The organism is Paraglaciecola sp. 2405UD69-4, assembly GCF_047525415.1.
Taxonomy (GTDB): Bacteria; Pseudomonadota; Gammaproteobacteria; order Enterobacterales; family Alteromonadaceae; genus Paraglaciecola.
Genome location: NZ_JBLIXM010000002.1, coordinates 1,095,523 through 1,153,193 on the forward strand (window position 1 = coordinate 1,095,523; position 57,671 = coordinate 1,153,193).

56 protein-coding genes and 2 tRNA genes (2 of these 58 only partly in view) are annotated in these 57,671 nt (G+C 40.0%); 24 read left to right on the forward strand and 34 right to left on the reverse strand.

Going from position 1 to position 57,671, the window contains the following annotated elements:
• Together ACMUMK_RS11345 and ACMUMK_RS11350 are read left to right on the forward strand one after the other, a co-directional pair.
• Positions 1-584, forward strand: the 3' portion of a protein-coding gene (locus tag ACMUMK_RS11345; protein WP_414701223.1) for an SDR family oxidoreductase. It extends 166 nt beyond the left edge of the window; only the last 584 of its 750 coding nucleotides appear in the window; the start codon falls outside the window, past its left edge; its stop codon occupies positions 582-584.
• Between the two features lie 31 nt (positions 585-615).
• The gene (locus ACMUMK_RS11350; RefSeq protein WP_414701224.1) at positions 616-1,470 is read left to right on the forward strand and encodes a bile acid:sodium symporter family protein; all 855 of its coding nucleotides are present in this window, start codon (positions 616-618) and stop codon (positions 1,468-1,470) included.
• A gap of 54 nt (positions 1,471-1,524) precedes the next feature.
• On the opposite strand, the gene ACMUMK_RS11355 is transcribed toward ACMUMK_RS11350, so the two are convergent.
• From ACMUMK_RS11355 to ACMUMK_RS11370, 4 genes are all read right to left on the reverse strand, one after another.
• Positions 1,525-1,902: a VOC family protein gene (locus ACMUMK_RS11355; protein ID WP_414701225.1), complete on the reverse strand. Its 378-nt coding sequence runs from the start codon at positions 1,900-1,902 to the stop codon at positions 1,525-1,527.
• A 232-nt stretch (positions 1,903-2,134) separates the two neighbouring features.
• Entirely contained in the window at positions 2,135-4,168 is a 2,034-nt protein-coding gene (locus ACMUMK_RS11360) for a diguanylate cyclase (RefSeq protein WP_414701226.1), read from the reverse strand.
• A 188-nt stretch (positions 4,169-4,356) separates the two neighbouring features.
• Entirely contained in the window at positions 4,357-5,289 is a 933-nt protein-coding gene (locus ACMUMK_RS11365; RefSeq protein ID WP_414701227.1) for a 2-hydroxyacid dehydrogenase, read from the reverse strand.
• Positions 5,290-5,399: 110 nt separating this feature from the next.
• The gene (locus ACMUMK_RS11370; protein WP_414701228.1) at positions 5,400-6,566 is read right to left on the reverse strand and encodes a YHYH protein; all 1,167 of its coding nucleotides are present in this window, start codon (positions 6,564-6,566) and stop codon (positions 5,400-5,402) included.
• A gap of 229 nt (positions 6,567-6,795) precedes the next feature.
• Between ACMUMK_RS11370 and ACMUMK_RS11375 the strand changes: the two genes are divergently transcribed.
• Positions 6,796-7,968, forward strand: coding sequence for a benzoate/H(+) symporter BenE family transporter (locus ACMUMK_RS11375; protein WP_414701229.1), 1,173 nt, complete (start codon positions 6,796-6,798; stop codon positions 7,966-7,968).
• A gap of 4 nt (positions 7,969-7,972) precedes the next feature.
• On the forward strand, positions 7,973-8,620 hold the full coding sequence (locus tag ACMUMK_RS11380) for a GntR family transcriptional regulator (protein ID WP_414701230.1): 648 nt from the start codon (positions 7,973-7,975) through the stop codon (positions 8,618-8,620).
• A gap of 17 nt (positions 8,621-8,637) precedes the next feature.
• On the opposite strand, the gene ACMUMK_RS11385 is transcribed toward ACMUMK_RS11380, so the two are convergent.
• The 4 genes from ACMUMK_RS11385 to ACMUMK_RS11400 all read right to left on the reverse strand — a co-directional run bounded on the left by ACMUMK_RS11385 (position 8,638) and on the right by ACMUMK_RS11400 (position 14,465).
• Positions 8,638-9,849 (reverse strand): pyridoxal-phosphate-dependent aminotransferase family protein, encoded by a 1,212-nt coding sequence (locus tag ACMUMK_RS11385; RefSeq protein WP_414701231.1) that lies wholly within the window; start codon positions 9,847-9,849, stop codon positions 8,638-8,640.
• Positions 9,850-10,040: 191 nt separating this feature from the next.
• Positions 10,041-10,955, reverse strand: coding sequence for a LysR family transcriptional regulator (locus tag ACMUMK_RS11390; protein ID WP_414701232.1), 915 nt, complete (start codon positions 10,953-10,955; stop codon positions 10,041-10,043).
• 166 nt (positions 10,956-11,121) lie between these two features.
• A complete protein-coding gene (uvrB, locus tag ACMUMK_RS11395) occupies positions 11,122-13,140 on the reverse strand; it encodes an excinuclease ABC subunit UvrB (RefSeq protein WP_414701233.1) in 2,019 nt (672 codons plus the stop codon).
• Positions 13,137-14,465 carry an MATE family efflux transporter gene (locus tag ACMUMK_RS11400; protein WP_414701414.1) on the reverse strand — a complete coding sequence of 443 codons (1,329 nt, stop codon included), beginning with the start codon at positions 14,463-14,465 and terminating at the stop codon, positions 13,137-13,139. Before ACMUMK_RS11400 ends, uvrB begins: the two co-directional genes overlap by 4 nt.
• Before the next feature lie 1,010 nt (positions 14,466-15,475).
• Here ACMUMK_RS11400 and ACMUMK_RS11405 point away from each other — a divergent pair.
• The 9 genes from ACMUMK_RS11405 (at position 15,476) to nth (ending at position 22,405) form a co-directional block, all read left to right on the forward strand.
• A tRNA-Asn gene (locus ACMUMK_RS11405) sits at positions 15,476-15,552 on the forward strand.
• Between the two features lie 23 nt (positions 15,553-15,575).
• Positions 15,576-15,652, forward strand: a tRNA-Asn gene (locus ACMUMK_RS11410).
• A 168-nt stretch (positions 15,653-15,820) separates the two neighbouring features.
• The gene (gene rsxA / locus ACMUMK_RS11415) at positions 15,821-16,402 is read left to right on the forward strand and encodes an electron transport complex subunit RsxA (protein ID WP_414701234.1); all 582 of its coding nucleotides are present in this window, start codon (positions 15,821-15,823) and stop codon (positions 16,400-16,402) included.
• On the forward strand, positions 16,402-16,971 hold the full coding sequence (gene rsxB / locus ACMUMK_RS11420) for an electron transport complex subunit RsxB (RefSeq protein ID WP_414701235.1): 570 nt from the start codon (positions 16,402-16,404) through the stop codon (positions 16,969-16,971). Before rsxA ends, rsxB begins: the two co-directional genes overlap by 1 nt.
• Positions 16,972-16,978: 7 nt before the next feature.
• Complete coding sequence (rsxC, locus tag ACMUMK_RS11425) at positions 16,979-19,228, forward strand: electron transport complex subunit RsxC (protein WP_414701236.1); 2,250 nt, start codon at positions 16,979-16,981, stop codon at positions 19,226-19,228.
• On the forward strand, positions 19,228-20,322 hold the full coding sequence (rsxD, locus tag ACMUMK_RS11430; RefSeq protein WP_414701237.1) for an electron transport complex subunit RsxD: 1,095 nt from the start codon (positions 19,228-19,230) through the stop codon (positions 20,320-20,322). The genes rsxC and rsxD overlap by 1 nt, the downstream gene beginning before the upstream one ends.
• Entirely contained in the window at positions 20,315-21,052 is a 738-nt protein-coding gene (gene rsxG, locus ACMUMK_RS11435) for an electron transport complex subunit RsxG (protein ID WP_414701238.1), read from the forward strand. Before rsxD ends, rsxG begins: the two co-directional genes overlap by 8 nt.
• Positions 21,045-21,743: an electron transport complex subunit E gene (locus ACMUMK_RS11440; protein WP_414701239.1), complete on the forward strand. Its 699-nt coding sequence runs from the start codon at positions 21,045-21,047 to the stop codon at positions 21,741-21,743. The genes rsxG and ACMUMK_RS11440 overlap by 8 nt, the downstream gene beginning before the upstream one ends.
• 29 nt (positions 21,744-21,772) lie before the next feature.
• The gene (nth, locus tag ACMUMK_RS11445) at positions 21,773-22,405 is read left to right on the forward strand and encodes an endonuclease III (protein ID WP_414701240.1); all 633 of its coding nucleotides are present in this window, start codon (positions 21,773-21,775) and stop codon (positions 22,403-22,405) included.
• 71 nt (positions 22,406-22,476) lie between these two features.
• Here nth and ACMUMK_RS11450 read toward each other — a convergent pair whose 3' ends face one another.
• The 3 genes from ACMUMK_RS11450 to ACMUMK_RS11460 form a co-directional block, all read right to left on the reverse strand.
• Complete coding sequence (locus ACMUMK_RS11450) at positions 22,477-23,226, reverse strand: alpha/beta fold hydrolase (protein ID WP_414701241.1); 750 nt, start codon at positions 23,224-23,226, stop codon at positions 22,477-22,479.
• A 17-nt stretch (positions 23,227-23,243) separates the two neighbouring features.
• Positions 23,244-23,861, reverse strand: coding sequence for a fibrobacter succinogenes major paralogous domain-containing protein (locus ACMUMK_RS11455; protein ID WP_414701415.1), 618 nt, complete (start codon positions 23,859-23,861; stop codon positions 23,244-23,246).
• Positions 23,862-23,988: 127 nt separating this feature from the next.
• Positions 23,989-24,951 (reverse strand): SDR family oxidoreductase, encoded by a 963-nt coding sequence (locus ACMUMK_RS11460; RefSeq protein ID WP_414701242.1) that lies wholly within the window; start codon positions 24,949-24,951, stop codon positions 23,989-23,991.
• Between the two features lie 232 nt (positions 24,952-25,183).
• Between ACMUMK_RS11460 and ACMUMK_RS11465 the strand changes: the two genes are divergently transcribed.
• Together ACMUMK_RS11465 and ACMUMK_RS11470 are read left to right on the forward strand one after the other, a co-directional pair.
• Positions 25,184-26,077: an AraC family transcriptional regulator gene (locus tag ACMUMK_RS11465; protein ID WP_414701243.1), complete on the forward strand. Its 894-nt coding sequence runs from the start codon at positions 25,184-25,186 to the stop codon at positions 26,075-26,077.
• Positions 26,078-26,193: 116 nt separating this feature from the next.
• Positions 26,194-27,594: a M20/M25/M40 family metallo-hydrolase gene (locus tag ACMUMK_RS11470; RefSeq protein WP_414701244.1), complete on the forward strand. Its 1,401-nt coding sequence runs from the start codon at positions 26,194-26,196 to the stop codon at positions 27,592-27,594.
• 89 nt (positions 27,595-27,683) lie between these two features.
• Here ACMUMK_RS11470 and ACMUMK_RS11475 read toward each other — a convergent pair whose 3' ends face one another.
• The 3 genes from ACMUMK_RS11475 to ACMUMK_RS11485 form a co-directional block, all read right to left on the reverse strand.
• A complete protein-coding gene (locus tag ACMUMK_RS11475) occupies positions 27,684-28,568 on the reverse strand; it encodes a LysR family transcriptional regulator (protein ID WP_414701245.1) in 885 nt (294 codons plus the stop codon).
• Positions 28,569-28,696: 128 nt separating this feature from the next.
• The gene (locus tag ACMUMK_RS11480; protein WP_414701246.1) at positions 28,697-29,734 is read right to left on the reverse strand and encodes a methionine synthase; all 1,038 of its coding nucleotides are present in this window, start codon (positions 29,732-29,734) and stop codon (positions 28,697-28,699) included.
• 40 nt (positions 29,735-29,774) lie between these two features.
• Positions 29,775-30,752: a DUF1852 domain-containing protein gene (locus ACMUMK_RS11485; protein WP_414701247.1), complete on the reverse strand. Its 978-nt coding sequence runs from the start codon at positions 30,750-30,752 to the stop codon at positions 29,775-29,777.
• Positions 30,753-31,027: 275 nt separating this feature from the next.
• On the opposite strand from ACMUMK_RS11485, the gene ACMUMK_RS11490 reads away from it, so the two are divergent.
• Positions 31,028-31,222 (forward strand): YwbE family protein, encoded by a 195-nt coding sequence (locus tag ACMUMK_RS11490; RefSeq protein ID WP_414701248.1) that lies wholly within the window; start codon positions 31,028-31,030, stop codon positions 31,220-31,222.
• 13 nt (positions 31,223-31,235) lie between these two features.
• Here the strand turns inward: ACMUMK_RS11490 and ACMUMK_RS11495 are convergent, their stop codons facing one another.
• The 9 genes from ACMUMK_RS11495 to ACMUMK_RS11535 all read right to left on the reverse strand — a co-directional run bounded on the left by ACMUMK_RS11495 (position 31,236) and on the right by ACMUMK_RS11535 (position 40,883).
• Positions 31,236-31,706 (reverse strand): type IV pilin protein, encoded by a 471-nt coding sequence (locus ACMUMK_RS11495; RefSeq protein WP_414701249.1) that lies wholly within the window; start codon positions 31,704-31,706, stop codon positions 31,236-31,238.
• 8 nt (positions 31,707-31,714) lie between these two features.
• Positions 31,715-35,791, reverse strand: a complete 4,077-nt coding sequence (locus ACMUMK_RS11500; protein WP_414701250.1) for a PilC/PilY family type IV pilus protein — start codon at positions 35,789-35,791, stop codon at positions 31,715-31,717.
• A gap of 12 nt (positions 35,792-35,803) precedes the next feature.
• The gene (locus ACMUMK_RS11505) at positions 35,804-36,385 is read right to left on the reverse strand and encodes a PilX N-terminal domain-containing pilus assembly protein (protein WP_414701251.1); all 582 of its coding nucleotides are present in this window, start codon (positions 36,383-36,385) and stop codon (positions 35,804-35,806) included.
• Entirely contained in the window at positions 36,382-37,242 is an 861-nt protein-coding gene (locus ACMUMK_RS11510; protein ID WP_414701252.1) for a PilW family protein, read from the reverse strand. Before ACMUMK_RS11510 ends, ACMUMK_RS11505 begins: the two co-directional genes overlap by 4 nt.
• A complete protein-coding gene (locus ACMUMK_RS11515; RefSeq protein WP_414701416.1) occupies positions 37,239-37,853 on the reverse strand; it encodes a type IV pilus modification PilV family protein in 615 nt (204 codons plus the stop codon). The genes ACMUMK_RS11510 and ACMUMK_RS11515 overlap by 4 nt, the downstream gene beginning before the upstream one ends.
• A gap of 205 nt (positions 37,854-38,058) precedes the next feature.
• The gene (locus tag ACMUMK_RS11520) at positions 38,059-38,625 is read right to left on the reverse strand and encodes a type IV pilus modification PilV family protein (RefSeq protein WP_414701253.1); all 567 of its coding nucleotides are present in this window, start codon (positions 38,623-38,625) and stop codon (positions 38,059-38,061) included.
• An 8-nt stretch (positions 38,626-38,633) separates the two neighbouring features.
• Entirely contained in the window at positions 38,634-39,704 is a 1,071-nt protein-coding gene (locus ACMUMK_RS11525) for a hypothetical protein (protein ID WP_414701254.1), read from the reverse strand.
• A gap of 37 nt (positions 39,705-39,741) precedes the next feature.
• The gene (locus tag ACMUMK_RS11530; RefSeq protein ID WP_414701255.1) at positions 39,742-40,371 is read right to left on the reverse strand and encodes a prepilin peptidase dependent protein B; all 630 of its coding nucleotides are present in this window, start codon (positions 40,369-40,371) and stop codon (positions 39,742-39,744) included.
• Entirely contained in the window at positions 40,365-40,883 is a 519-nt protein-coding gene (locus ACMUMK_RS11535) for a Tfp pilus assembly protein FimT/FimU (RefSeq protein ID WP_414701256.1), read from the reverse strand. Before ACMUMK_RS11535 ends, ACMUMK_RS11530 begins: the two co-directional genes overlap by 7 nt.
• Before the next feature lie 109 nt (positions 40,884-40,992).
• Here ACMUMK_RS11535 and ACMUMK_RS11540 point away from each other — a divergent pair, with 109 nt between their 5' ends.
• Complete coding sequence (locus tag ACMUMK_RS11540) at positions 40,993-41,406, forward strand: type IV pilin protein (RefSeq protein WP_414701257.1); 414 nt, start codon at positions 40,993-40,995, stop codon at positions 41,404-41,406.
• Here ACMUMK_RS11540 and ispH read toward each other — a convergent pair.
• The 6 genes from ispH to murJ form a co-directional block, all read right to left on the reverse strand.
• Positions 41,403-42,347 carry a 4-hydroxy-3-methylbut-2-enyl diphosphate reductase gene (ispH, locus tag ACMUMK_RS11545; RefSeq protein ID WP_414701258.1) on the reverse strand — a complete coding sequence of 315 codons (945 nt, stop codon included), beginning with the start codon at positions 42,345-42,347 and terminating at the stop codon, positions 41,403-41,405. The genes ACMUMK_RS11540 and ispH overlap by 4 nt on opposite strands.
• A gap of 30 nt (positions 42,348-42,377) precedes the next feature.
• A complete protein-coding gene (gene fkpB / locus ACMUMK_RS11550) occupies positions 42,378-42,824 on the reverse strand; it encodes an FKBP-type peptidyl-prolyl cis-trans isomerase (protein WP_414701259.1) in 447 nt (148 codons plus the stop codon).
• Positions 42,817-43,311 carry a signal peptidase II gene (gene lspA / locus ACMUMK_RS11555; protein WP_414701260.1) on the reverse strand — a complete coding sequence of 165 codons (495 nt, stop codon included), beginning with the start codon at positions 43,309-43,311 and terminating at the stop codon, positions 42,817-42,819. Before lspA ends, fkpB begins: the two co-directional genes overlap by 8 nt.
• Positions 43,304-46,123, reverse strand: coding sequence for an isoleucine--tRNA ligase (gene ileS / locus ACMUMK_RS11560; protein WP_414701261.1), 2,820 nt, complete (start codon positions 46,121-46,123; stop codon positions 43,304-43,306). Before ileS ends, lspA begins: the two co-directional genes overlap by 8 nt.
• Before the next feature lie 46 nt (positions 46,124-46,169).
• Positions 46,170-47,096: a bifunctional riboflavin kinase/FAD synthetase gene (ribF, locus tag ACMUMK_RS11565; protein ID WP_414701262.1), complete on the reverse strand. Its 927-nt coding sequence runs from the start codon at positions 47,094-47,096 to the stop codon at positions 46,170-46,172.
• Between the two features lie 204 nt (positions 47,097-47,300).
• Complete coding sequence (murJ, locus tag ACMUMK_RS11570) at positions 47,301-48,857, reverse strand: murein biosynthesis integral membrane protein MurJ (protein ID WP_414701263.1); 1,557 nt, start codon at positions 48,855-48,857, stop codon at positions 47,301-47,303.
• A gap of 349 nt (positions 48,858-49,206) precedes the next feature.
• On the opposite strand from murJ, the gene rpsT reads away from it, so the two are divergent.
• Positions 49,207-49,470, forward strand: a complete 264-nt coding sequence (rpsT, locus tag ACMUMK_RS11575; protein WP_414701264.1) for a 30S ribosomal protein S20 — start codon at positions 49,207-49,209, stop codon at positions 49,468-49,470.
• 128 nt (positions 49,471-49,598) lie between these two features.
• Here the strand turns inward: rpsT and truC are convergent, their stop codons facing one another.
• Both truC and ACMUMK_RS11585 read right to left on the reverse strand, forming a co-directional pair.
• A complete protein-coding gene (gene truC, locus ACMUMK_RS11580) occupies positions 49,599-50,345 on the reverse strand; it encodes a tRNA pseudouridine(65) synthase TruC (protein WP_414701265.1) in 747 nt (248 codons plus the stop codon).
• Between the two features lies 1 nt (position 50,346).
• A complete protein-coding gene (locus ACMUMK_RS11585) occupies positions 50,347-50,679 on the reverse strand; it encodes a YqcC family protein (RefSeq protein WP_414701266.1) in 333 nt (110 codons plus the stop codon).
• Between the two features lie 91 nt (positions 50,680-50,770).
• On the opposite strand from ACMUMK_RS11585, the gene ACMUMK_RS11590 reads away from it, so the two are divergent.
• Entirely contained in the window at positions 50,771-51,787 is a 1,017-nt protein-coding gene (locus ACMUMK_RS11590) for a DUF3549 family protein (protein WP_414701267.1), read from the forward strand.
• Positions 51,788-51,817: 30 nt separating this feature from the next.
• The gene (locus tag ACMUMK_RS11595) at positions 51,818-52,099 is read left to right on the forward strand and encodes a DUF3301 domain-containing protein (protein ID WP_414701268.1); all 282 of its coding nucleotides are present in this window, start codon (positions 51,818-51,820) and stop codon (positions 52,097-52,099) included.
• Positions 52,100-52,721: 622 nt separating this feature from the next.
• Here the strand turns inward: ACMUMK_RS11595 and ACMUMK_RS11600 are convergent.
• Both ACMUMK_RS11600 and ACMUMK_RS11605 read right to left on the reverse strand, forming a co-directional pair.
• The gene (locus ACMUMK_RS11600; protein WP_414701269.1) at positions 52,722-53,372 is read right to left on the reverse strand and encodes a GNAT family N-acetyltransferase; all 651 of its coding nucleotides are present in this window, start codon (positions 53,370-53,372) and stop codon (positions 52,722-52,724) included.
• A gap of 112 nt (positions 53,373-53,484) precedes the next feature.
• Entirely contained in the window at positions 53,485-53,853 is a 369-nt protein-coding gene (locus ACMUMK_RS11605) for a DUF3192 domain-containing protein (protein WP_414701270.1), read from the reverse strand.
• Positions 53,854-54,025: 172 nt separating this feature from the next.
• On the opposite strand from ACMUMK_RS11605, the gene ACMUMK_RS11610 reads away from it, so the two are divergent.
• Positions 54,026-54,322, forward strand: coding sequence for a hypothetical protein (locus ACMUMK_RS11610; RefSeq protein ID WP_414701271.1), 297 nt, complete (start codon positions 54,026-54,028; stop codon positions 54,320-54,322).
• Here ACMUMK_RS11610 and syd read toward each other — a convergent pair.
• Positions 54,312-54,866 (reverse strand): SecY-interacting protein, encoded by a 555-nt coding sequence (gene syd, locus ACMUMK_RS11615; RefSeq protein ID WP_414701272.1) that lies wholly within the window; start codon positions 54,864-54,866, stop codon positions 54,312-54,314. The two genes, ACMUMK_RS11610 and syd, sit on opposite strands and share 11 nt — an antisense overlap.
• A 126-nt stretch (positions 54,867-54,992) precedes the next feature.
• Between syd and queF the strand changes: the two genes are divergently transcribed.
• From queF to ACMUMK_RS11630, 3 genes are all read left to right on the forward strand, one after another.
• A complete protein-coding gene (queF, locus tag ACMUMK_RS11620; protein WP_414701273.1) occupies positions 54,993-55,832 on the forward strand; it encodes an NADPH-dependent 7-cyano-7-deazaguanine reductase QueF in 840 nt (279 codons plus the stop codon).
• Between the two features lie 56 nt (positions 55,833-55,888).
• Positions 55,889-57,247 (forward strand): nucleotide 5'-monophosphate nucleosidase PpnN, encoded by a 1,359-nt coding sequence (gene ppnN, locus ACMUMK_RS11625; protein WP_414701274.1) that lies wholly within the window; start codon positions 55,889-55,891, stop codon positions 57,245-57,247.
• A 109-nt stretch (positions 57,248-57,356) separates the two neighbouring features.
• A protein-coding gene (locus ACMUMK_RS11630) for a DUF3192 domain-containing protein (protein ID WP_414701275.1) crosses the window boundary here: on the forward strand, positions 57,357-57,671 show its 5' portion. It continues 60 nt past the right edge of the window; the window shows 315 of its 375 coding nt (coding positions 1-315); the start codon lies at positions 57,357-57,359; its stop codon lies beyond the right edge, outside the window.

Here is a 57,671-nt window from a genome sequence, read left to right on the forward strand (position 1 = left end):
TATTTATACGCCAGCTAGACGTAGATAATCATGAGCAAGTATTTGAAGTCATAAAAGCCTTTGCAACTGAGATGGGATCCTTGGATAGAATTATTATTAATGCAGGCATTGGAAAAGGAGCTCCAGTAGGTACCGGATACTTCCACGCTAATAAACAAACCGCAGAAACTAATTTTGTCTCCGCGTTGGCGCAGTGTGAGGCTGCAATGGAAGTGCTGCGCAGTCAAAATTCTGGGCACCTAGTGACTATATCATCTATGAGTGCCATTAGAGGAGCTCGTCGTGCCATTACCGTTTATGCCGCCACCAAAGCAGGGCTAAGTGCCTTAACCGAAGGTATCCGCATAGATGTGTTAAACACTCCCATTAAAGTTACCACTATTCACCCTGGTTTTATTCGCACAGAAATTAACGAAAAAGTTAAAAAAGTGCCCTTTATTGTGGATTTAGAAACAGGTTGCCAAGCAATGGTAAAAGACATTGAAAAAGAAGTCGCCAATAGCTTTGTTCCCACATGGCCTTGGGCACTCTTTAGATATTTAGCAAAAATCGCCCCGTTAAGTATGCTGGCTAAAATAAGCTAAGGAACATTTTCCCTAACCCACAGGAAAGTCCATGACCGAATCCTATCTAACACAACTCGTCATGCCTATTGTTCTGGCACTTATAATGTTTGGCATGGGCTTAAGTTTAACTAAACAGGACTTTATTGCGTTAAGTAAAGCGCCTAAAGCAATTGTCGTTGGCTTAGTTGGGCAACTGCTACTTTTGCCTATTATCGCTTACCTGTTAGTTGTTTGGTTTAATTTAAGTGAACACTTAGCTGTGGGAATAATGATACTTGCGGCTTGCCCTGGGGGCACTAGTTCTAATATTTTAAGTCAATTGGCCCGTGCTAATTTGGCTTTGTCTGTATGCCTTACAGCAATCACGACTTTAGTTTGTGTTTTTACAACGCCGCTAATTATTCAATTCGCAATAACCCAGTTTAGCCAAACCCCATCAGACTCCTTCTCTCTGCTAAATACTATGTTAGGACTTATCATTATTACTTTGATACCTGTATTAATAGGCATTTTTGTAAGACACAAATTTACGGAGTTTGCGTTACGAAGTGAGGCTTTCTTTAGACATTTATCTAGTGCATTTTTGATATTAATGATTGTAGCCATTACCTATCAAGAACGGGCGCGCTTAGTTGACTCCTTTATTTTGATATCTGAGGCAGCCATTGCACTTAATGTATTGGCAATAATAACAGGACTATTATTAGCAAGATTATTTAAACTTGTTAGAAAGGATTCATTAACCCTTGGTATAGAAGTGGGAGTACAAAATAGTTCTATGGCCATACTTATAGCCATCAGTTTTTTAGCCCGTCCAGACTACGCAATTGCAGCTGGAGTTTATGGATTAGTAATGTACTTAGGAGCAGGAATAATCATTTTTGGAGCAAAACGTTGGCCGTAAAGACCAACCCATTGATATTGACAAAACCTCAGCGCTGAAGCTTTTTAACTGAGTTTAAACTCGCTTCATGGCACAAATTTTATTGCCAGCAGGGTCCCGTAAATAAGCTAGATATAAACTGATATCTTTGCCTTCACGCACACCAGGTGCGTCTTCACAGGCAACGCCACCATTTGCCAGGCCTGCTGCATGCCATGCATCAGCGGCCTCAGTAGTGTCTGCAGCAAACCCTAAGGTACTGCCATTACCATGGCAAGCTGGCTCACCATCAATAGGAATACTCACTCCAAAAATGCCAGTTTTCGTAAAATAAAAACAACGTCCTTTTTCGTCTATTACACCCGGCTCGTAGCCCAATGCACCTAAGGTTGCATCATAAAACTTTTTAGACTCTTGAATATCGTTAGCACCTAGCATCACGTGACTGAACATTTAACTCTCCTAACATCAATATTTATAAAATAACTAACCGGCAATAGTGTACCCAGAATTAATTAAAAGTAGAATTTTTCACAGTGATGATCATGGGTAAGTTTGCTGAAGTGCTTTATCACCAGCTGATAATTTAATGAAACCAAACGATAACAATGGGACCCATAAAAATATGCTGGGCAAATAGTCTTGATGGATTCAGGATAATTTTAGGTATGTCTTAAGAGATTTTTTATTGTTCTGAAAAATTCGAGGACCATACCGTCACTCGGTTTTTCCCTCTGTTTTTCGAGATATATAGAGCCTTGTCAGCTCTATCGATAAATTCGTCTTTTGTAGTAATACTGTCTTCCAATACAGCAATACCAAAACTACAGCTAACTCGTACGCCATTAAAGTCATGGTTGTTAATAGACTTACGCATATCCTCAGCGAGTAGCAATGCTTGCTCTATATTCGTATTAGGCAAGACTATACAAAACTCTTCTCCTCCAAACCGAATTAAACAGTTTTTCGCTCCTAATAAACCTTGAAGTATCTCTGCAACATTTACTAAGACCTCATCGCCTTTCTTATGGCCATGTGTATCGTTAATTAATTTGAATGAATCAATGTCCGCTAAAACAATGCAATGTTGACTTGAGTGTCGTGCATCACCAAAACATTCTTCAAGACACACAAACAACATACGCCTGTTATAACATTTTGTAAGAGGATCAATTTTAGCGAGGCGATCAAGCTGTTTATTCAGCTTTTTAGCATTTGTGAAGTTTCTATATACAAACAAGACACATAGGACACAACATCCTAATAAAACGCTTAACAACATATTACTAGTTGTCTTTTCAGACAGCTCTAATTCAGCTATTTTGTGTGCCTGGCTAACAAGCGCTATCTCATCGCTTTTCTTATCAAGCATTAAACTGTCTAAAAGTACTTTTTCTTGCAGCCTGTGAATATCTCGTTCCATTTTATAAGATTCTAATATCACTTTTTCCCGGGCAAGGTTAGCGCTTTCTTGTTTAGCCACTAAGGCCATGGTTAAGTCATATTTTCGCTCAGTATAGTCCAATGCTTTGGCTTGATTACCTTGAGCTTTTTGAATATTAGCTAGCAAGCTATAAATTTCAATTTCATCTTCTAATGAATCGTAATCATGGACAAATTTGAGCGCTTCTTGTAGCAGAGCAATAGCCACTGTAGGCTCTGCAGCCAACTTAACATCGGCTATATTGATTAGCGCTTTTGCTTGCCATTGTATGTTTTTTACTTGCTGCGCTCGTTGTTTAGCCTGTTGTAAATACTCAAGAGCCAATGGAATATTGGCTAATTTTTGATATGTCCTCCCAATAAGTAGCTGACTGTATGCTAAGCGTTCTTGCAAGCCAAGATCGGCATAAACGTTAGCAGCAATTTTAAGCATGCTTAAGGCATTCTGAAAATTGCCCGATTGATAGTCAATTACACCAATTTCTCTATAAGCGGCAGCTCTTGTTTCTGGCTTGACCTTATCAATAGATAACTCGGTAGTTTTTTGGTAAAAATAGCGGGCATTATCAAATTGCTTAAGTCTTGTGTAGATAAGGCCAGTTTGGTTGTCTACTTCTGCTAAGTGTTCAATTGAATTGATAGCTTTATATAAAATCTCTGCCTGTTTTATATACTCTAAGGAGGTTTGATAGTCGCCGATGTTTCGATAAATAGCAGCCGTTAATAGTGTAATTTGTGCCTCTAATGCAGCCTTGTCTTGTTTTTTAACTAGATCAAGACTACGTAAAGCATTATCCAAAGCCAGTAAGTAGTTTCCGAGCTTATTGTGGCTCATCGCTATGTTTTTATAGGCTTTAATTACATCATCAGTACGCTTTAAATTTTGATATATTGTAAGCGCTTTAGCGTAATATCCAGCTGCCTCATCAAATGACTGCAAATGTTTATAAGTTTGCCCAATTTGGTGATAACAAGACGCTAACAAACCTAAGTTTGCTTCATCACTCTTAGACAAAAGCTCTATTACTAAATTAAAATGTGCGAGTGCTTTTGTATACTGCTTTTGATTATAAAAGCCCTTCGCCTTGGCGAATTCTTCATCTGCATCGAGGCTCGAATTAAAAATAGAAGCTGGATCTTCTTGATATGACAATTCATTTTTTGCAAAACCAAATGCAAAAGGATTAAGTTCAGTTGAACCTAGCGTTTTACAGAGCGACAATGAAATAGCTGTCAGACCCAACAAAATGGGTAGAACAGTCTTGCTTGCCCTCATACTTTGTACCTTTGTCAACTTTTCCTAGAGTGAGTTACATCTTACCCAAGGTAGAGTAATCTTTCAGCCCAAAGTGCTCAATTTAAAGAGTTAAATTGATCTCTATCTAGCAGACGATTAAAGACTAGTTGCAAGAGTATTGCCTCCTGCTTTAAAACAATATGCATTCAGTCAATTTACTTAGAGGCTCAATACCCCGCTTTTCTATCCACTGTGCCAATCATGGTTTGCCCATTGATATAACGCAGCACATTTTCAACTAATACCTTACCAGCACTTTCATTTTGGGTAATGGCTGCAATATGTGGCGTTACTAATACATTAGGGTGTGACCATAATGGGTCAGACTCTGATAAAGGCTCGTGTTCAAACACATCTAATACCGCAAAGCACAAATGCGCTTCATCAAGTAACGTGAGCAGGTCTTGGGTTACTAATTGCTCACCGCGCCCCACATTGATAATACTGGCTCCTTGGGGTAATTGACTTAAAGTCTTGTTGTTAAGGAGCCCCTGTGTGTGCACGGTTAAAGGCAACAAGCTTACGAGCACATCAGTTTGGGATAAAAACGCTTCAAGTTGCTCCATCCCACTAAAACATCTGACACCCTCTAGCTGCTTAGCACTGCGACTCCAGCCATTTACACTAAAACCTAGGGCTAATAAGCTATTGGCTGCAACTTGCCCCAAGTTACCTAATCCCAGGATCCCCACCCGCCTTTGTGAGGTAGCCTTTGTAGGCAGTTGCTTCCAAGTAGCGGTTTTATTTGCATTTATGTAATGAAAGGTATCGCGATGAATATTGAGCACATGTAGCGCAATAAACTCCGCCATGCCTTTGGCTATGCCTGGGTCAAGCATACGCACCACTTTAATATGCTCAGGCACTGTATCTAGATTAAGCTGATCGACACCAGCGCCTACTGAAAAAATCACTCTTAAGTTAGGATAATCTTGCTGATAGTCTCTTGGAAGCTTCCAAGCTATGATTACTTCAATAGCAGCCTTATCTTCTACATTAGGCCAGTGGTGCCACACCACACTAGGTAAAGCCTTTGCAAACATAGTCTGCCAGCAATCATTACGCTCTTGTGGGCCTCTGAACAAAATATGGGTGGCCATTAATCTACTCCTAAGCCTTATTGGAAACTAACCATAGTAGGCAGCATTTTTAAGTTCATGAAATATTTTCAGCTGCAAACTAAAACTCTAAGCGGCTAAAAAACGAATAGTTACCTGGGAGGCTTAGGTAGTGCAGCTTTCAATGCGGCTTCACTTATACCCAACTCTTTAGCCGCTGCGCTAATATCTAACTTTCTCCCACCATTTTTCTCAACCACCTTAAACAGTTGGTTGGCGGTAATGCCTAGCTTTTTTGCAGCCTCTTCAAAGCCAGGTGGTGTGCCACCTTTATGCCCTGGCGCTCCTTGCCCAGGTCCAGCGCCACCATGAGCACCAATGCCTTGAGCTGCATTAGTCGTAAAGTTATTTTTAGCCACCACGCCAGTTAGACATGTTGGAAGATTTGGAAATGTTGTCGATGCATGATAGTGATAGCTTGGTTTTGGGCTATCTGGCGTTGTACCTATATGACCATTACATTCATCTAAATCAGAGGGTTTTTTGCCATCTATCTCTTTACTACCGTATATTGGAAAACCATCAAAAGCATAAGCAAACATGGCACTGGCATTTTGCTCTATGGCACACTCAGCATCGAGATTATCACTCTTAAAAATACTGTTAATATCAGTAGAGGTGGCATGCCAATGATACCAACCTCCTGGGTCAATATGGCCACCACAGGTATCTAATGCTGGCATATGCCCTGTATCTAAAACTGAAGGCGCATCAGCAAAAATAGGAACACCGTCTAAGGCAAGTCCTACTTTGGCTACAGTCCCAAGTTCAGTCACTGTTTCACTTTTTACAGGCACCTTGGGTAGCAAAATAGTCATCTCAACAGACTTATCAAATGAAGCCTGCAAACAAGTATTCTGACTGGCTGGCTGTGAGGTTCGAACATCGGTGATCAGGACTTGCCCATCTTCATTGAAAAAGGTGTAGCCTTGTTCACTCAACATAGTTAAGAAAGATTCATCAATCCGATAAAGACCAGTTTCATCACCATCCCAATGCCATATTCCACCTTTCTGCTTCGTGGTTTTTGGGCAAAATGGTCCTATTACTAAGTTGTCTGGTACATACTTGACCACATATTTAGTACAAGTGGTGATGTCACCATTTTCAAGCTCACAACTGACGGTTTGTGCTGCGCTAACCAGCGCATCTTGACTAATACTTTGACCGTCAGCATGGGCCCATACCGACATTGGAGCTGCAAGTATTAAACCCGCACTAGATAACCCCATTAATGTTTTGATTTTTGCTGTGTTCATAAGTTTTATTTTCCTTTAGTTACAGCATACGCTAAGGCACTACAACCTTGCCTTTCTACCATACTAAGCAGACCATTTATACGTATATTAGTTGCACTCCTGCCTATGCTGCTACCAAGTAAATCACTCATATTCAAACTCTGAAAAAAATAATTAGATACATTTTTAAGTTCAAGCTTCATTTTAGCCATGTTATATTTTGTATACATTTTTTAAAAAGAATACAAAATTGAAAATTCATTCATTAATTTCAGATATAAGTTTATCTGCAATTACCGCAGGCTTTGTTGCGGTATTAATTGGCTATGCCAGTGCCTGGGCTATTGTATATACAGCCGCCACTGCCGCAGGTGCAGACCAAGCCATGATCAACTCTTGGATTTGGGCCTTGGGGATCAGTATGGGCTTAGGTTGTTTAGGGCTATCCTTGTATTACAAAAGACCAATTATTATTGCATGGTCAACTCCAGGCGCTGCCTTATTAGCCAGTAGCTTGACCGGCGCGTCTATCGCAGAAGCCATAGGGATATTCGTTTTTGTTGGGGCGTTAACTTTATTAACTGGCTTATCTGGCTGTTTTGATGCCCTTACTAGGCGGGTCCCTATGCCTATAGCCTCTGCAATGTTAGCGGGTATTTTAGTGCAATTTGGTCTTAACACCTTTTTATCGTTGCAAGCCGAACCACTTATGGTGGGTATAATGATCATCACATTATTGGTAGTCAAAAGATGGTTACCTAGGTTTGCTATTTTGGCGGTACTCGCAAGTGCATTTATGAGTGCCTATGTTTTTGACTTAGTTGACTTAAATCAGGTGCAATGGAGCTTATCAGCCCCAGTTTGGGTTACTCCTAACTTCAACATTAGCTTACTAATAGGTGTTGGGCTGCCACTTTTTATTGTCACTATGACCTCTCAAAACATGCCAGGCATCGCCATTTTGCGTGCTGCCAATTACAATCAAACGCCTACTTCACCAATACTAAGTTGGACTGGATTACTTAATGTTATATTTGCGCCTTTTGGAGCATTTTCCTTAAATTTAGCAGCTATAACTGCGGCAATTTGTGCCAGTGAAGAAGCCCACCCTGATGCTAGTAAACGTTACATTGCAGGAGTATTTGCAGGTATCTTTAATATAATTTTTGGCCTTTTTGGGGCGACAGTTGTTAGCTTATTTGCAGCTTTTCCCACTGCTATGATTTCTGCACTGGCTGGACTTGCTTTATTAAGTACAATTAGTGCCAGCTTGTATGCTTCTTTTAGAGAGGCAAACTACCGAGATGCTGCACTCATAACATTTTTAGTAACAGCCTCTGGTGTCTCTTTTTTTAATGTAGCATCAGCATTTTGGGGAATAACAATTGGCTTAAGTACCCTTTTACTAAGTAAAAAAGAGTAAGCAAATGACTTCTAAACAGCCTGCAGAAAGCCTGTACTTGCAAATGAAGCAAGATATTCGAGACAGTAAACTACCTACAAAGTGCTCATTAAAGCAGGAACAACTGTCTAAACAATATGGCGTCAGTCGCATTCCCATACGAGATGTACTACAACGCCTAAAGAATGAAGGATGGCTAAAACAAACAGGCAAACGGGGCGTTATGGTTAATCCCTTAAATGCCACTGAAGCAGAAGACTTATATCAAATGCGTATGTATCTTGAACCGCTCTTATTAGGCCATGCTGTGCAGCGAATTAGCCACCAAATACTTGGGCAGGCCACAGATATTTTAGAGCAATTAGAACACCCCAGCTTAGACCTAGAGAGTCTTGGCGACTTAAATTGGCAATTCCACGCCTGCCTGTATCAAGCTGCCGAACGTCCTACTTTATTTAACAATGTCAAAAACCTGCATCAGCTTTGCTCTAGGTATATTGGGTTTCAAACCAGTGAATTAGACTATCAAGACAATAGCCACCAAGAGCATTATCAATTACTTAACGCCATAAGAGGAAAGCAAGTAGAACACGCTAAAGCGTTATTAAAGCAACATATCAGTAAGGCTGGTGAAGTATTAGTATCTTACCTAGAAGCCCAACCTTCCCTTTAAATATGACTACTTTGCAATCAAATATGATCCACAAAGCCACTTTTATCGAGTGAGCTTTCTAGGGCCGCCATACCAGCAGGTACATCGAGTTTATAGCCAAGTGTATTAAAACTAGTGCCAAAGGCGTGTAATGTCCGAAATAGGTTATGGGCTCGGCACTGCTCTCCCATCTGCCCGATACGCACTATATTGGCACCAAAGGAGCCGGAGATTTCAACCTTGTAACGATTAGACATAGTACGCAATAACTGTTTAGCATCCACAGTGCTTGGCATAGTAATACCAATAACAGAATTAAGCCTAGCTGCAGGCTTTACATATAAATCTAACCCCATAGCCTCAATACCCACTTGCAGGGCTAAAGAGCTTCGTTGGTGCCGATCAAATCGACTCTTGAGTGTCTCAGTGCATACAAGGCGTAACGCCTCATGGATTGCCAAAATTCCTGATACAGGTGCCGTATAGTGATAGGATTTTTTATACCAAAACTGATCCGCAAGCTTAGCGTCTAAACACCAGTGCCTTAATTGATCGGTTCGAGACTGGATATGCTCCCAAGCTTTATTTGAAAATCCAATTAATGACACGCCAGGTATACAGGACAAACCTTTTTGCCCGCCAGTTATAACAGCATCAATTCCCCAAGCATCCATATCAAACTCCATTGTGCTTAAGGTGCAAACTGCATCAACTATGACTAAACAATTATGTGCCTTTGCCACTGCCGCTATCGCCGCTAATTGGGAATTGCAAACAGTACTCGAGGTTTCCCCTTGGACTATGGTTAAAACTTGCGGCTGATACTGACTTATATATTGTGCTACCACTTCAGGGTCTGCACTTTGCCCTTCTTCAACAACTAAGCGAGTGACGTCAGCTTCAACACGCTCAGCCATCTCTGCCAAGCGACCACTAAAAAATCCATTACAAACACTTAGAACCTTACTACCGGGCACAACTAAATTGGCGATTGCCATTTCCATTGCCGCAGAGCCTGGGCCTGCTACCCCCAAAATATGGCCAGTTTCTGTTTGAAACACATAGCGAGACATCAATTTAACTTGCTCGATGATTTGCGCCATAGTATCGCCTAAATGATTGATAACAATACCGTTGGCGGCTGCTACTCGAGCAGGAATAGGCACAGGTCCCGCCCCCATCATTAACAGTGGCTCTTCAGGTAAAATATTATCTAACGACAAAATATTGTCAGGCGACTTAATACGCACAATGTATCCTTAGTGTTTTAGGTAAGCACGTCAGTATACTGAAGTTGTCGCTGAAATTGTGGTAAAAATAGACTTGATTCACATCAGTTATTTATATTCGATAAGTAAAATAACTAACGGTAAGTGGAGCGAGTAAAAGAGCAAATATAGGGCATTAAATTAATTCAATGCCCAAGAGGCTTTCAGAGGGTTTAAACTTGCTGAATAAAGTAGGTAATTTCTTTAATCAAATGCCTAAGCACGGGATTTAAACGAGTATTTTTACCATTCATCACAAATAAATCATGGCTAAACTCAAACATGCTGCCACCAACTGGTACTAACCCTAGACCTGCTGCTTGATTAGTTAACATATAGTCAGGTAATAGCCCAACGTACTCCCCTGTCATGACAGCAGACAAGCAAGCATCATAGGAGTCTGAGAAAGTTTGGATACCCATGCGCACTTCATCAGAGATATAATTCGCAGATGACAAGCCTGAAATACCAATAGCAGGATAATTACTAATATTAATACTAGCTGGTAAGCCGTCTTTGTATTTGGCTAAGGGGTGTGCAGGAGCACAATATAATCGACCTTTACAGGCAACATCAACAGGGTGAAAGGTTACAGACTCAGGTTTCACCATATCGTAGGTTGATAACACCAAGTGGCATTCACCAGACAAAGCAACATGCTCGACTTCGTTATATAAACGAGTCTGAATATTAACGTGGATATCGTTAAACTTCTTCATGGTACTTTTAACAGACTTACTGACAGCCAAGTGATACGACAAAGGTAAGCCGGCCATCATTACCAATGTAATATGCCCTGAATAATCATCATGCAGACTTTTTAGATTAAAAACAAAGTTATCGAAGGAGTTAAAGATACGCTTGGTTTCTTGGAAAACCACTTCACCTTCTTTTGTCATTTGAAAGCCACCGCGTCCACGGTGACATAAAACTAAATCTAAACGCTCTTCTAACTTCTTAATTGCAGCACTTATGTTAGGGCGCTGCATGCGAAGCACAGGCTCAGCTGCAGTAAACCCATTGCATGAGGCTACAGCATAAAAAACTCGTAATAATTTAATGTCTGATTCTTGAAGACGGTTTAACATCTTGCCACCATATATAGGTATGTTTATTGATACTAATACCCATCTTAAAAAAGGCCTGCGCGGATTACAATGGAAATTTTAGCTTATTATGTAATCAGCTTACTTTTCAGATGCCTAAATTCTTACTCGCCCCGCGAAATACCTAGTGATTAGAGATTTTTTAGTCTTATGCATTTTTTACTATCTGAGCACGATACCCTTCGATTTCATCTCGTAAACTCGCGGCTTTTTCAAATTCTAAGTCTTTAGCCGCCTTAAACATAACTTTTTCAAGGTCACTTATTTTCTGTAAAATTTGTGGGGTACTTAAGCCTTGGTACTTCTTACTGGACTCAGCAACCAGTCTTAATTTCACTTTATTATCTGAAGACTCTGCATTGCCATCACCTAAATCCATAATATCGGTAATAGGTTTATTTAACTGTTTGGGCGTAATACCATTTGCCACATTGTGAGCTATTTGCTTTTCTCGTCTTGCCTCGGTGACGTCAATCGCCCTTTGCATTGAGCCTGTAATTCTATCTCCATATAAAATCGCACGGCCATTAATATGCCTAGCGGCTCGGCCCATTGTTTGAATCAGGGATTTATCAGACCTTAAGAAGCCTTCTTTATCAGCATCAAGTATGGCGACCAATGATACCTCTGGCATATCTAAACCTTCTCGAAGTAAGTTAATTCCTACTAGTACATCAAACTTACCTATACGCAAATCTCGGATAATTTCTATTCGCTCCACTGTATCAATATCAGAGTGCAGGTATCTTACTTTAACTCCGTGCTCATCTAGGTAATCACTCAGGTCTTCAGCCATACGCTTAGTCAAAGTTGTAACTAATACCCGTTCGTTTTTCGACACGCATATATTAATTTCAGATAATAAGTCGTCTACTTGGGTGGCCACTGGGCGTATTTCAATTTCAGGATCAATTAAGCCTGTAGGACGCACGACTTGCTCTACAATGTCGTCAGGGGCTGCTGCTAACTCAAATTTCCCTGGGGTTGCTGAAACATATATGGTTTGTGGGGTTATCTGCTCAAACTCTTCAAATTTTAAAGGTCGATTATCTAATGCTGAGGGTAAACGAAACCCATATTCCACCAGTGTTTCTTTACGAGAGCGATCCCCTTTATACATAGCACCAATTTGAGAAACCGTTACATGGGACTCATCAATAAACATTAATCCATCAGCGGGAAAATAATCAATTAAAGTAGGAGGTGGATCCCCGGGATTACGCCCAGATAAATATCGTGAGTAATTCTCAATGCCAGAGCAATAACCCAACTCTTGCATCATTTCTATATCAAACTGGCAGCGCTGAGATATCCTTTGCTCTTCTATTAGCTTGTTAGCCGATTTAAGCTGCTGTTGCCGTTCTTTTAACTCGACTTTAATATGCTCTATAGCATCTAAAATCTTTTCCCTTGGGGTAACGTAATGGGTTTTAGGAAACACAGTGGCACGAGCGACTGTTTTTTCGACCGCTCCTGTCAAGGGGTCAAATATACTGATCCTTTCAATTTCTTCATCAAACAACTCCACACGAATACCATGTCGCTCAGAGTCGGCAGGAAAAACATCTATTACATCACCACGGACACGAAACGTGCCTCTCTCAAAAGCAACATCATTACGGGTATACTGAATTTCAGCTAAGCGCCTCAATATATCCCTTTGATTCATAATGTCACCCTGACGAAAGTGCACTAACATTTTCATGTAAGACTCGGGATCACCCAGACCATAAATAGCCGACACACTTGAGACAATAATAACGTCGCGCCTTTCCATTAATGATTTAGTGGCAGACAAACGCATTTGTTCAATGTGTTCGTTAATTGAAGCGTCTTTTTCAATAAAGGTGTCACTAGAAGGCACATAAGCTTCAGGCTGATAATAATCATAATAGGAAACAAAATACTCAACAGCGTTATTGGGGAAAAACTCTTTCATTTCACCGTATAGCTGCGCCGCTAAGGTTTTGTTATGAGCCAGAATTAATGTGGGCCGTTGCACCTGAGCTATCACATTGGCCATAGTAAAGGTTTTACCTGATCCGGTTACTCCCAATAAAATTTGCCGAGCAAGACCATCTTCTAAGCCTTCCACCAATGATTTAATTGCTGTGGGCTGATCACCTGCTGGTTTGTATTCAGACGAAATTTCAAATGCTCTGCTCATATTAACTCTTTCTTTATCTCTTCAATGGCCATTTGTGTTTTCAGTACTTTTTTAAACCACAAAAACGCTATGCACCCCACAACTAGGTTTGCCAGTACAGCTCCCCAAAATAATCCCTTCAAATCGAAATAAACACTACCTATGTATGAAAACGGCACAATAAATACAAACAATCGAATGACATTAAGAATCAAGGCTGACATAGGCATATGCATAGCATTAAACGACGAATTAGCCAAAATAGTTACCCCTTGAAAGCCATACCCCAGAGGTACAATCACCAAAAATAACACTATGATGGAAGCCACATCGGGCTCATCTGTGAACACATTGGCAATTGGGTGGGACAAAAGGGCAATAATGACAAAAATCAAGGCTTGCCACAGTAATACAAACTTAACACAAACTGAAAACGCTTCACTGGCCCTTTGTAACTTATTTGCCCCTAGGTTTTGACTTATAAAAGGAGGTAAGGACATAGACAAGGACAATACAACTATAGAGGCTATTGATTCTAATCTTCCCCCTACTCCCCAAGCAGCAACGGCTGAGGGACCATATCCAGCAATAATGGCAGTTACTACACCCGTTGAGATGGGGGTTAACATATTGGCCCCTGCAGCAGGTAGGCCTATTCTAAGAATATCTCCAGAGCTGCGTTTAAGCTCCTGCCAATTAAGCAACCTTGGCTCTATTAATTGCCGCTGCACCGCTAAAATATACAGTATATAAATGAGTCCTAATCCCCAAGCTATCAATGTCGCAAGCGCAGCACCTTGGATCCCCATAGCTGGAATAGGGCCAAACCCAAAAATCAAAACAGGATCTAAGATAACATTTACTAATCCACTGCTTGCCATCACAAAACTAGGAGTTTTAGTATCACCCGATGCCCGTAACACACTATTGCCCACCATAGGCATAGATAAAAATATCCCTGCACCGTACCAAACCACCATATATTCCCTGATGTAAACCAAAAGGGTTTGATTGGCTCCCATTAAACTAAACACCAAATCAACTGTGCATACTCCCAATACTGCTAAAAGGATTGCCATGAGCATTGTCAACATTAATGCTCCAGTCGCTGTTTCTTTTGCTTGGGATTGTTTATTAGCGCCTAACTGTTTTGCAATAACAGCTGATGTTCCAATGCCTAATCCGATATTCAGACTAATAACAGTAAAAGTAACAGGAAACGTAAAACTTATGGCTGCTAACTCTTGAGTGCCTAACATACCAATAAAAAACGTATCCACTAGCCCAAATGTCATCATGACTATCATGCCGATTATCATGGGGGCAGTCATTTTTCGGATCGTCATCGCAATATCATGATTTAACAAATCGGGAGGCTGTACTGCTTGTTTTTTCAAGACTAATGATACTCACTGTTTTTAGGTTAAGTCTTATATGGAAAATAAAACTAAAGGTTGGGTTACGTATGTGACAATAAAAAGATTAGTTAAATTTCAAATATAACTACAAGACCCAGTAATTTAAAAATTCACACAGGATAATACGTGATTTTTGCTGGATTATGGCTCAATTTCACCCAAATTAGTGTTACCAATTTGTTAAAAACATCAAGGATAAAAGTGTCGTTAATAAAAGACATACTTTAGTCTAATTTTTGACGCTTAAAGATTAATCTGTTTATTTTAAAACGGTATATTACAAAGCACCGTAAAAATACACTAGTATTTTTGATTTTAAAAAAGCGAATGATCTGCAAGATTTATTTTTTTCTTTAAAAACAACACACAAGAAATTGTAAATAAAAAAAATAAATTTATTTAAAACAAAACAACTATTTCAATAAAAATATAAACCATTGTTTTTATTTGGGTTTTAAAATATATAACTTTTTTTTGAGTTGCCCTATTGACAACTATTATCAGGACTACAGCCTAATAGTTACAATTTAATTCACAACCTTATCCACAGGTTAAGTGGATAACTGCCTTCTCGCTTTATATGGCGCTGGGTGAAGATAGATCATTGCAAACTTTACGTTGGTAACCACTAACCTTTTGTAAGGCCTTCAAAGGTTACAGTTTCGTTAAACACTGTACATAACAACAGCACTCAACAAGTTATTAATAACAAAAAGCTATAACAAGATAGAAAAACAGTCTTTAATTAAAAACACTTACTATTTGAACAATCTGCACAAAAATAAAACAAAGATTTTGCCTAAAAAAATTAATTCAGCAAAAACCTTAAAATACTTGCTAACGAGTGTTGACAGAAAGGATGATGCTCTTTAAGATTCGCCACCGTTGAAAAGCAGCCTACTTTAATTATTAGCTGTTTTACAATGTACGATAAATGTTCCCCCTTAGCTCAGTTGGTTAGAGCGACGGACTGTTAATCCGCAGGTCCCCCGTTCGAGTCGGGGAGGGGGAGCCAATATCGTAAGCGTTAAATTGAATTCCCCCTTAGCTCAGCTGGTTAGAGCGACGGACTGTTAATCCGCAGGTCCCCCGTTCGAGTCGGGGAGGGGGAGCCAATTTAAGCTCCTAAAATCTAATCACAAATCTATTTATTCTAATAAACTTAAGATTTTAGTCTCAGTATTACGCATTTCCCTGCAAACATTTGAATATCAAGTTGTTAATAGTCTCTGAAATAAAGATAATAAGCTCCCTACAATAATCTCAGGCACATACCATTTAAGATGAGTGAATTTTTACTACTTTTAATCGGCACAGTTTTAGTCAATAACTTTGTTTTAGTGCAGTTTCTTGGCTTATGCCCATTTATGGGCGTGTCTGGAAAGTTAGAAACCGCTGTTGGTATGTCAATGGCTACCACTTTTGTACTTACCCTCGCCTCTTTATCCAGTTATCTCGTTGAACACTATATTCTATTGCCCTTAGGTTTAGAGTATTTACGAACACTCAGCTTCATTTTAGTCATTGCTGTTGTAGTCCAATTCACTGAAATGGTCGTACACAAAACAAGTCCAACTTTATATCGCCTATTGGGAATATTTTTACCTTTAATTACTACCAACTGTGCCGTGCTAGGTGTGGCCTTGTTAAATATCAACCACAACCATAACTTTGTAGAATCTATCATTTATGGATTTGGAGCAGCCGTTGGTTTTTCTTTGGTACTTATTTTATTCTCAGCCATGCGTGAAAGACTGGCCATTGCCGATGTCCCTAAGCCTTTTAAAGGTGCATCTATAGGTATGGTGACAGCAGGCTTGATGTCTTTAGCATTTATGGGCTTTACTGGTTTGGTGAAATTTTAATGTCATTGAGCTTAAGCATAATTAGCGCCTTACTTGCCATAGGCGCACTGGCCCTTATCTTTGGTCTAGTGCTCGGTTATGCGGCAGTACGCTTTAAGGTTAAAGGCGATCCTTTAGTTGAACAAATCGACGAGATCTTACCGCAAACCCAGTGTGGGCAATGTGGTTACCCTGGGTGTAAACCCTACGCCGAAGCTATTGCCAATGGTGACGACATTAACAAATGTCCACCAGGTGGTGAGGCAACCATTAAGAAACTTGCTGATCTAATGGGAGTCGAAGCGACTTCACTTGATGAAGCCCATGGAACTGAAGACGTTAAAAAAGTCGCCTTTATAAGAGAAGCGGAATGCATAGGGTGCACAAAGTGTATTCAGGCTTGCCCTGTAGACGCTATTTTAGGAGCGGCAAAACAAATGCACACTGTCATAACCGACGCATGTACTGGTTGTGATTTATGTGTTGAGCCCTGCCCTGTCGACTGTATAGATATGGTTCCTGTTCCAGAAACAACTGCATCTTGGCGCTGGGATATAGAGAAAAGTATTCCAATTAAGCAAGTGAATTAAGCACAGTATGGACAATAACTTCGAAGACATTGTAAAAAAACTTGATAAAAACGAACTATGGGATTTCCATGGTGGCGTATTCCCTGCTGAGAAAAAAACACTTTCAAATCAAAATCCTATTGCACAACTTAGCTTGCCTAAGTATTTGTATGTTCCCATCAAACAGCATATTGGTGTTGAGGGACAACTCATTGTTAGTGAAGGGCAAAATGTTCTAAAGGGTGAGCCTCTTACTAAAAGTAGCAATCCGTTTTCTGTGCCTGTGCATGCCCCAAGCTCGGGTAAAATAATATCAATAGACAATCATGTTTCTGCCCACCCATCTGGATTACCAGAGCTCACCATAAAAATAGAAACAGACCAACAAGATAAATGGTTCCCACTCACTCCCCTGTTAGACTATCAAAACCAATCAAAAATGGATGTGATCAGTGCAATATGTAGCGCAGGAATTAGCGGCATGGGCGGTGCTGGATTTCCAACCCACATTAAAATTGGCACAACCAAACAGGTAGAGTTTTTAATCATCAATGGGGTTGAGTGCGAACCTTACATCACCTCTGATGATAGGTTAATGCGTGAGCATGCTTGGCAGATAAGACAAGGCATAGATGTCTTATGTCATCTACTTCAGCCTAAATGTGTGCTCATTGCTATAGAGGAAAATAAGCCAGAGGCAATGGAAGCCATGGAAGTAGCCTGTAAAGAAAGCTCTGACTATAAGGTTGTGAGTATTCCTACTAAGTACCCAGCAGGCGGAGAAAAGCAACTTATTCAAGTGTTAACCAATAGAGAAGTTCCAGCAAATGGACTACCAATTGATATTGGGGTAATGATGCACAATGTGGGAACCTGTTTTGCCGTCTCTGACGCAGTGTTTTCAGGAAAACCTCTCATTCAAAGGGTGGTGACAGTCACCGGAGGAGCCGTTGCATCACCGGGGAATTTTTGGGCGCCAATTGGCACACCTGTGTCCCACTTATTTAACGAAGCAAATTACAATAGTAAAGCTCAAAAACAACCCCAAGCTATAATGGGTGGCCCAATGATGGGCTTTAGCATCACAGATGAAAATGTACCTGTTGTTAAAACCACTAACTGTATTCTGTTGCCTGATGCCAAAGAAAGCCAAACACGAAAAGAACAAGCCTGTATAAGATGTGGTGCCTGCGCTGATGTGTGCCCTGCAAATTTGTTACCGCAACAACTATTTTGGCATGCTAAAGGCAAAGAACTGGATAAAGCTCAAGAATATAATTTATTCGATTGTATTGAGTGCGGGGCTTGTGCCTATGTTTGTCCTAGCGACATTCCCCTAGTTCATTATTATCGTGTAGCGAAATCAGAAATAAAGACTGAGCAAGAAGAAAAGCTAAAAGCTGACAAGGCCAGAGAGCGCTTCGAAAAACGCGCCGCCAGACTTATTGCCGAACAAAAAGCTCGAGATGAAAAGCACCGCCTTGCTGCAGAAGCACGAAAACAAGCAATGGATAGCAAAGGCAATACCGCAAAAGATAAGATTGCAGCAGCATTAGCAAGGGCAAAAGCTAAAAAAGAAGCCGCATCAACCCCAAGCTCAGAAGCGGTTAAAGAAACGGCTACTGAAAATACCAGCACGCCTAAAGCCAGTTCAAACGAAAGGGTACAAGCCGCAATTGCAAGAGCAAAAGCTAAAAAAGAAGCGGCGCAACAAAAACTACAACAGGCCGAGCCTTCCCCCAAAGACTCTGCTCCTGCTCCTGACGAGTCAAACACAGTTATCAACGAAAATCAGGAGCAACCCCAAGAACTAGCTAGTACATCAGACGCTTCAAGCAAAGCTTCTGAAGATAAAAAAGCTAAGGTTGCTGCGGCTATTGCTAAAGCAAAAGCGAAAAAGCTCGCTCAACAACAAGAAAAAGACGACGCACCTGAGACAACTGAAAATTCTGAAAAAGGTAGCTCTAAAACTAAAACGTCAGAAAGTGACCTCCCTGACAATGCTGAAGCAAATGCCTTAGCATTAAAAAAACAAAGGGTAGCAGCAGCCGTTGCTAAAGCAAAAGCTAAGAAGCTAGCTCAAGCGTCTAAGCAACAAGCTGAGTCGAGTGACGACGATACTAAGACCAGTACAGCTAAAGCAGACGCCACCGATGACAGCAATAATACCCAGCAAACATTAGATGAAAAAAAGCAACGAATAGCAGCCGCGGTGGCAAAAGCAAAAGCTAAAAAAGCAGCGCAAGATGCTAACAAAATGACAGAAGACGATAAATAATGAATTTCAAACTCGCCAGCTCTCCGCACCAGCATGCCCCAAGAAATACCGGGCAAGTCATGCGATTGGTTATCTACGCCTTAATACCAGGCGTACTTTTACAAACTTGGTTTTTTGGCTGGGGAACACTGATACAGATTATCTTGGCAACCATAACTGTTGTGGTAACCGAAGCGGCTATTTTAGAAATCCGTAAACGTGACTTTGAACATGCAATAAAGGACTATAGCGCCATTTTAACGGGTATATTGCTCGCTATTAGTATTCCACCTTTTGCACCATGGTGGCTTGTTATCATTGGCAGCTTTTTTGCCATAGCAATAGTTAAGCAGTTGTACGGCGGCTTAGGGTTTAACGTATTTAACCCAGCAATGGCTGCCTATGTAATGTTACTTATATCTTTTCCTCTACAAATGACCCAATGGCTTCCTCCTACGGGACTAGCTCAATATAGTCATAGCTTTACTGATGCGTTATATGTGATTTTTACTGGTTTTAGTGTTGATGGCTTTAGCCTAGCGCAATTAAAAACGGATTTTGATGGCATAACTATGGCAACGCCTTTAGATACAGTGAAAACTGCAGTAGCTCAGGGGCTAACCTACTCTGAAAGTATTGAAGTCAAAGTTTTCAATAGTTTAGTTCCAGGTTTAGGTGTGGCTTCTAGTTGGATTAGTGTTGGATACCTTATAGGTGGTTTATACCTTATAAAACAAAAAGTTATCAACTGGCATATACCTTTTAGCATGTTAGGCGCCACGCTAGTATGCGCTGTTGTTATGTCTTTGGTAGATGCTGATCATTACCCATCAGCTATATTTCACTTGTTAAATGGTAGTGTCATAGTAGGAGCCTTTTTTATAGCGACAGACCCTGTATCTGCATGTACAACCAATAAAGGTAGATTGATTTTTGGAGCGGCTATCGGATTTTGGATATACGTTATTCGCACTTGGGGGGGATACCCTGATGCTGTTGCATTTGCAGTTTTAGTGATGAATATGGCGGTGCCTTTAATAGATTATTACACACGCCCCCGCACCTATGGTCACAGTAATACTAAAGCTCGAAAATTAGGTGAAAACAATGAATAAGCCTGAAATTAATGAGTCTGAAAATCAAGACCAAGAAGCCCCTATCACGATTAAAAACTCAATGGGGAAAAACGGCCTAATATTAGCCATATTTGCGTTACTAACAACCGCGCTCATTTCCATTACTTATTTTGGCACTAAAAAACAAATTGATGCACAAGAACAAGCAACCTTATTGGCAAGGTTAAATGCAGTAATTGATGCAAACGATTACGATAATGAAGTTCAGCTTAATTGTGCAATAGTCAGCTCTGCCACTTATCTTGGAGATGGGTTACCAAAACATATTTATCGAGCCTCATTAGATGGTAAGCCAACTTCGGTAGCCATAGAAACAACAGCGCCCGATGGCTACAGTGGCAAGATAGAACTTTTAGTAGGCGTTAAAACTACTGATGTTCAAGGAGAAGCAATAGTCACTGGGGTGCGTATTATTAAGCACAAAGAAACTCCTGGTTTAGGGGATAAGATTGAGTTGAGGGTAAGTGATTGGATTTTATCATTTAACCAAAAAAGCTATTCAAAAACCTTACAACCCAATTGGGCAGTTAAAAAAGACGGTGGCCAATTTGATCAATTTACCGGGGCGACGATTTCTCCTAGAGCTGTAGTAAATGCAGTGCAAAAAAGTGTTGAATATTACGTTGCTAATCAAGCAGAGATATCAAATGTAGTTAATGACTGCGCTCTAACCTCAAGCAATATTCAGAAAGGCTCTAAAAATGAATGAACTTAAAGAGTTAAGTTGGCAAGGGCTGTGGAAAAACAACCCAGCACTAGTGCAATTACTGGGTTTGTGTCCGCTTTTAGCGGTTACTGCGACGCTTATAAATGGGTTGGGATTAGGACTTGCTACAACCTTAGTTTTGATAGGTTCAAACATATGCGTTTCTATCATACGTAACTGGGTGCCTAATGAAATTCGCATCCCTATTTTTGTGATGATCATTGCGGCGTTTGTCACCATAGTTCAGCTGCTTATGAACGCATATACATTTAAGCTGTACCAAGCTTTGGGCATTTTCATCCCTCTTATTGTAACAAACTGCGCCATAATTGGCCGAGCAGAAGCCTATGCCTCTAAAAATACGATAGGAAAATCAGCTTTCGATGGTTTGATGATGGGATTAGGCTTTACCTTAGTATTGATTATATTAGGAGGCTTCAGAGAATTACTGGGTTATGGCACCTTATTTGGTGGCGCAAACCTCCTTTTAGGTGATTGGGCGGCTAGCTTAAAAATTACAGTTTTTGAAACCGATACGCCTTTCTTACTAGCCATATTACCGCCGGGTGCGTTTTTAGGTATGGGTCTGTTGATTGCATTAAAAAATGTTCTCGATAGCCATATGGAAAAATTATTTGCAGCGAAAACCGAAGCCAAAGTTGTAGAGCGAGCGAGAGTGACAACAGAAAGCTAAAACAATAGCTTTTCAATAAAGACCAAACCATGAATAAAGAAAAACGCCTAGAAATATTAACTCGCTTGCGAGATGCCAATCCCCATCCCACAACGGAGTTGAATTTCAGCACACCTTTTGAGTTACTTATAGCAGTACTTTTATCGGCCCAGGCTACAGATGTGGGAGTCAATAAGGCGACAGACAAGCTCTACCCGGTAGCTAATACACCGCAAGCCATATTAGATTTAGGCTTAGATGGCCTTAAATCATATATCAAAACCATTGGCTTATTTAACACCAAAGCCGTTAACACTATGAAAACCTGCCAAATGTTGGTGGATTTACATGGCGGTGAAGTGCCCGAAAACCGCGAAGCCTTAGAAGCCCTACCCGGCGTGGGACGCAAAACAGCAAACGTTGTACTCAATACAGCATTTGGCTGGCCAACTATAGCGGTGGACACCCATATTTATCGTGTATCAAACCGCACTAAATTTGCTATGGGCAAAAACGTGGATTTAGTCGAACAAAAACTGCTAAAAGTCGTGCCTAAAGAGTTTAAAGTAGATGTTCATCACTGGTTAATACTACACGGGCGCTACACTTGCATTGCCCGCAAACCTAGATGCGGCAGCTGTATTATTGAAGACTTGTGTGAGTTTAAGGATAAAACAGAATAATACTGGTTAGTAACAGCAAGGTAACCTAAAGGGCCAAAAATTAAAAATAGCTAACCTGTTATCCACTCTAATCATTCATGCTTAAACTCGCCTTTTCTTAAGAAGTGAATGGTTTGTTCAGCGACTTCAAGGTTATAGCGCATTTGTGAATGGCCCACATCAATGGCTATAAAATCACTCATAAAGTTCAGTTTAGTAGACTCAACCGATACTAAACCATCATTTGGCCCTGTAAATTTTTTACTGGTGAGCAACAAAGGCTTAGTACCGGCAATAACGCCTAAATTTACATCTAACTCGTCTAAGTTGTTACCCAAACTTTTAGTGCCTGTCACTAGTGCACGGCTTATGCCCCCAGCCACTTTCATTAACCAAGAGTCGTTGTAATAATCCGCTAACTCACTGCCTTTATTGGGTGTTCCCATGAGTACCACTTGACCCGTTCGATCTTGATCCAACTTTACTTGGTTATTTTGTAAATAAGCTCTGATCACCAGGCCACCAAGGGAATGACCAACAAAGTGCACTTTAGGGGCGTTTACGATACACCTATCTATCTGTTTGCTAGTTTCAGCTAAGACCTCAGCCACACTAACGCCTAAAGTGGAGTAATCTAATCGACATACTTTATAGTTAGCGTTTTCAAATCGCTGTGCCAAACGCCACATAGCCCAGTCACTTCTTCCTAAACCGTGAGCCAGCACAACAAGTTCATCACTGGCTTGATACTCAACTGGCTCAGCGTTCAAGTGGCTACAGCCCATGGTTAATGTAAGCATGGCTAAAATTAAACTATTAACAATCGTTTTTTTCACTGTCATCAACTGCTTCGCTAGGATTAGATTTTTACACATCTAACGGAGAACATATTACTTTTCTGTAACTTAGCTCGGCGAATCTGTCCTTTGTGTGAATTCCACCAAGAATATGCAAGCGTTCTGGCATAGGCATCTTTTTCGGTCGCACTGCTACCGGTCCAAAACTCTGTATACATGTCTTGAGTAATGTACCAATTTCCAAGTTTTACACCGGCAGGGGTAGCAAAGAAATGGAATTTATTAACGTCTGCCTGATTAAACTTCTTAAATATGGTGTCTGGCTGTGCAGCTTTCAGTGTAATCGCAATATCATTTTTACCTCTCCACCCCTCTTTGTTGACTTCAAGTTCAGAAATACCAATGGCACGTTCAAGAAGTTTCCAATCATTGTCTGTGGCTACTCGCCAGCCCTTGGGGCAAATATTTCGCTCATCTATCACATCATGCCAGTCGTATAGCCGCCCAAAGGTTAACAGGTTAGCGTCATCATCTTTTGGAATAAAGCCTGTATTAACCGCCGAACCGTCTTGAAATTTAGTGGCTCTTAAGTTTTCAGCAAGCCAAGTTTGCGCACCTATTGTCACTGTTTGATAGGTATTGCCTTCATTGTCTTCAACTGTGCCCATCTGAGTTTCCATAATCTGATGTGCATCTTCTATTTGTCCTCTTCCCTCAGCGGCCGATGATATGTTTGATGTCATGAATATACACACTCCCATAAAAAACATGCGTGATTTTGCTAATGTTACCCAAACTAGAGGCGTATTACTCATTTGGGTAAAATGGCCAAGTAATAGATGTTTCTTTTTCAGATAGAGCCCATAACTTAGTTAATACCTCTTTATCTAATACAAAAGGTTCAAGCTTTCCTTGACCCACAGGGCCCCTAAAATTCATTAATCCAGTGGGACCATAGTAAGCGCGCTCCTTTAAGTTTTCCTCGGTGGCGCACATTACTTCTGGATAGGCACCTTTCTCTGCTGTTTGAGCGAGCCCAATCTTAACCATAAATGACCAAGAGACTCTGGTCATAAAGCTTGCACTTTCCCGAATCAGTGACGTATTAGATGCGCCGGGGTGACAGACATAGACCTTCACATCCTTAGCAGAGGCTTTAATTCTGTCTTGTAGCTCATAGGCAAACATCATTTGAGCAAGTTTACTCTGACTATAAACCTTATTTGGGTGGTAGTTTTTTTGCCAATTCATATCGTCGAATTGCATGCTTCTCAATCCCATTTTATGGCCTTCACTAGAGACAACGACAATTCTGCCGTGAGAAGCGTCAAGTCGCTCAAAAAGCAACCCACACAATAAAAAATGACCGTAGTGGTTTACCCCTAACTGACTTTCAAATCCATCCACAGTAAGCTGCAAACTAGCAATCTGCGCGATAGCACCGTTACAAATAAGGGCATCTATCTTAGGTACTTTATCTAGTATTTCTGCTGCAGCTTGTCGTACCGAAGCAAGATCTGCTAAGTCCATTAAAATAAAACTGACTTTTGCAGCATCTCCAAACTCGCTTTTTAGCTGGCTGACCGCCTCCTCTGACTTTCTCTTATTGCGATTTAACATGACCAGATTAGCCCCCTTGGACAATAATATCCGTGAGGCCTGAAATCCCGCTCCTGTGTTCGCGCCGGTAATCAAAAATGTTTTGCCATCAAGTGAGTCAAGGTTGCTAGGTGTCCAGCCAGCAGGACCAAATTGATTTTTAGTTGTCATAATTTAGCTTCCAGTATTTTACTAACCAGTGACATCTTTACCTTTAAAAACACGCTTAAAGATAACAAGCACTGGCTAGTTTCAAATTATCATGAAGTGCACTATAGTGACTTAACTGGCGCATAAACAGGCCAAATAATCGCTAAAAAATGCCTAATTGTATTGAGAAATTGCATTTTGACTATTACTTGTTTAGCTTACAATCCATGTATTTAACGTAAGTCACTTCATCATGAGTAAAGAAGCAATCAGGCAGTTAATTAATACTAAGGCCGGCAACAAAGGCCTGGTAGAAACGGGGATCAGTGGTGTTAAATTTTTCAATATTACTGAGTCAGTTCGCTGTGCACCAGCGGTATACGAACCATCAGTAACTGCCATAGTCAGCGGCTCCAAAGAAGCTATTTTAGATGGTAACAAGCACTTTTATGATAGTGACAAATACATATGTTGCACTTTGTCTATGCCCATAGAAACAGGTACACCTACAACCTCTCCCGATAATCCGCTCATGGGGGTATATATTTGTTTAGATACTAGAATTATGACCGAGCTGGCCATTGAGATGGAAAGGACTATAGGAACAAGCCACAAGACTAAGGGCAATACTCATCCTCAAGGAATAACCACTGCAAAATGGGATGAGGCTTTTACTGATGCCCTATATAGATTGATTTCACTAATAGAAAGTCCAACTGATATGGCAATTCTTGGCAATACTCGCCTAAGAGAGCTTTACTACGCAATACTAAAGGGTGACTCGGGAGACTCTGTCAGGAAGTCATTTGGAATTGGCAACGAAATTGCGCGTTCCATCGAAATCCTGTCATCCAATATACATGAGCCAATAACTATAGATAAACTGGCAAATCAAATAGGTATGAGCCGCGCCGTATTTCATCGAAAATTCAAGCAAGCAACCAATATGTCTCCTATACAGTTTGTGAAGTCTATGCGACTAAACCATGCTGCGATGAAAATTGTCGAAGGTACCAATGTTTATGTCGCCGCGACCGAAGTGGGCTATGTAAGCACCTCTCAATTTAATAGAGAGTTCAAAAGAATGTATGGCCTGACGCCAAAGCAATGGGGATTAACCAAAGGCCGCGACGAAACTAGGCTGTAGCTAACATTCGATTGAAATTATAAAAGCTAAAGCAATAACACTGACCGATAGCATTTGACCACAAGCGTTCATCAAAGTAATAATCTAGTTTGAATAGCTTAATTAATGGAGAAACCATGCACCTTAGTAAACGTCTAGCCTTTGGTACACTTTTGAGTGTTTTTTGTGCTCAATCACTGGCAGCAGAAGCCATAGTAAGTGATGAACAAAAGCAAACTGCTCAGCAGCTAATACAAACCGTACTGAAAAGTGATCTAGGTATGGACATTGTCACGTCTTTAACCACCGAGATTGGTCCTCGCCTTGGGGGCTCTGAAGCAGAGCAGCGTGCCCGTGATTGGGGTGTCAAACTAGGTGAGCGCTTAGGTTTTGATAAAACGAGTATTGAACCATTCACTATGCCCTTTTGGGATAGAGGGCATTTACATATATCACTTACAGCCCCCTACAACCAAGAGTTATACGGAACGGCTTTAGGTGGAGCGGCACCATCAAAACAAAATATCAATGCTGACGTGGTTTATTTTAGAGATATACACGCTTTAGCTGAAGTAAAAGAAGGCGCTCTGAAAGGTAAAATTGCTTTTATTGACGGCGATATCATGGTCAAAAGTCAAGTAGGTGCAGGCTATGGACAGGCTAATCAACGCCGTAGAGTAGGATGGCAACACGCAGAGCGAGGCGGAGCTGAAGCGCTAGTGGTGCGTTCAGTGGGCTCTGACTCCCACAGATTTCCCCACACAGGAATGATGAGCAAAGATGGCGACAAATGGGCAAGTATACCCGTTATCGCTATTTCTAATCCTGATGCAGACCATTTACGCCGTTTACATAACTTAGATAAACCTCTTAGCATATCTCTTCATTCTGGGTCTGATTGGAAAGGTGAAGTCAGCAGTGGCAATGTTATTCTAGACTTAGTGGGCAGCGAAAAACCTGAAGAAATCGTGCTGATTGGCGGCCATTTAGACAGTTGGGATTTAGGTACAGGAGCAGTAGATGATGGTGCAGGTGTAGCTATAACCACTGCTGCAGCAGCGCTTATCGCAAAATTACCAAAGCGTCCTAAACGTACTATAAGAGTAGTCATGTTTGGTGCCGAAGAAGTAGGACTTCTTGGGGCATTTGCTTACGCTAAAAAGCATGAAGCCAACTTAAGTAATCATGTAGTGGCAACTGAATCAGATTTTGGTGCCCAAACAATTTGGCAATTAGAATCTAACGTGAACGCAGACGCTACCCCACTAATTGATGAAATAGGCAAAATTTTATCACCCATAGGGATAGTAAGAGGCCGCTCTGATGCAGCCGGTGGTGGACCAGATATCATCCCAATGGCCGCTAAAGGTGTACCAACTATTCGTTTAAAGCAAAACGGTCAGGACTATTTTGATTTACACCATACCCCTGATGACACGCTAGACAAAATAGACCCGGATGAATTGGCACAAAACATAGCTGCCTATGCAGCTACCATTTACTTACTTGCCGACTCAGACGTTAAGTTAAAGCCTTAAGTAAAATTAATTTAGACATCCGTAGCCTTACGGATGTCTGCTTTGCTGCTGTACCATTTCTAGTTTAACTTTCTGTGCTACAACATTAATCATTTGGTATTTTTAGCTTGATTAATAAAGTCACTTAAGTAATCAATATTTTGCTCGTCTTTGCGGATCCCCACAAAAATTTGTTTGTTTATCCCCTTTTCTCCAAAACGAATGCTTTTAATGGGCATAGACTTTGAGTACTCGTCCACCAGCCAACCAGGTAAGGCACAAACACCGCGTCCGGCAGCTACCATCTGCAGCATGATTTCGGTCGTTTCAATATTTTTATGCTTCTTTACAGTACACTTTGCTGGGTTTAGAAATTGACTAAATATATCTAATCTAAGTGGCTCTACAGGATAACTAAGGAGCACTTCATCACTAAGCTGCTGGGGTAACACATAATCTTCATTCACTAACTTGTGAGACTCTGACACCACTAACCTATGTTCAAAATCAAATACAGGTATATATTCGACTTTGGCCTTAAACAGTGGATCAGGAGTGATCAAAACATCAATTTCATAATTGAGTAGTGCGCCTAAGGCGCCAAACTGAAACTCCTGTTTAACGTCTATATCAATATCAGGCCAACGCTCTAGATAAGGTTGAATGACCCTTAGTAACCATTGGTAACAAGGGTGGCACTCCATGCCAATCCGTAACGATCCCATTTGGCCTTTTGCAATTTGATTGAGTAGCAATTCTGTATGTGAAAACTGGGGGAGCACTCTGTTGGCAAGGGTTAAAACCCGTTGACCTGCCCCAGTAAGACGTAAACTTCGTCCTTCTTTTTCCCATATCTTAGTGCCTAGCTGAGCTTCTAACTTTTTAATACTGTGGCTCAAGGCCGATTGTGTTAAATGCAAGGAATCAGCAGCTTTTGTCACTGTTCCCTGCTCTTTAATAGCGCTCAATATTTCTAAATGGATCCTATCCAGCATGGCCTATGCTCCTAGTTCAAATTAACCATGAGATTAATTCATACAATATCAAAATTACATTACTATAACTCATAAAATAAAAGCATTGGAGCAACAAGCTTAGGTGATCACTGCCTTAAGAATCACAATTACAAGGACTTACCAGAAAGTTCATTTCTTACTATCTGTGCGCCTGCGCTTAACGCTTGTAACTTCCCTGTCGCAACCTCACGGGATAAGGGCGCCATGCCACAGTTAGTGCAAGGATACAGTTTATCAGCATCGACAAACTCCAGAGCTTTACGTAAGGTCCTGGCAACGTCTTCTGGTGTTTCAATTGTGTTAGTAGCCACATCTATGGCGCCCACCATGACTTTTTTACCGCGTATTAACTCAAGTAACTCAATGGGGACACTTGAGTTGTGGCACTCCAAGGAAATGATATCAATTGTAGATTGCTGCAGTTTTGGAAAAATCTCTTCATACTGACGCCACTCAGAGCCAAGTGTTTTTTTCCAATCAGTATTTGCTTTGATGCCGTAGCCGTAGCAAATATGTACTGCGGTTTCACACTTTAGACCTTCTATTGCCCTTTCTAAACAGGCTATTCCCCACTCATTTACATCATCAAAGAATACGTTAAATGCAGGCTCATCAAATTGAATAATATCAACACCTGCGGCTTCAAGCTCCCTTGCCTCTTGGTTGAGTATTTTTGCAAACTCCCAGGCTAACTTTTCGCGGCTTTTATAATGGTCATCATAAAGCGTGTCTATCATAGTCATTGGCCCTGGCAATGCCCATTTGATAGCTTGTTTAGTTTGCTTGCGCAAAAACTTAGCGTCATCAACAAACACTGGCTTTTGCCTGCTAACTGGACCTATAACAGTTGGCACATTGGCATCGTAACGGTCTCTAATTTTAACTACTTTTTTGTTTTCAAAATCGACACCACTTAAGTGCTCAATAAAGGTAGTCACAAAGTGTTGCCGAGTTTGTTCACCGTCACTTACTATGTCGATTCCAGCATGACGCTGTTCATGAAGTGCCACCTTTAAGGCATCTTTTTTGCCATCAGTTAATTCTTCACCTTGCAATTTCCAAGGTGACCATAGCGCTTCGGGTTGAGCTAGCCATGAAGGTTTAGGCAAACTGCCTGCCGTTGACGTGGGGAGTAATGTATTCATATTAAATTTTGTTGCACCATTTTTTGTTAGCTAATGTCAATTAAATCGCGCAGCTTGCGGACCACTGCTCTAATACGGTTTGATAGGGTTTAATAAAATGCTCTTCTGCAAACTTTCCCTGTTGTGCCGCCATTCTGCTTCGCTCTTCACGATCGTAAACAACCTGTGTAATTGAATGATCGGAGTTTTTTAAGTTTGGTTGATAGCAAGCGCCAGCTACAGCATTAGCGTTATAGATCTCTGGTCGATATATCTTTTGGAAGGTTTCCATGGTGCTAATAGTGCTTATCAGCTCTAGGTTACTGTAGTCATTTAGCAAATCACCTAAAAAATAGAATGCCAAAGGCGCGACACTCTTAGGAGGCATAAAATAACGTACCTGAAGGCCCATTTTCTTGAAGTATAGTTCTGTTAATGAAGACTCATTGGCCGTGTATTCAAAGCCTAAAACAGGATGCTGATTACCATTACGATGATAAGTTTTAGTGTCTGAAACACTCAAACATATAACTGGAGTTTTTTTAAAGTGCTGCTTGTAAGTCGCTGAATTTATAAACCGCTTAAATAGTTTGCCGTGAAGTTCTCCAAAGTTTTTAGGAATACTAAAGCTGGCTCTATCTTTATTATGTTCAGACAGCAGCACACTAAAGTCATAATCACGGACATAAGACGAGAAGTTATTGCCGACAACCCCTTCTATTTTGTCCTGTGTTTTATGGTCAACAATATTCGTTTTTAAGACTTCAATTGAGGGAAAGCTAAGCTCACTACCTTCAATTTCTATATCAACCGATATGATATCGAGCTCAATGGAGTAACGACTAGCCTTAGGGTTATCCCAATATGCCAACGCATTAAAGCTGTTATCTATCATTTTTAATGCATTGCGAAGATTTTGCTGGCGGCGCTCACCTCTGGCTAAATTAGCAAAGTTGGTTGTAATACGGGTATTAGTTGCTGGATGATAATGCTCATCTAGACAGGTTTTGTTGATCTTAAATGTAAAATTTTCTTTCATGATACTTAGGTGTCCAATTTTGTATTAAACCTGAGACTTTTCGCTACTATTTTTTTGAGCCACCCCAGAAGTGCTAGCGCAATATTGAGTAGAGTTAATCTGTTAGTATGTTTTATACTTGGATGTTTACATGAATAAAAACGATTTAATTTCATCAACTCATGAACATTAATCATCATTGGCGAATTTGATAGCTGTATACCGCCAAAAATTAAAGAAAGCGAGCTCGGTTTAGTGAGCCCAAGAGTGATTAAATATGCTAAATAGGAAATAAAATGAGCGGTACTTTACGAAGAAATATAAAAATTGGTGCCACTGTATCAGTAGTACAGAAACACCATCAAAGCTCTGGAGAGTTAACTCAAGGGGTGGTGCAGAGGATATTTACTAAGTCCCCTGAGCACCCACATGGAATAAAGGTCAAACTAGAAGATGGCACTGTTGGCCGAGTAAAAGCGCTCGACAGCTAGCTAGCTGTCGAGGTTAGCAATTCCAACAATACTCGTCGCTGCCAATAGAACCATTGTTATTTTCGTCCCAAGCTCTTCTGCCATCGCTATAAAATGCTAGCTTGCCGTCTGTAGCTTGCTGGCTTCCTGTTAAAGGTCTTGCTTCGATAACATAGGCGCTACCACTAGCTTCACTAATGTATAAGTCATACTGACGGTCAGCATAAGGTTCGTTAGATGGAGAGTGTTTATGAAAAATATCTGGCTTACCTGTATCTGCAGACGACTCAGCTGCTGCTTTGTAAGTAAATGACGCAGCCTTGTGCCTTTCTAGTGCTGAAGCAAGACTCATTAAATCAGCCTGCGCAGCCCCTCTGTTAGTACTTTTTATAAAACCTTGATAGCTTGGGAATGCAATAGCAGTAATGATCCCAACAATGGCAACTGTAATCATTAATTCTACTAAAGTGAAACCTTCAGTTTTCGATCCGTTCTTTACTTTCATTGTTGTCATCATTCTCTCTCTGTCTCAGTTCTCCAGCTGCTTTGCTGAACTCTTTCAAAGTTGCTGTAAATATTTTCTGCCAAGCATTCAAAGTCAGAGCCACACTCTACCTTATCGCCGTCTTCATCTAACTCTATAACCGTTGAGGCACACTCGGTTCCTAAACAAATAACTGGATTAATAATATCTTCAATCAGTATTTTTGTTTCCGGAGCAATACCAGTTTGCTTCAATAAAGCGTATCTATCTTCGTGCTCAGTGTAGGTATTGTCATCAAGGTCTACCACTGCATTACCAGTAATCAGCTCAACCAAGTAAGCACGGCTATTACCAGTAGGTGGTGCACAGGAGCTCTCATTAGCAGTAGCCGGTAAATAGGTGGTAAAAATAACTTGGTAATCAAGTATCAATGGCGATGCCAGTACTTTTTCTCCACCTGAGTCGAGACGAATATACCAACCATCAGCGTCTGCAAATGCCTCAAGCGCTAACTCCTTTGCAGTTGAGTCTGAAGAAGATAGTAAATGGTCTGTGGCGTCGTATAAATCAGCCAGCCCAAGGGTATTATTTGGGTAGGTATAATTTCCATTTTCATCAAAATTAAATATACCCGTGTCTTTTACCATGTAGAAGTGATCGTTGATCACGTCATCTAACGGGTGAGCACGGTAACCAGAGCCTAGGGTTACTGCATAGTATAAATCTGTAGCGACGTTTATCTCAGCGACATCTGGGCCGTAATAGAAGCGTCTGTTTTCGCTTTCACTATCACCACCGAAGTCAGCCAAAAGACTCCCTGTTACCAAGTCACTCACAGACTCGCCATTCATAATATCTAATCTAAATAACTGACCGCCTGTATCCACTACATACATATGATCCGCTAAGCCGTCATTATTCCTGTCAATAACTGAAATTCTTGCAGGGATACTATATTGCATATCTTCTAAGATAAGATCGGCATCATCTTTTCCTGCAGACCAAATTAAATCTCCAGTATCTGCATCTACGATAAACACTGCATTACCTACAGAATCTGCACTTCGTAGTGATTTATTATCCTGAGCTTCATCGTAGCCGCCGCCAAATATAAGAACGTTTTTGGTGGTATTTCCAACTTTAATTTGGGTAACCGTTGGCTTAGACCAAGTTTGCCCTAACTTAGCAAAGTCTCCCTGGCCACCATCTATTTTGAACAATAATTTTGGAGACGATTTATTCGTAATATCAAAAGCATAATAGTTGTCACCGCCGCGGCGCATGCCTACATACAAGTAAATATTAGAACCTTCTGTGCGTAAAACCATATCTCCGTCTAATCCATAAATATGACTAAAGCTAGATGAGTCTTGGTATAGATCGTACAAATTAACCAGTAACTCTTTAGGTATAATGGCAAAGTTCTCTTCACCGGTATCTGGATCAAATGAGTGCAAGAAACCATGATTGGTGGCCACTAAAACAGCACTATCTGTGGTTGAATAGTTGACGATTACTGGTTGCGAATGGATAGGGTCACCCATAGATAAACGAGCATCTGATGTACTTCCATCATTATCGTCATCTTTAATATCTACGCCACGGGCCCACTTTAGAAGTACTTCTCTTGTGGCACTAGGCTCAGCTGTCGAACCTACCGCTAAGTCATCAATAGTAATATCACTATTGTCCTCATCTAATTCGTTACCCGTTTTCATAATGGTACCCGTATCAGTAAAGGTATAAACGTTTCTCGGTAGGTCCATTTGCCCAGCAGCCCCACCTTCACGAACATCATTGCCATCTTCTAATAAAGACCAGTAACTATGTGAGCTATCAGTAAAAAATCCGGTAACACTATCAACTGCGTTTAATCCATTTTTATCTAGTATGTCTGAGCCATCTAAGCGATAACGCTTAACATTTCCTGGCCAAAGCGAGCCTTCAGCAGGTTTGAACAAAGCAAAATATAATTCATCGTTATGGGTCAACCTATTCAATTGGTTTACTGCAACACCTGGTGATACAAAAGTAGCATTTACATCTTTAACGGTTTTTAGAATGGACTGGAAAACAGTCACGAGATCTTCAGTGTTATCAGCGGTATAAAAGTCACCATTGCCATTTAGGGCGAGGTCACTTAAAAAGTCATTTGCCGTATTACTTGCAGCAAAACCAATGGTATGAGTAAACACTCGAGTATCAATTTCAGAGTCGTCACCATCCCCAATATTTTTTACTAGATCAACACCACACTTTTCTCCGCCACTTCCAGAGCATGACTGCCCTAACAATGACTCAATCTCAGACACACTATGGTTATAGTTGGCCACACCATCAGAAAGTAACACTATATGATTATTGGTTTGACACACCTTATCAACAACTGGGCTGATGTACTGTGCTCCACTTGGGATATATTCATTCACACAGTTGCTGCTACTTAAGTTATCTTCGGTACAGCCATTTGGTAATACCGAATCGCTACCTATATATGAAAGACGATGACTTACACGGGTGTTTTTTCTAACTGTGGTTGAAACGCCACTTTGCCCCCTCGTTAAGCCGTAGTAAACATCCAATCCACCATAATAACTAGCGGCTTCGTATAAGGTATCAACAATAGGCGTAAAGCCACTAGCAGCCAGTGCATCAACCTGACTAATCAAGTATTCTCTAACGGTGGATGTGCTACCTGGTGTTGCAGCACCCTCGTACTCAACAACCAGGCTTACAGTTCCAGAGGGTTTTCCATTGTAAGTATATGCCCCCCTAGTTCCAACGAAGTCAGAAAAGATAAACATCATGTCATTACCTGATTCCCACCCTGAACGGCCTACAATTGACTCAACAATTGAAGCAACAGAGGGGCTTTGATAAGTATAATTTTTCGTCCACTTGGGGATATTGGTCCATGCAACAGACGCAGTTTTAGGTTTGTTTCTTAACAAATATCGGGAGTAGCTATTGAAGCTACTTGGGTCATCTTCATTTGCGCCTGAAATATTGAAACTTGCGGTACTGGAGCTACTGCTTTGGTAGGCTGTAAATTCTAAATAGGCATCAGTGATGCTAGCACCTTGAGGTAAGGTGACGTTATTAAAGCGTACGGCTGCGTATGCGTTAGAACTGGACCTTAAAGTTAACTCAGTCCCTGTTGCTTCATAACCATCATTTCGCTCTTCAGCGTTATTGTTTTGTGACGCAACTTGATAACTCAAGCTACCACGGACACAGCCCACTGCAGTATCGTCATCATACACAACCACTAATTGTGGCCCTAAGCCATTACCTTCTTCAAAAGCTGTCGATAACCTAGCACTACTTGAGGTAAGCCCTTCCCCTTCAATGATAATATTTAAAGAATTACCACCACACCAACTGGACTGGTCTACAATTTCTTGAATGACACTACTTAAATCAGGAGTTGATATGGTCTCCCCAGAAAGAGGCCAATCATTATCTGTTTCCCACAACACTGAGTTACTGGTTTTAGGTCTATCCGAGATATCATTGTTAGTAGAGCTAAAGGTTGTGGAGTTCCCTGTTAACTCACCACTAAAAGTTAAATTTGTAGCACTACTATCAAAGTTCTCGGAATTAAAACGGATGTAGGCATTAGTAATAGTTGCACCCGCTGGGATATTTAGCTCTTGATATCTCAGACCAACAGTAACCTTATTTAGCCCTTCAGACATTTTTAAAACATCATTAGTCGTATTTACATAAGAAGCCAGCTCGTAAGCATCATCAGTCCCTTGGATAATGGAGGTGATTATTTCTGGAGATACTGGGTCATCTATGGGGCGAACAGGATATAAAACTGGACCGCCATAGTCAGAAAAACGCATTAAACCTGCGTTGATATTTGTAACTGAATTAAGCGTTTCTTTGAGGGCATTTTGCACCCGTAACATTCTGGTTTCACTGGTACCATCTTTACCTGTCATACTCCCAGATGTGTCCATTATAAACAGGACATTAGGATCATATGTCACTTCGCTTCCTGCAGTACCTAAGTATATTTCTAAGTCATCAGCTGAAGAGGTAAATGTACAAAAGGTACTGATTAACAGTAAAAACCTAAGTGCATGATTAACGGGCATGGTGTTTCTCACTTATTTAGTTGACGGAGCAAAAACAGAAGCGTTTACTGAATTGGCAACGGCATAGTTACTATCTTCTAGCTGACCGCAACCTCTAACAATAAATACATGGCAACTAATATTACTGCCGCCTATAACGTTACTAGAGCCTACACAAGGCTGCTCTCTCACAAAAGCAGCTCTAGACCAACTATTAACCTTAGGAGTATCAGCATAATTACCTTCAGCCGTATGTTGTGTCCCCTGTGTAAGTCCATCTTTAGTGAGGCGCCTATTTGTCCATGTTGCGTCTTCAAAACAACTTAATTCTTGTACTTCTAAGTCTAGTAAGGTTCCCGCACGGGCATCCGACAGAGGGTCATTCAAATCATCATCACTAAGAATAACTTCATCTTCAGACTCAAACATCACCCCAGCAATGGCTGACTCTGCAGCATCAAAGGCCAACGATCGACTTTGCATTGATGACGCCATTTTACTTTGCATCAAACTACTTGATACAGAGGACACACCTAAAATGGTCATGCTCATTAGTATCAAAAGAGCAAAAACCATTACCATGCCAGTTTGCTTTGTTATAGGTACATAATTCATATATTTCTACTTCGAATAAAGTTTTTGCTGTTACGCAATGTGATAGTGGTTTCAAATTGTTTATAAAGCCTTTGCTCTGTTGGCTGTATTGCTTCCTCACTAAACAATTTAAAAGAAGGAACGGGATCAATTAATACTTCGGAATCGGCTTTCAATAAAATAGCCAAACGAATAGCGACCACTTGTGCTCCAGATGCTTTTTCAGTAGCCAAGGTATCAGCATCAATAAACTTAACTGGTCGTGCTGTATTGTCTTGTGAAGCTAAAGTATCGGTGACGCCATATTGAACCTGAAAGCTATATACATCATCCAAGATAGAGTATGGAGCGTCTGTAGCTACTGAGCTTTTAAGGCCTCTTAACACTCTACCGTCATACCCTTTACATTTAAGAATATTGTTTTCGACGAAATATTCATTTACTACATAAAACTCTTCATCAGCTAAGTAACTATGTTTACTTGCTCGGCAATCTTGCAATCCTTGAAAGCCTACCATTAATGTATCATTTGCGCCGCTAGCGCCTTCTTTAGAGCCTTTGGTTGCATCAGTGACAAAATCTCCAACGGCAATCACAGGGTTATTCTGAACAAAAGCGGACTCTACAACAGTGTCTACATCAGCATTTAAGGTTGGCTGCAGGGTGTCATAACGTCCTGTCATTAATAACTCATTTCGCATTCTAGAGATAATAAAGCGACCATTTTCTTGAGCCGACCCCACCGCCCTATTCAATCGTTCAGTCATATTATTACTAATCATTATTTGGATAATAGCTGAAGAAATAATTAACCCGAGAACAAGCGCGATCATTAACTCGATTAAACTAAAACCAGCTTGTTGACGATGAGTTATCACAGGGTTACCTCTATCATGACACAGTCATGGGGGGTGGTTTTATCTGTATTACAATCACTATTTAAGGTGCGATCAATGTTTTGCCAGTTCTCAACCGGCCAAGTTAGCTTCACAACATGCTTAGAGCCAACACTGCAGGCCGCAGTATCGCCATTGTTATTGTCTTCACAACTTAAAGAAATCTCTAAATCAGGGTTTGCTGCAACAGCAGAGCATGACACTTCATAACCATCAAACTCAGCCACTTCTGCCTGACTACAACTAGTGGTATTACAATTAGGAATATCAGAAGGTCTCTCGAGACAATAACACTCATGGGGGAGTCCAGAAGAACAACTCAGGGTAGCAAAATTGTAGATATCAGAATCAAAATAAGTGTTATCTACGATTAAACCATTCCCTACAGCTGAAAAAGTTGCATTTGCCCTCAACCTTTCAGTTAATTGCTGAGCGACTAAAACGGATTGCGAGCGGCTTAAGGCCTCTGAATTTGTAAAAGATCCAACAAATTGTAAATAGGCTACGCCCAATAAACCAACGGATAATATAAACAAAGTTACCAGTACTTCGATCATACCGACGCCATATTGGGTTTGTTTAATCTTTGCCATTCGTTTGTATTTCACAATCCACTCTCAAGGTTAAAAATAAAAAAACACTAGGTTAGTTAACTTGCGTTAATACATATTAACTAAATAATCTTGAACAAAAGTTATGAAGAGGTAATGAAAGGTATAAAATTTAGATGCATTAAAAATCTACAGACTCAAGAACAATCACGCACCTTTGTATATTATTCATGAATACCAAAGAAACTTAAGGGGCTGCACGTAAGCTTGAAGACTCATATAATGTATGAAAGCTCCTTGCCATTGGGACTGGGATCACCACGCCTGAAAGAACAAAATTTTTATTTTCCCCGGCTAAATCTATCCAGTCGATAATAACATTTGTAGCTTTGAGATCAGGAAACTGAGGGGCTGGCTGTGGAAAGCCTATACTGCTACTTTGAACCCACTTGTCGGCTAGCCCATCAAAATCACTATCAATATAATAGTAGTCAATAACTTGCCAACTAGTCGTAAATGAGTGGCTGTGCCCCATTTTAGGTGATAGTAAAACATCTCTACTACCAAAAGGGATTTCACCTCCTTTATTATTACTTACATGTACATAACTTAAGCCTGAGCCATTCAGTTGTTCAAAGAATTGCAAATCCGCCAACTTATCTACTGCAAGTCGAGTGGCCACCTTGCGTAATTGTAAATTGGAATTATTAACTACATATTCACTTTGTAAGCTAACGTAACCGGTGACGCCTATAACTATCACAAGTGAAGCAACCAATACCTCCACCAGCGAAAAACCATTCCGTATGCCCATTAAGCCCCCTAAAAATTATGCCAACTGCCAGGTACTTTAGCTAACATTTGTAAGCTATCTGCTGCGACTAACGCACTGGCTACCTGCTGCTCGTAAATCACACGAGTAACAGAGTTATAGGTACCTAATGGGTGATTTGATATCAGCGCTCCACGAATAAAAGCTCCAGAATGCATGTTTACTACTAAATTAATCCCAGAATCATTTGAGCGAAAGGAGCAAACCAAACCATTCACGATAGAATTATCTAAAAAGTTAATGTGCCCATCCATCACGACTAGTACAACAGGGTTAGTTACACTTCCCACCTCAATATTAAAATCTAATTCGCAATCTCCTTCTATCCAAATAACCCCATAGCTTTTGTTGTCTAGTTGCTCGCAGTCAGAAAATACAAATTTAGCTTCTGACTTTAATTCAGAGAGTTCCTCAGTCTCTATATTGAATAGGTATTCAGACAAACTAGAAGGGAAATTAACAGATGACTCAATCACATCATTGGATTTTCCTGACTCTTTAGAAAGGGCCATATTTAAACAATCACCCTTATCAAAATCAGCTTTTAAACAAGTATGATGCTTACTAGTTACGAAACTAATAGACGCATCAGACCATATACTCAAATGCTTCCCTGAACCTAACCCATCAGGGTTAGCAACAACTTCAAGCTCTCCCTCACTGGTGACCCCACCTTTTACAATTATTGGTGAAATGGGAGAGTTGAACACCATAGGATAAATCATGACTTGCTCACGGGTTTGCGCCGTTGCCAATCCATCTGGAGATTGGCCATTAGCAGTCAAGGTAATTAATTTTTTGCCATTAGTGAGTACTTCTACATTACCGTAAACTGAGGTATATGCTTCAGAGATAATCGCTGTGTTTGATATGGACTTAACCAGAGCTTTATCTGTATTTAAACGTGCAATAACTCTTAGTAAAATTTCTTCTGATTTAGCTTTTGCTAAAATTTGGCTTTGTTCATTAACAATAATTTTATGTTCAAAGTTTTGTACCTTACCAGTGTAGAGCGTAACTAAGCTTATGATAACTAATAGCAAGGTAACGGTTAATAACACGATGGCCCCCCGCTGTTTTGCTGATCTCATGATGTAACTAATCATAATTCTTAATACTGACAATGATGTCTGCGCTATAGGAAATATCAGGATCGTTTACCAGTTCAGCAGCTATCTTAATAGTCACTCTATTTTGTTCTATATATTGCGTATTGAGTTTTTGTGAGACAAAACTCAGAGTGTTTATTTTAATGAGTGAAGGGTCAGTTAAGTCTTGCCATCCAGCTTTATCACAGCCTAGGCCATCAATTCTCATTTCAATAGCATTATCTCTAAGGCGATATCCATAATTTTCATTAGTATTTACAACATCCAACTTACCATTTTTATTCCTATCATAAGCAAAAGTAATACAGCTATTAGCAGGCTCTTTATCGTAATGCTTAAAGCGTACCGAATGGTGAAAGGGGTTACTAAAGTTGATTGGATCTTCTAATAATTCTTTCGTTAGTGCTTGATAACCTGCCCTTGCCAAGTCTTGCCCGAGCACGGCTAACACAGCATTTATTTCTGCGTTCAAACGAGACTTAATCATCAACTGGCTATTTAAGGCAATACCATGCCCTACCAGTGAAGACATAGCCGTCATAGAGGCAAACCCTAAGGCAATTGAAATCATTAACTCCACTAAACTACTGCCGTTTTGAATTGACCTTTGTTTTAGCATTTCTTATAGCCTCCCCAATGGTTATCCACAGAGCATATTCGTACCCTTCCCATATTACTTAAAATTAACTTTAGCTTATTGATCCCATCTGAAAACACCAGCGAGCCCGCATTCCCTATAGAAAGCCCCCTGGCCCCGTCAAAAGTCGTCAGGTGTAATTTTCCAAACTTTAGCTGGTCCATTGTAATAAAAGCAAAGTCATGAGCCTTGACCGAATAATCAACTTCATCAATTAAGCACTGATTTAAAATTAAACAATCACATTCCCCAGCTTCACTTAAGGCCATACACCACTTATCTCCTTCTCTAAAGGAAATAGAGATATCTACTCCTTTTGCGATGGCAAATGAGCGGGCTTTTTGAAATGCGAAATATGCAGTCTCTGCTGCACCTTTTAACTGCAAGCTCTTTTGAGTGTTATTGAAACTTGGCGCCCCAATGGTCACAAGCAAGGTAAGTATTGAAAGAGAAACGAGTAACTCGAGAAGTGTTAAACCCTGATATTTGAACATAATAAGTATCCGTACTTAGCAGTTATGTAAAACAAGCCTATAATTTATATCAATCCATTAATTGAGATTTTAGTCCAATCTAAAAAAAAGACATAACGAAGGAACGCTAATGTCCATAAATCACCTAAATAATCAGCTTCCCAAAACTAGCTTTTTAACGACCTCAATAGGCATGACATTACTAGAACTTATGTTTGTTGTGGCAATTATTGGGGTAATGGCAACGCTGGTTTTCCCTTCATTTAAGAACCAAATTCTCTCTTCTAGAAGAGGTGAAGGGGTAACTCAGTTATTACAGTTGAAAATCCAACAAGAGGCGTATAGATTGGAAAACATTAGCTACGCATCTACTGCAGAGCTTAGCCTTCCAGTTAGTGAATATTATAAATTTAGTGTGAGTAATGAATCTGCGACAAAATATAAATTAACTGCAACCGCCATCAACAGCCAAAAAGAAGACACTAAATGTTTAAATTTTAGTATTGATCAATCTATGCAAAAAACACCCGAGGAGTGCTTTTAGATTACTTGTTTAACTCTTAACTCTTTAGGTACAGCAAATTCGATATTCTCTTCTCGACCCGCTCTTTCAGTTGCGCTGGTTGCTCCCCACTCTTTCAATCTGTCGACAACACCTTGAACTAACACTTCAGGAGCAGAAGCACCGGCAGTAATACCTATGTTTTGAGTGTTCTCAAGCCATTCTTTTTGAATGCAATTGGCATCGGCAATTAAATGCGCTTTAGCGCCGATTTTCTCAGCCAACTCTCGTAAACGATTTGAATTAGAGCTATTTTGTGCTCCAACCACTAACAATAAATCACAATCAGCTGCCAGCTCTCGAACCGAGTCTTGACGGTTTTGAGTGGCATAGCAAATATCATCTTTACGAGGTCCATCTATAGCGGGAAACTTAGCTCTAAGTGCATCAATGACATCTGCAGTATCATCAACAGACAAAGTAGTCTGACTGCAATAGTATAGTTGAGACTTATCTTTAACCTGCAAACCTGCCACATCAGCAGCAGACTCAACTAGATAAATACCACCATCTGGGTTTGCATACTGCCCCATGGTCCCCTCCACCTCAGGGTGTCCATGATGTCCAATTAAAATACACTCTATACCTTTTTGACTCGCTCGCATAACTTCCATATGCACTTTAGTAACCAAAGGGCAAGTAGCATCAAAAACTTTTAAGCCCCTTGAAGCAGCTTCTACCCTCACGGCTTGGGATACACCATGGGCAGAAAAAATAACAATACAGTCATCAGGTACTTCAGACAATTCATCAACAAACACAGCGCCACGCTCTTTCAAGCCGTCAACAACAAATTTATTGTGAACCACTTCGTGGCGCACAAATATCGGTGCTGGAAACATTTCTAGAGCTCTTTCAACAATAGTAATTGCTCTATCAACACCGGCGCAAAACCCTCGTGGATTAGCTAAATGAATGTGCATGGTTTTACCTCAATAAATCGCCAATCTTGCTTAATTGACTGTTAATATTTCTACGTCAAAGGTTATAACTTGTCCTGCTAGAGGATGATTAAAATCAACCGTTACTGACTCTCCAGTCACTTCTCTAACAATACCTGGTAACTCACTGCCATCAGGCTGCGTAAAGGCAATTATCATACCTTCTTCTGCTGGGGTGTCCGCACCAAATTTACTTCGCTCTAAATGATGGATATTATCTGGATTCGGCATCCCAAACGCATCATTTGCTTCAAGCGTAAAAGACTTCTTTTCACCAGCCACCAAACCTAACAAACAAGCTTCAAAATTGGCTGTTAAGCTGCCGTCTCCCATGACTAACTTTGCTGGCTTATCATTAACTCTAGTGCTATCTGCAGCAGAGCCGTCAGCAAGCTTCAAATCAAAATGAAGCACCACTTCACTGCCCTGAGTTATGGCATTGTTTCCGCAATCAGACATTTTTATCCTCTTTATTCTTGAACATATCGATGAGCAATAATAAAGCTCCAAGACATATTGCACTGTCAGCTATATTAAAAGCAGGCCACTGCCAAGTCTCATAATACAACACTAAAAAATCAACCACATAACCTAACACTAAACGATCGTAAGCATTTCCTAAGGCCCCACCGACTATTAAACTAAAAGCCACTGGTATTAAAACTTGTGGTTTAGTTGTTTGTTTTAACCACCAAAGTACTAAGGCACTTACAGCGAAAGCAACTAATGTAAAAAACCAGCGCTGCCACCCGCTAGAATCGTTTAAAAAACTAAAGGCAGCGCCATAGTTGTATACGTGAGTTAGATTAAAAAAGGGCAATATTTGTATTGCCTGGTACAAGTCTATATCTCGAAGAATCAATGCTTTGGTATATTGGTCAAGCCCAAACACCAAAACAGCGATCCATAGGAACCGCCAACCTGTTTGTGTAAACAGCTTAAGCATAAGAGCGAACTTCACCATCCCCTTCTACGTTATCGACACAGCGAACACACAACTCAGGATGATTGGCATCTTGGCCAACATCTTCTCTGTGATGCCAACATCGACTACATTTCTCAGCCTTTGATACTGCTACATCTACCCACAAACCAGAAAGTTCAGTCTCAGATGCTAAGCTAGGCGCTTCACTCACTTCTACAACATTTGCCCCTGAAGTGATTAAAACAAAACGTAATTCATCTTCTAGCTTTGATAATGTGGTAAATAAATCATGGGTAACATACAGAGTAACTTCTGCCTGTAAAGAACCTTTAATATTGCCTTCTTTACGGGTTGCTTCAATGCAACGATTGACTTCATTTTTAACTGTTAAAATTTTCTGCCAGAAATCATTATCAAACTCAGTGGATAAGGTTACTTCTTGTAGACCTTCATACCACTTACCAGTGAATACAAATTCATCTTGCTGCCATGGCATTTCTTGCCAAAGCTCTTGGGCTGTAAAGCTAGTAATAGGTGCCATCCAGCGAACCAAAGCCTCTATGATATGATATAGGGCACTTTGACATGAGCGACGAGCGTGACTGTCACTCTTGGCAGTATATTGTCTATCTTTAATGATATCTAAATAGAAGCTACCCAACTCTATTGAGCAAAATTGCATTAACTTTTGCGTGACCACTAACATGTCGTACTTTTCGTAAGCACTGATAATATCCTGTTGAATATCGTGCACACGGCCCACAACCCACTTATCTAGCTCAACCATATCATTAATGGCAACAAGGTCAGTCTTAGGGTCAAATCCATTCAAGTTTGCTAATAAAAATCTAGCTGTATTGCGGATACGGCGATAAGCATCAGCTGAACGATTTAATATTTCATCAGATACTGCAATTTCACTACGATAATCGGTGGAAGCTACCCATAACCGTAAAATATCAGCCCCTAACTTGCCGGTAACATGTTGCGGTGCAATGGTATTGCCAAGTGACTTTGACATTTTCTTACCATCACCATCAACAGTAAAGCCGTGAGTTAACACTTGTTTATACGGCGCCTTTCCTTTGGTGGCTACAGATGTCATCAAAGATGACATAAACCAACCTCTGTGTTGGTCAGAGCCTTCTAAATACAAATCTGCAGAAGCCGGAATATCGTCACGAGCATCAACCACAAAATAATGGGTTACCCCCGAATCGAACCATACATCTAAGGTGTCAGGAACTTTCACAAAGGTTTCAGCATCTTCTCCTAGTAATTCTTGAGTATCGATATCCCACCATGCTTGTATGCCTTTTTGTTCAACCAGCTTTGCAACCTGCTCGATTAATTCATCAGTACGAGGGTGTAAGTCACCGGTATCTTTGTGTACAAATAACGCAATAGGTACACCCCAAGTACGTTGCCTAGAAATACACCAGTCTGGTCGCCCTGCAACCATAGTTTCAATACGGCTCTCACCCCACTCAGGGATCCACTGAGTGTTATGTATTTCTTTAATAGACTCTTCACGTAAGCCATTTTTATCCATACTCACAAACCATTGTGGGGTAGCACGGAAAATAATAGGGGTTTTATGCCTCCAACAATGAGGGTAACTATGATTATAAACATGATGATGCAAGAGTGCGCCGTGCTCTTTTAACACTTCGACAACATGATCATTAGCTTTAAAGACATGTTCACCGGCAAACAATTCAGTACCTTCAAGATACACACCATTTGCACCAACAGGGTTCGCAACTTCTAGGTTATAATTTTTCCCAACATTAAAGTCATCTACACCATGGCCTGGTGCGGTGTGCACACACCCAGTACCTGATTCAGTCGTAACGTGATCACCTAAAATCACAGGTACAGTAAAATCATAAAAAGCATGTTTAAGTTTTTGAAGTTCTAAAGCTTCACCTTTAGATACCCCTAAAGTTTCAAAGGTATCAAAGCCAAAACGTTTCATGCAATCTGCGATTAAATCTGTCGCAATTATTAGAAGCTCAGAGCCGTTTTCTCCGGTGACTTTTACCAAGCTATATTCTAACTCTGGATGCACACATACAGCTCGGTTAGCAGGCATAGTCCATGGTGTAGTTGTCCATATAACAAAAGAAACATTTAGCTCATCACTTGATGCACCAAAAAGACTACTAACAGCATTAGGGTCTATTGCCTTAAATTTCACATCAATAGAGGGTGAGTTTTTATCTTGATACTCAACCTCAGCTTCAGCTAAAGCAGAGCCACAATCCGTACACCAATGGACTGGCTTGAAGCCTTTCTCTAAATGACCAGAGCGAACAATAAGGCCCAACTCTCGGATAATGTTAGCTTCAGACATGTAATCCATAGTTTTATATGGCTTGTCCCAATCACCTAAAACGCCAAGGCGGATAAAGTCAGCTTTTTGACCCGAAATTTGCTTTTCTGCGTAATCGCGACACTTTTGCCTAAACTCGGCAGCTGTCACTTTTTTGCCTGGTTTGCCTACTTTTTTCTCAACCATTAACTCAATAGGTAAACCATGACAATCCCAGCCTGGAACGTAAGGAGCATCAAAATCAGACAAAGTCTTAGACTTAACAATAATGTCTTTTAGAATTTTATTAACAGCATGACCAATGTGAATATCACCATTTGCATAAGGAGGACCATCATGCAGTATAAAAGGTGTCTTACCTTTTTTGGCTTCTCGAATTTGCTGATAAAGCTTCTTATCTGTCCATTGCTTGAGCATTTTGGGTTCGCGCTGTGCTAAACCTCCACGCATTGGGAAATCAGTCTCTGGCAAATTCAGGGTATGTTTGTAATCACTCATTGTTGGTTAAATCCAAATTGGTCAATGTAGTTAAAAATTAAAGCTTCTAAGAAACACCAAGTATAATTTTGGCTTCTAATGCATCTTTTTGTATTTGTTGATGAAGTAACTCAAACGAATCAAACTTCATTTCTTGTCTAATTTTGCGAACTAGCGCTACGGAGATAAATTTTCCGTACAAATTCCCGCTAAAACCAAACAGGTGTACCTCAAGTTGTGAGCGCTGTCCATTTACAGTTGGTCTGTGACCTATATTGGCCACTCCCATGTAACATTTATCAGCTACGTCCACTTTCACTGCATATACTCCATTCACTGGAGCCTTACAGCGCTTTAGTAATACATTCGCAGTAGGAAAACCTATGGTTCGCCCTTTTTTGTCACCATGTAATACTTTACCAGCAATACTAAAGGGGCGATTAAGCATTTGCTCTGCTAGGTCAAAATCATCATCTTGTAAGGCTTTTCTTATAGCCGTAGAACTAATACGGTCATCTGACACCTTAAAGCTTTGCGTGCTTACGACATCAAACTGATACTGTTTACCTTTTTGCTGCAGTAGCGCAAAGTCGCCTTCTCGCTCCTTTCCAAAATGAAAGTCATCACCGACAACTAAGTAGCGAATATTCAACTTCTTCACTAACAAGTCTTCTACAAAAAATTGAGGGCTATAATTAGCGAAGGCACGATCAAACTTGACACACAGCAAACGGTCTACCCCAAGATGTTTAAGCTGAATATATTTATCTCGCAGTAGACTGAGTCTTGCAGGGGCCTTATCTGGTGTAAATAGTTCTTCAGGTTGGGGCTCAAAGACCAAAACAGTGGCGGGTAAACCTAATTTATTTGCTTTATCTACCACTTGTTTAAGCACAGCCTGATGCCCTAAATGCACACCATCAAATTTTCCAATGGTGAGCACGCAACCTTTATGTCTTTCACGTATGTTGTGTATACCGCGGATTAGTTCCAATTCACGTCTCTAACTTGCATGCCTGGCGCCTAAAAGCGACCGCACCGAAATTATTAAAAGCGCGGATTATAACTGACTAGCCAATGATTGAAAGCGATTAGAGGCAGGAATTCTGGTTTTTAATGAAGTCACCTCAATAAAACAACAAAACTCACCACCTACAAGCACCTGATTACAAAATCATATACCTAGTAATACCTTCTTCTATGGAGTTATAAAACTCTTTTTTCTAACCCCCATAATTAGCAATGAAGTTGCAAAAACAAGGCCTCCAATTATGACCAATTTAGCTAGGGTCATAACCTTAATAGCAATAGGAAAGGTTAACCATGTATCAACTGGCGGAATGATATATACAATGGTAACCGCCATTATATCGCTGGCTATCACTATTTTAAAAATCAATAGCAACGACCCTAATGACATTCTATAAACGTTTTTCTTGTGTAAGGCTGCATACAACAACATAGCGTTCATAAAAGCAGAAAGCGAAGTAGCCATAGCCAAACCTACAAAATCAAAAGGCCAAACAAGTACTAAATTAAACAGCATATTTGCTGCCATACACCAAATGCCAAACTTCACTGGGGTTTTAGTGTCTTGTCTAGAATAAAAACCTGGGGCCAATACTTTTACCAGCATAAAACTTAGTAACCCAAAGGAGTAAGCCATTAAACTGTGAGACGCTTGAGTTGCATCAAAGGCCGTGAATTCCCCCCTTTGGAAAATAGTAAGTAGCATAGGCTCGGCAAGTATAAATAACCCAGTGGCAGCCGGAATACCTAATAAACAAACCATTTTTACTGCCCAATCAATATTATTACTAAATGCTTTACTGTCATTTGTCACATGATTTTTTGACAAAGTTGGCAAAATAACAGTTGCGATAGCTATACCAAACAAACCTAAAGGAAACTCTAGAAGTCGATCCGAATAATACAACCAAGAAATAGCCCCTGTACCTAAAAAGCTAGCAATCATGGTATCTAACAATAAATTTATTTGTCCAACTGATACACCAAACAATGCCGGAACCATTAATGTCCGCACTTTGATCAAGTCAGGATCATTCCAACCCCATTGTGGCTTACTAATTAACCCGGCTTTAAATAAAAAAGGGAGCAGAAAAAGCAGCTGTAATAACCCACCAATGAATACTCCCCATGCCAAGGCGAAAGCAGGTTCTTCGAAGTGTGGGGACATAAAGATGGCACAACTAATAATTGCCACATTGAGCAATACAGGTGTAAATGCAGCCACTGCAAATTTATTTAAAGTATTAAGAACTGCCCCAGCTAAACCGGTCAAAGAGACGAACAACAAATAAGGAAAAGTGATTTTCAACATCCAAGAAGCCAATTCAAATTTTTCAGCTTGAGGTCCACCCTCCAAATAATCAATAAACCAGCCAGTGCCAAACAACGCAGCTAAAATCGGAGAAGCAATAACCCCAATAAGCGTTACTATGGTCACAATCACCCCTAAAGAACCGCTTACTTTTGCAATAAACTGTTTTAAATGCTCTTCATCTCCTTCATTTTTAACATCAGTTAGTACAGGAATAAATGCTTGGGCAAATGCACCTTCAGCAAAAAGTCTTCTTAAAAAGTTAGGAATTTTATTAGCGAATAAAAATACATCGGCATTAGCCCCCGCTCCCATCAAGTTAGCGATAACTGCATCTCTTACTAACCCAAGGATCCTCGAAAGGAATGTCATAAAGCTAACAATTAGCCCAGATTTAAATAACTTACGTGACAACCACTTAATTCCATTTTCCAAAAATATTATTATGCGTGAATTAGCATTACCAATCTACAAAATCTAATGACTAGACAAGATGTTCAACTAAGATTTCACTATAAAACTCCATTTCAAATGCTTAATGGACTTTTATAGTGAAATAACTCACTTGATAGACAGCTATTCATAGTTGTAAATTTATGAAATATAAGCACCACTTGGCTATGATTATCTCCCACTAAATTCAATCAAATTAGCAGCTGTTTGTTTTTGTATATAAATAGCTCAAAATTAATTGACATTCGGCAGCTTGTTCTCCATAATCCGCACCCTTGAATTTTGACTAGAATTTTTTGGGAGTTCCAACTTGGCTAACATCAAGTCTGCTAAGAAACGTGCAATACAGGCCGAAAAGCGTCGTCAACATAACGCTAGCCGTCGCTCAATGACACGTACATCTTTGAAAAAAGTAATTGCTGCTATCGCCTCTGGTGATAAAGAAGCAGCACAAGCTGCTTATTCAGCAGCAACCCCTTTGCTTGACCGTATGGCAACTAAAGGATTGATACACAAAAATAAGGCTGCTCGTCATAAGAGTCGTCTAGCGGCACAAATCAAAGCATTAAGCTAGGTTTGTTCGTATATTAAATTAAGCGCCTATGGCGCTTTTTTTGTATCTGAAAAACTGAAATTCTAAGTAAACATAGTAAAAATCATAAGTTAGACGCAGTTTAAGATTACCTCTCCCCTATCCCAATACTACAAGTTTTCCAACTCATTCAATTTAGACGTACTCATTTGCCACTGTTTAAGAAGGCTCATTATCTGTGAATCAAGGGGGGATTGAAGAAACAAATCCTCTGAGCTAACAGGGTGTTTAATTTCCATGGATTTACAGGTTAATGCCAACTGCTGAAGCCCAAACGTCTCTCGTAAAAAACGATTATGTTTACCATCTCCATGGGTAGTATCACCAATAATTGGGTGGTTAATATGAGCTAAGTGGCGCCTAAGTTGGTGTTTCCGTCCCGTTTTTGGCATTAGCTTTACCAATGAATATCGAGCCGTTGGGTATTTACTCACCTCGTAAGGCAGTTCAAAAGTATCTAATCGAGTGAAGTATGTCTGTGCACTTTGAGCTGGTTTATCTTGCTTCGCCATTTTATCTGCGATTTTATCCAACTTTTCTTTCAATGCGTAATCAATTACTCCTTCTTGTGGAGCAAAACCTCGCACAATAGCTAAATAGGTTTTACTAATCGTTTGCTGTGAAAATTGCTCACCTAATTTTCGAGCGATGTCTGAAGACAGCGCAAAAACGAGTACCCCAGAAGTAGGCCTATCAAGACGATGTACCGGAAAAACATGCTGTTCTATTTGATCCCTTAACATTTGCATAGCAAATTGAGTTTCATGTTTGTCAATCAAGCTACGATGCACTAAAAGACCTGATGGTTTATTAATGACAACAATATATTCATCTTGGTAAATCACGTCTAAGTGCACTTTAACTCCTCACAAACTCTGCAAACTTATTATCTATTTCAGCGAGAGCTTCCAATACATTACTAATAGAAGCTCGTCCTACAAAAGATTGTTCTGCGATCGGCATCAAAGACAAATTAACTGGTAATTCATTTTTTGAAATGACTATTGCCATCATTTTGGGAATAAATATAAACTGCAACCAATTTTCAAAGGGCATGTGATCACAAGCAAAAGGTAATTGACTCCCCAACGCAGCCTCAGATGGTGAAACGTCTGACCATAAATCACTAATGAGCATTTGTTTTTTTAATTTTTTAAGCAGAATTTCGACTTCTGAGTATCTACATGGCATGATCAATAATCTAATTGTTCGACTAAGCTTTTATCCAGAGTAAAAACTCCAAAGCTTACAATCTAATTCTAATTTCAAGTATAAGAATACCATGAGTCACATAAATACTATCAGTGAATTTTTATTGCACGCTGGCACCCAATGCCACGTGTTTGATATGGCAAGAGGCATAAAAGGCATAAGCTCCCAAGAGTTTCTAGAAATTGAAAGAGCTCAGGTGCCAGCTCCAAGACCTCGGCAGCAACATGCTTGGTTCGGACTCCTGTTCTTCAACAAGTCAGCCAGCAGCGAACACTATATTTGGTTTGTTAAATTACCACTGGATGAAAAAGGGCTTGTTATAGAAGCAGGTAGGCAGCAATTTTTACAAATCGTAGTCGAAGCATTAGGAGAAACCTTAAACAACGAAGCTAATCCGAATAATCAGCTACCTGATAACCCATTTACATTTGTACCAGGCCAGCAGCTCTTGGCGGACTTTAATAGCCTGTGTAAAGCCAAGTTAGAGCTGCCTTTCTCAGAACATTTAACAACCGCCCTTCAACATATCGAAAAGCCAGCTCAACAAGACTGGCGAGATATACCTTTGCAGGGTATTACAGACTTTTGTGCATCACTAAACAACCCAAACACTCAGGAAATATTTTTATCTAACTTTCAACATTTAGCACAACAGTTACAAATTGCGCTGTGCTCATCCCTTGAAAACCACCCTGTAAATGCAAAGCTAAGTGAATTCATTATTAACTGGGCTCAACAAGAGTCAAATAACTTGGATAAACTTCAATCCTCTTTACGAGCATTGAGTCAAAGCCAAGATAGCAAATCCCTTCATGCCTTCATTCTTTGTGTATTGAAAAGTGAAGCGGGAGAAAACCCAACTATTTTAATGCTAATAGCAGCAAGGCATTGGAAAGCGCTAGTTAACCAAGATATTTTGACAATATTTATTGAAGGTTTAGCAAAATGTGCACCTGAGTACTTTGGTGGACTTTATGCAGACTTAGTACAAATACCAGAAATTCGACAAGTTATGCTAAGCGTCCTCCGTTGGCCAGATAAAAGCCCTAACCTTACAACAGCTATTGGTAAAGTATTTGGACAATAACCCATCATGAACCTATATGACTTAATAATATTGATTTCTATACTAGGAGTATTTGCTTTATTTTGGCGAATCAGAGCAATATCTGAACAAGTAAAAATATCCTTGCAACAATATTGTGATAACCAAAATATGCAACTAATAAGTGTGGCGAGAAAGAAGACAAGAATAAAGAGCCATCACGGCAAACTTGATCTTCACACAGATTTTAACTTCGAGTTTTCTGGTAATGGAGAAGATAGCTATCAAGGAAATGTATCTATGATTGGTTTACGTTTAACTAAAATTGATACACCCGCATATAAAATAGATTAAAGCGAATGGGTGCCCAAAAATGAAAAAGGCATAACTTGAAGATCAAGATATGCCTTTTGGTAGAATTTTGAAGTTCCTTCTCAGCTATCCATTGCAAATTGTCCTAAAATCCATTTTCTACCCTTTCCATTACATCTCATTTTTCCTAATGAGCCACTCATCCTGAGTGTATCCTTTATCCCTTCCATCCCACAGTCCTTAGGGGCGCCATCCAAGCGTGTCCAAATCCCTATGAATGCCATCCAAAGCAAATCTACGTCATTGTATTCCTATCCCTCAGCTTTACGTCCTTTTAAAGCTCTCATCCTGAGCTCCAGTCCCTAAATATTGCAGCCTTGCAATATCTGCTTAGTCCCTTAGCAATCCAGTCTATCCGTATGTCTTCCTGACTCGTCGTGTTTCCTTGTGACGAGTTAAAGATAGAGGATTTAAGGATTTTAACTAGGAGCAAATCTGCAAAAAATAAAATATAAAGAAGTCTAACAAGAACAAATAAAAAATTATTGTTATAAAACAGTTGGTTAAATAACGCGTAGGTTAATGCTATTGGTAAATTGACGACTTATCTTACAAGCTTGTACGAAATATCTTACAAAGATATATCTAAATTCTTACACTGATTTTATGAGGCTTTTCTATGACGGAACATTAAGTGCCCATTAATATTACCGAAGGCTAATTCTTCAACCATAGAATAGTTTCCATCTTCAAAAAAAGATAAACATTTAGGTAAAGTCACATACATGCCTACACCTTCGCTCTCTTGGTCTTCTAACATGATCCCTTCTATTGCACTCATAAGTACGTGTCCTAACCCTGAGTGCTGATGATCTGGGTGTACTCCAATAAAAGACAACATATGATAATGCTTCGCTGGGACCCGCTCTCTAACCAGTGCTTCCTTTTCAATCATCTGCTTGGTGCCTAAATAACCTGCAGTTAACAACATCTTCAAGCGCCAATGCCAAAACCGACTAGGTTTTAATTGATTTTCAGGGGTAACCAAACATGTAACAGCTGTGAGCCTGTTATCTACAAACAATCCAATCATTGGCTGCCTTGCAGCCCAGAACGCATGTAACTCTTCTCTAATAGTGGAACGTAATCGAGACTCATACCCCTCTTTATTGTATTGGAAGATATCAACAAAGAGGGGATCATCATGATACGCTTGGTAAAGAATTGAGGCTGCTATTTTTAAATCTTCAGCAGTTAAGTACACAGCTTTAATGTTGCTAACTTCTTCTACTTGATTGTTTAACAAGGTACTCATGTTATGCCCCCATGCGTTTTTGATTACTCTACCTCAAACACCAAGACATGTTAAATAAATGTGACAAAAAAATTATTCCTAGCCAGAAGCTCTATATATTCATTAGCAAATATTACTCATTGATCATCTTATAAGCGCTATCTCCCCAGCCCACTAGTATTCCGTTTTTAAATATCAAAGGAGTGCACTCTTCTTTTGTAGTTACACCATCACTCTCTACTTTCTGAGTACGGTAATAAAGAACGCGGTAGCTATCCTCATTTGTTTTATAGAACTCATTAAAGTCCGCTGTCCCCATTGAACTTAGTATTTGTTCATAGCTAGTATTAGGTTGTAACTTTGCTATATGTTTACGGTTTTTTCTCTCACTGTCTTGCCAAGATGAAGAGTGTTTATAATCCCCATTTCCATCAACTGAGATAACGCAACCACTTAACACCAATGAAGAACACAATACTGTTGTAATAACCCATTTTTTCATTTTAAATTCCTTAGTCTGTTAATATATAAAAACAATGATTTACACTGATTATTCAAAAACAGAGCCAAACATATAACCCATTGTTTTATATAGAAATATCAAAAATCAGTAGGTAATTTGATAGGGTTTGCTTAGTGATTAAACTTAATATTTAGGAAATTTGACCAATTAAATGAGTAATATCGATTATATTATGAACCTTTGCCATGAGATCCACCATAAAGGGAAAACTCCTTCGGTGGCACTAATAAGAAGTTCAGCAGCAAGACCTTTACCCATACCTGAAGTAATACAAGCAATTAAGCATTGGAAAGCCAACCCTGAATACAAGCCAAGCCTTGTCAAATTTGAACCAGAGGAAAAGCCAGCAATTGAGCTATTGCTAGAACAAAGAGTGAGTCACTTAGAAAGGCAACTCGAAACTATCATGAATGAAATAGCGTTATTAAAAAGTAAATTTAACGAGTAAAATTTGGCTCCAAACTACTCAGAAAGGCGGCTAAATTGGGGGCTAAAACTTTTTTTGGTAACATACCTACCTGCTCTAACATAACCTCCCCAGATTGATTATCTAATGTAATAATAAAATCATCATCATCAGTCAAACCAAAAAATAAAGTAATTGGCTGCTTTAGCCTTCGTTTCATCAACACGTGCCCAACTAAATTTTGTTGTAATCGAATAAAGTCGTCATCATTCCAAGGTTGCAACAACTGCACAGTGTCTTCAGATATTTTAGCGTTTAAATTATCACTCCAATAGCCAGTATAAAAATCGACCAAGTCATTATGGATAGAAATATCTAATGCTTTCTCGATATCACTAAAGTCGCCTCCATCTGCACGTTTAATTGGTTCCCAAGGCACACTGTTGCCATCTTTTGCTGAGGACATGTAACATAAAGATGGCCACTGAGGATCATAGTCAATTGATAATAGCTCAGGATCTTTGGCTCCCTGCTCAAGATATTTTTCTATAAATTTTTCTAACGCTATTGATACCGAACTACCCATACTGCACCTAACTTTTTCAAACTAAGCCTAAATTTACCATTTTGAAGAATAAAAAACACATTGAGGTTTAGGTGCTATGTTTCATAATGTAGACTTTCGAAATAACAATCAGCAAAAAGAGTAACCGTGAATACACCTATTGATAAAGAAGCAACACTCGCTTCATTAGGTTTAGGAAAAAAAACTGAATACCTAGAGACATATACTCCGAGCTTATTACAACCAGTTCCCCGTAGTATGAATCGCGACGATTTAAACTTACCTAACCAATTGCCATTTCACGGTTGTGACAGATGGAATGGTTATGAATTGTCTTGGCTAAATCCAAAAGGTAAGCCTCAAGTAGCAATATTACAGTGTGACATACCCGCTACATCTGCAAACCTAATTGAATCTAAATCGTTTAAGTTGTACCTAAACAGCTTTAACCAGAGTAAATTTGAGTCTATTGAAGCCGTGCACCAAGCCATAACAATAGACTTGTCGAGTTGTGCTGGCGAAGAAGTAAAGGTAAAGGTTGCCCCACTTGAGGCATTCTCAAACTTAAGAATATCTAATTTTGTTTCATCGAATTTAGATAGCTTAGATATAGAGATTGATAATTATTTGATGGACAGCTCCAACCTTTTTTCTAATGGGGATATAGTTGAGGAAGATTTAAGCAGTAATCTTCTGAAATCCAATTGCCTTGTCACTAACCAGCCAGACTGGGGAAGCGTATTTATTCGATATGTAGGTCCCAAAATCGATCGAGAAGGTTTATTGAGATACTTAATTTCATTTAGGCAACACAATGAGTTTCATGAACAATGCGTAGAACGCATTTATTGGGATATCATGTGTTATTGTAAACCCTCAAAGCTTACCGTGTACGCTCGCTACACTAGAAGAGGCGGTTTAGACATAAACCCCTTCAGAAGCAACTTTGAAAACATTTATCCAGAACTAAGGCTTGCTAGGCAATAACAAAGCAACACTAATTTAGTGATAAACGCCCGCAACAACCGAAATATAAGGTGAGTATGAAAAGCATTCAATTAAATCCTGTAGGAGCAATGAGTCAGCTATCCCAACTAGAAGTAGATATGCTAAGCCAGTCTGCAGACAGTGAGCTTTATCAACTTTTTCGTGACTGTTGTTTAGCTGTTTTATATAGCGGAGCAGAAATTGACAACAGTGATGATATATTCTCACCTCATCCAGACTTTGCTGTTAACCTAATTATTCGCGAGCGAGGCGTTAAAGTGGAGTTGGTTAACCCTCCTGCCCATGCTTTTGTAGATGGAAAGCTAATTAAAGGTGTCCATGAACATATTTTCTCTGTGCTTAGAGATTTATTGCATATGGGCACCAAATATTCTGCTAAATCCTTTACTGAAAACCTTGAATCAAGCTACATCACACATAGCGTATTTGACATGCTACGCCATGCACAGGCAATTAAGAGTTCTGGTGAATTGAACCTAGTTGTATGCTGGGGAGGACACTCAATAGGTAGCACAGAGTATCAATACACTAAAGAAGTAGGCTATCAATTAGGGCTAAGGGAATTAAATATCTGTACCGGTTGCGGACCAGGAGCAATGAAGGGCCCAATGAAAGGTGCAACCATAGCCCATGCCAAGCAAAGATATAAAAACGGCCGATATTTAGGACTAACGGAGCCTGGCATAATCGCTGCAGAGCCACCTAATGCGATAGTTAATGAGCTTGTCATCATGCCTGATATCGAAAAGCGCCTCGAAGCGTTTTTACGGCTTTCCCACGCGATTGTTATTTTTCCAGGAGGAGCTGGCACAGCAGAAGAGCTACTTTACATCATTGGCGTCATGCTCAATCCTCAAAATTCAGAACAAGTGCTGCCCATCATTTTAACTGGACCAGAGCAAAGCAAATCATACTTTGAGGCCATAGACCACTTTATAGGGAAAACTCTTGGTAGTGAGGCTCAAAGTTTATACACAATAGTTGTAGGGGATGCAGCAAAAGTTGCCTATATGATAAAACAAAGCCAAAGCAACGTTAGGGAATATAGAAAGACTACTGGTGACTCTTATGACTTTAATTGGTCCTTAAAAATATCATCTGATTTCCAACTTCCCTTTGTTCCTGATCACGCCAGCATGTCAACTTTAAATCTTTACTTTAAACAGCCAAAAGCTGATTTAGCCGCTGCCTTAAGGAAGGTATTTTCTGGGATTGTTGCTGGAAATGTCAAATCAGAGGGAATACAGCTAATAAAAGACCATGGACCTTTTAAGCTTAATGGAGATACTGAGTTAATGGTCATGATGGATGAGTTATTGACGTCATTTGTAGAGCAACAGCGTATGAAGCTTCCAGGCTCAAAATACATTCCATGTTACGAAGTAAATACATAAAGTTAGTATGAATAGTCGGCTAAATTAACTAAAATCTAAGTTTAACTCTATGCAAATATAACGGAAATATTTGTATTATTCTGTTGATATAAAAATTAGAAAGAAACATATGAATAAAAAAATCGTAAATAGAATCGTAATGGGTGTATTTCTATATGGCATTTTTGTCGTCGCTGTAATAAACCTTTACCCCGATAAACCTGAGAATATGGGTTGGGAAGACCGAGAAGAATATAACAAAATCCAAATTTCAAAACTGGAGCTTGGGTTACAAAAACAGAATATTTTAGATCTTCTTGGGAGCCCTGATATCACCGAGGCCAAAAGAAATAACGATAAAGAGCTTCAAGTTATGTTTTACAGAACCCAACATATGCAAGCTGACGGCGTCACGACTCAAGATGAATGTACACCACTCCTATTT

Coding starts and splice junctions, on each gene's coding strand:
- ACMUMK_RS11350 (WP_414701224.1), top strand. CDS start 616: ATGACCGAATCCTATCTAACACAACTCGTCATGCCTATTGTTCTGGCA.
- ACMUMK_RS11355 (WP_414701225.1), bottom strand. CDS start 1,902: ATGTTCAGTCACGTGATGCTAGGTGCTAACGATATTCAAGAGTCTAAA.
- ACMUMK_RS11360 (WP_414701226.1), bottom strand. CDS start 4,168: ATGAGGGCAAGCAAGACTGTTCTACCCATTTTGTTGGGTCTGACAGCT.
- ACMUMK_RS11365 (WP_414701227.1), bottom strand. CDS start 5,289: ATGGCCACCCATATTTTGTTCAGAGGCCCACAAGAGCGTAATGATTGC.
- ACMUMK_RS11370 (WP_414701228.1), bottom strand. CDS start 6,566: ATGAACACAGCAAAAATCAAAACATTAATGGGGTTATCTAGTGCGGGT.
- ACMUMK_RS11380 (WP_414701230.1), top strand. CDS start 7,973: ATGACTTCTAAACAGCCTGCAGAAAGCCTGTACTTGCAAATGAAGCAA.
- ACMUMK_RS11390 (WP_414701232.1), bottom strand. CDS start 10,955: ATGTTAAACCGTCTTCAAGAATCAGACATTAAATTATTACGAGTTTTT.
- uvrB (WP_414701233.1), bottom strand. CDS start 13,140: ATGAGCAGAGCATTTGAAATTTCGTCTGAATACAAACCAGCAGGTGAT.
- ACMUMK_RS11400 (WP_414701414.1), bottom strand. CDS start 14,465: ATGACGATCCGAAAAATGACTGCCCCCATGATAATCGGCATGATAGTC.
- rsxA (WP_414701234.1), top strand. CDS start 15,821: ATGAGTGAATTTTTACTACTTTTAATCGGCACAGTTTTAGTCAATAAC.
- rsxB (WP_414701235.1), top strand. CDS start 16,402: ATGTCATTGAGCTTAAGCATAATTAGCGCCTTACTTGCCATAGGCGCA.
- rsxC (WP_414701236.1), top strand. CDS start 16,979: ATGGACAATAACTTCGAAGACATTGTAAAAAAACTTGATAAAAACGAA.
- rsxD (WP_414701237.1), top strand. CDS start 19,228: ATGAATTTCAAACTCGCCAGCTCTCCGCACCAGCATGCCCCAAGAAAT.
- rsxG (WP_414701238.1), top strand. CDS start 20,315: ATGAATAAGCCTGAAATTAATGAGTCTGAAAATCAAGACCAAGAAGCC.
- ACMUMK_RS11440 (WP_414701239.1), top strand. CDS start 21,045: ATGAATGAACTTAAAGAGTTAAGTTGGCAAGGGCTGTGGAAAAACAAC.
- nth (WP_414701240.1), top strand. CDS start 21,773: ATGAATAAAGAAAAACGCCTAGAAATATTAACTCGCTTGCGAGATGCC.
- ACMUMK_RS11450 (WP_414701241.1), bottom strand. CDS start 23,226: ATGACAGTGAAAAAAACGATTGTTAATAGTTTAATTTTAGCCATGCTT.
- ACMUMK_RS11455 (WP_414701415.1), bottom strand. CDS start 23,861: ATGGAAACTCAGATGGGCACAGTTGAAGACAATGAAGGCAATACCTAT.
- ACMUMK_RS11460 (WP_414701242.1), bottom strand. CDS start 24,951: ATGACAACTAAAAATCAATTTGGTCCTGCTGGCTGGACACCTAGCAAC.
- ACMUMK_RS11465 (WP_414701243.1), top strand. CDS start 25,184: ATGAGTAAAGAAGCAATCAGGCAGTTAATTAATACTAAGGCCGGCAAC.
- ACMUMK_RS11470 (WP_414701244.1), top strand. CDS start 26,194: ATGCACCTTAGTAAACGTCTAGCCTTTGGTACACTTTTGAGTGTTTTT.
- ACMUMK_RS11475 (WP_414701245.1), bottom strand. CDS start 28,568: ATGCTGGATAGGATCCATTTAGAAATATTGAGCGCTATTAAAGAGCAG.
- ACMUMK_RS11480 (WP_414701246.1), bottom strand. CDS start 29,734: ATGAATACATTACTCCCCACGTCAACGGCAGGCAGTTTGCCTAAACCT.
- ACMUMK_RS11485 (WP_414701247.1), bottom strand. CDS start 30,752: ATGAAAGAAAATTTTACATTTAAGATCAACAAAACCTGTCTAGATGAG.
- ACMUMK_RS11490 (WP_414701248.1), top strand. CDS start 31,028: ATGAGCGGTACTTTACGAAGAAATATAAAAATTGGTGCCACTGTATCA.
- ACMUMK_RS11495 (WP_414701249.1), bottom strand. CDS start 31,706: ATGAAAGTAAAGAACGGATCGAAAACTGAAGGTTTCACTTTAGTAGAA.
- ACMUMK_RS11500 (WP_414701250.1), bottom strand. CDS start 35,791: ATGCCCGTTAATCATGCACTTAGGTTTTTACTGTTAATCAGTACCTTT.
- ACMUMK_RS11505 (WP_414701251.1), bottom strand. CDS start 36,385: ATGAATTATGTACCTATAACAAAGCAAACTGGCATGGTAATGGTTTTT.
- ACMUMK_RS11515 (WP_414701416.1), bottom strand. CDS start 37,853: ATGGCAAAGATTAAACAAACCCAATATGGCGTCGGTATGATCGAAGTA.
- ACMUMK_RS11520 (WP_414701253.1), bottom strand. CDS start 38,625: ATGGGCATACGGAATGGTTTTTCGCTGGTGGAGGTATTGGTTGCTTCA.
- ACMUMK_RS11530 (WP_414701255.1), bottom strand. CDS start 40,371: ATGCTAAAACAAAGGTCAATTCAAAACGGCAGTAGTTTAGTGGAGTTA.
- ACMUMK_RS11535 (WP_414701256.1), bottom strand. CDS start 40,883: ATGTTCAAATATCAGGGTTTAACACTTCTCGAGTTACTCGTTTCTCTT.
- ACMUMK_RS11540 (WP_414701257.1), top strand. CDS start 40,993: ATGTCCATAAATCACCTAAATAATCAGCTTCCCAAAACTAGCTTTTTA.
- ispH (WP_414701258.1), bottom strand. CDS start 42,347: ATGCACATTCATTTAGCTAATCCACGAGGGTTTTGCGCCGGTGTTGAT.
- fkpB (WP_414701259.1), bottom strand. CDS start 42,824: ATGTCTGATTGCGGAAACAATGCCATAACTCAGGGCAGTGAAGTGGTG.
- lspA (WP_414701260.1), bottom strand. CDS start 43,311: ATGCTTAAGCTGTTTACACAAACAGGTTGGCGGTTCCTATGGATCGCT.
- ileS (WP_414701261.1), bottom strand. CDS start 46,123: ATGAGTGATTACAAACATACCCTGAATTTGCCAGAGACTGATTTCCCA.
- ACMUMK_RS11585 (WP_414701266.1), bottom strand. CDS start 50,679: ATGCCATGTAGATACTCAGAAGTCGAAATTCTGCTTAAAAAATTAAAA.
- ACMUMK_RS11590 (WP_414701267.1), top strand. CDS start 50,771: ATGAGTCACATAAATACTATCAGTGAATTTTTATTGCACGCTGGCACC.
- ACMUMK_RS11600 (WP_414701269.1), bottom strand. CDS start 53,372: ATGAGTACCTTGTTAAACAATCAAGTAGAAGAAGTTAGCAACATTAAA.
- ACMUMK_RS11605 (WP_414701270.1), bottom strand. CDS start 53,853: ATGAAAAAATGGGTTATTACAACAGTATTGTGTTCTTCATTGGTGTTA.
- ACMUMK_RS11610 (WP_414701271.1), top strand. CDS start 54,026: ATGAGTAATATCGATTATATTATGAACCTTTGCCATGAGATCCACCAT.
- syd (WP_414701272.1), bottom strand. CDS start 54,866: ATGGGTAGTTCGGTATCAATAGCGTTAGAAAAATTTATAGAAAAATAT.
- ppnN (WP_414701274.1), top strand. CDS start 55,889: ATGAAAAGCATTCAATTAAATCCTGTAGGAGCAATGAGTCAGCTATCC.